The sequence below is a fragment of the Geobacter sp. genome (assembly GCA_009684525.1).
GTDB lineage: Bacteria > Desulfobacterota > Desulfuromonadia > Geobacterales > DSM-12255 > Geoanaerobacter.
On the sequence record WKKR01000003.1, the window covers coordinates 288,219 to 344,490 of the forward strand.

Genomic DNA, 56,272 nt, shown 5'->3' on the forward strand with positions numbered 1-56,272 from the left:
GGCGCCCCCTTGGCGACGTCGGAGAGTGCATCCAGATGCTTGGAAGTTATGATTCTCATGTGTGAGTCCTGTCCGGGTGATATTTCGTCACGCTCAAAAATACCCAGATGCACGGCGGCGAGGAAGAGGCGACGGAGGCGTACATGGAATGTACGTTGACGAGCCGATGACGAGCCAACACAGCAGATGGGTGTTTTTCAGCGTGACCTAACGGTCGACGAGGGCTATCTGGTTGCCTTCCGGATCCTTCACCACCGCCATCTTCCCCCAGGGGGTCTGCATCAGCGGTTCGGCAAAGGCGACCCCTGCCTCCGTCAGCTTCCGGCAGAGCTCATCCAGCTCCTTGACGACAAGGGTAATGCCGGTGTGCCGCCCCACCAGGGGGTAGGCGTCCTCGTGCATGGCAGTGGCAACCCCCAGGTTCGTGGTGGAGCCGGGGAAGAACTCCATCATGAACTGGCCTTCGTTTGCCACCGGCAGACCGAGTTGCTCCTTGTAGAAGTGCTGGGCAGCGGCGAAATCCCGAACAAATACGACCACGTTTTTCATGCGCTCGACCACGGTAAGCTCCTTGTGTGAAATCTGCCACTTTTATTAGCAGAGGGGCGGGTCCATGACAAGAGAATTTGCGGGTCGACTTGTCAGTTGCCTAATATTTGTTACTATATAACCGCCAATGGGCAAGGGGAGGGTATGGAGCAACAGTTCAGGCCGCGAACCGTTTATGTGGCAGCTTCCAGCATGGCTCCGGTCGGCCGATATAACGGCAGGGAGCGCGAGCTGCTCAGCTTTCTCGGTCTGGCCGAGAAGGCGGGCGATGTCTTTGCCGCCGGCACGGTCCGACGCAGGGAGATCGACGCGGTGGTGGTCGGCTGCCAGAGCCCGGTCGCCTTTTCCGGCGTGGACAATACCGCTTCCAAGGTGGCCGGCGTGCTCGGCGTGTCCGGGAGCAAGTCGCTGCTCATCGACACGGCCTCCTCTTCCGGGGCCTCGGCACTGGAGGCCGCCTACCTGATGGTCGCCTCAGGCAGCTGCGACCATGTCCTGGCCCTGGGCATCCAGAAGATGAGCGATGTCAGCACTCCGGAGGCAACCCGGATCGTAGCCGGGGTCATTGACCGGGATGAAGCGGAGTTCGGCCTGACCATGCCCGCCTGCGGAGCCCTGGTGGCGCGTGCCCTGATGGAGCGGCTCGGGCTCTCCTTCTCCGAGTGGAGCGCCTTCTCGGCCCTGCTCACCGAGCGGGCCCACCGCTATGCCGCCCGCAATCCCGATGCCCATCTCCAGTTCCCCCTGCCGGTGGCCGACTATTTCAAACAGGTCGTGACCGGCAAGAACTACCTCTACTGGTGGCCCCTGCGCTACCACGACTTCTGCCCCATGTCCGACGGCGTGGCTGCCGTGATCCTCACGGCCCGCCCCCACGATGTGGTAGTCGCGGGGGTCGGCAGCGCCACCGATATCCCCACCATTGCCGATCGCAACTACTTCCATTCCTTCCCGGCCACGGTGCGCGCCGCCGCAGAGGCCTACGGCATGGCGGGGATCAAGGATATCAGGGCGTTTGCCGGCACACTGCACGTCAACATGCACGACCCCTTCAACGGTTTCGGGCCGATCAACATGGCCGACCTGGGGATCGTGCCGCGTCGCAGGATCCTGGAGGCGCTCCTGGACGACAGCCTGACCGGCGACCGGGGGATGTTCCCCACCAACCTGACTGGCGGACTCAAGGGGCGGGGTCACCCGCTCGGCGCCACCGGGATGATCCAGGTCGTGGAGAATCACCGCCTGATCCGGGAGAGAGGCTTCAAGGCAGGGCTCTCTCATTCCATCGGCGGGCCGATCAACAATAACGTGGTCATCCTGCTGGAGCGGGCCGACCATTACCGCCAGCGGGCGCCCGAGCCCTACCGCCCCTGGGGGTTGCCGTCGCTGGGGCGTCTCAAGCCGAAGGCGGTCACGGTAGAGAACCTGCTGGCCGGGGATGGGGTGGTGGAAGGGGCCTTTGTGACGGCCACGGTCCGTTACGACCACCAGAGCGGCGCACCGGCCGCGATCGTCATGATCGTCTCCTGCCGCTACCAGGGGGGGCGTTACAGCTTCCTCTTCGGCATCGGCGGGGAAAACCATACCGAGATCAGCCGGTTGACTCCCGGCGACCGGGTCAGTCTGGAGCTGGCGAATGGCCAGATCCTGGTCAACCGGATGCCGGTGAAGCGGTTCTATCAACGGACCATCGACGGGGTAACCGAAATGGCGGAAACTGGCTGGAAACGGATTACGGGCAGGGGATAACGGAACGGGAGGCATTCACCGGGCAGTCTAAATCTCACTCAATAAAGGAGAAAAGAGATGAAGATCGATGAGGTCAAGGCGTTGGCGAAGCAGAAAGGGGTCAAGGCGGGAAAGATGAAGAAGGCAGAGCTGATCCAGGCGATCCAGCGTGCAGAGGGGAACGAGGAGTGCTACAACAGCGGCAATGCCCCGACCTGCGGGCAGGAGCAGTGCCTCTGGCGCGAAGACTGCTGATAGCGTAGCGACAGGAATAGTAGCAGTGATTTCGAGCCCTTCCGTGAAATGCGGGAGGGCTTTTCTTTCGATTTACAAACCTTGTCAAATCGGCTAAAGTTGTTGGCCGCATGCGTCACGAAGAGGGGGAAACGCCATGGAACAGCTCAGGGACACACCGCTTATCGACCGACACCAGGGGCTTCATGCGCTGATTGCCCCCTTTGGCGGCTGGAACATGCCGATCCAGTACGAAGGGATCATCGCCGAACACCGTTGGTGCCGGGAACAGGCTGCCCTGTTCGACATCTGCCACATGGGGGAGTTCCTCTACCGGGGCGACCTGGTTGCCGGCGGTCTGGAAGGGGTCTTCACCTTTTCCGTGGCCTCCATCCCGGTGGGTCGTTCCCGCTATGGCTTTCTCCTCAACGAATCCGGCGGCATCATCGACGACCTGATCGTCTTCCGCATTGCCGAGAACGAGGCGATGATCGTGGTCAATGCCGCCACGGCCGACAACGACTTTGCCGTGATCGGCTCACGCCTGCAGCCGGGTGCGGACTTTACCAATATCTCCGCCGCAACCGGCAAGCTCGACCTGCAGGGGCCGCTCGCCCGCGAGGTCATGCTCCGGTTTTTCCCCGCCGAGGTCGGCGCCCTTCCCTATTTCAAGTTCATGAAGACCACCATCCTCGGCTGCGAGGCGATCGTCAGCCGGACCGGCTACACCGGCGAGCTGGGGTACGAGGTCTTCCTGCCTGCGACCAAGGTTGTGGAGCTGTGGGACCTCTTCTGCACTGACCCGCGGGTCAAGGCCGCAGGCCTGGGGGCACGTGACCTGCTCCGCCTGGAGGTCGGCTACAGCCTCTACGGCAACGACCTGGACGAGACCATCACTCCCCTTGAGGCGGGGCTGGAGGCCTTTGTCAACTTCGACAAGGAGTTCGTCGGCAAGGATGCCCTGCTCAAGCAGCGGGCCGCCGGCCTCAACCGGGTGAAGATCGCGTTCAAGGTCGGTTCGCGCCGTTCCCCCCGCCACCATTACTCCGTCTGCGCCGGCGACGAGGCCGTGGGCACCGTCACCAGCGGTGCCTTTTCCCCCATGCTCGGCTGCGGCATCGGCCTGGCGCTGGTCGATCCGAAGGGCGCGGCCATCGGCAGCGAGCTGACCGTCCGCCACGAAAACGTGACCATGTCGGCATCGGTCTGCGAACTTCCCTTCTACAGCGGGGGCTCGCTCAGGGCCTGACAGCTTTGTCCTGCGCGGCCGCGATTCCGAGAGACAGCCGACGCTTTCCGCCCGCCCGGGTCACTGTTTCATGAGAATATCCATCCCATTTTTCAAGGAGATACGGCATGGCGATCTATTACACGAAAGAGCATGAGTGGGTAAAGGTTGAAGGGAACGTAGCCACGGTCGGGATCACCGACTTCGCCGCCCACCAACTGGGAGATATCACCTTTGTGGAGCTGCCCAAGACGGGGAAGAGCGTCAAGCAGTTCGAGGTCCTCTGTGCCATCGAGTCGGTCAAGGCTGCCAGTGACATCTATGCCCCGCTGTCGGGCAAGGTAATGTCGGTCAACGAGGCCCTGGAAAACACCCCGGAGATCGTCAATGAGTCGGCCGAAGAGGCCGCCTGGATGGCCTGCCTGGAGATGGCCGATCCCGTCGAAGTGGGTAAGCTGATGACCCGCGACCAGTACGACGAATATCTGAAGGGGCTGTAGGGGCCAAAGAATCATGAAATGTGAAAAGGGAGGGCTCCCATGAGCTTTACGCCGCATACGCCTGGTGAAATACGGGAGATGCTGGACGCTATCGGCGTCGGCAGCATCCGGGAGCTGTTCGGGCCGATTACGCAGGAACTCCGGGCGAAATCGTTCGATCTTCCCGCCGGCATGTCCGAATTCGAGATGCTCGACCGGATAAAGGGGCTGGCCGCTGACAATGGCTGCGAGCTGCTGACGTTCATCGGCGGCGGTTTCTACGACCACCTGATTCCGGCGGTGGTGGATCACCTGGCCGGCAGGTCCGAGTTCTATACCGCCTACACGCCCTACCAGCCCGAATGCTCCCAGGGGAGCCTGCAGGCCCTGTTCGAATACCAGACCGCCATCTGCCGGCTGACCGGCATGGATGTCTCCAATGCCTCCCTTTACGACGGCGGCACCGCCCTGGCCGAGGCGGCCATGATGGCGCTGCGGGTCACCGGCCGCTCGCGGATCGTCGTGGACGGGGCAATGAACCCGTTCCACCGGTCGGTGGTAAAGACCTACCTGGCCAACCTGTCGGTGGATATCGTCGAACTCCCGCCGGTGGACGGGCTGCTCGACCGGACGGCCCTGAAGGCCGAGCTCGACGACCGCTGCGCCGCGGTGCTGGTGCAGAATCCGACGGCCTTTGGCTGCGTCGCCGATTACGGCGATGTCGCCGACGCGGTGCATGCCTGCGGCGCGCTGCTGGTCGCCAGCGTCTACCCCATCGCCCTGGGGATGCTGAAGAGCCCTGCCGAGATGGGGGTCGACATCGCAGTGGGTGACGGGCAGAGCCTGGGGAACCATCTCTCCTTCGGCGGACCGGCCTTCGGCTTCATCGCCGCGAAGAAGCAGTACATCAGGAACCTGCCGGGCAGGATCGTGGGGGAGACCGTCGACAAGGAAGGCAGGCGTGGATTCGTCCTGACGCTGCAGGCCCGCGAACAGCACATCAAGCGCCACAAGGCCACCTCCAACATCTGCAGCAACCAGAGCCTCTGCGCCCTGCGCGGGCTGATCTTCCTGGCCGGCATCGGCCGGGAGGGGCTGCAGGAGCTTGCCCGCCTCAACCGGGACAAGGCCGAGTATGCCAAGGGGCTCCTCGCCGGGGTCAAGGGGGTAGCGGTCCTTTCCAGTGCTCCGACCTTCAATGAATTCACCATCGCGCTCCCCAAGCCTGCCGACGAGGTGGTTGCAGCGCTTCTGGAGCGTGGCATCGCCGCGGGCATCCCGCTGGGGCAGTACTACCAGGGGGCGGAAAACTGCCTGGTGGTGACGGTGACTGAAAAACGGACCAGGGCCGAGATCGAGCGCCTGGTCGCGGAGCTGGAGGGGGTACTATGGAACTGATCTACGAAAAATCGGTTGCAGGGCGGCGCGGGGTGCGCCTGCCGGCCAGCGACGTCCCCCGGGCTGCGGAGCTGCTGCCGCAGTACCTGCGCAGTGCCGATACCACCCTTCCCGAGCTCTCCGAGCTGGACGTGGTGCGCCACTTCACCCAGCTGTCGCGACGCAACATCGGGGTGGACTCGACTTTCTACCCGCTCGGCTCCTGCACCATGAAATACAACGCCAAGGCCCTGGAAGAGGCGGCCCGGCTCTTTGCCCCGTTCCATCCGGTCACGCCCCTGCTTCCCGGCGGCGAACTGCATGCCCAGGGGGGGCTGGCCATGCTCCACCAGATGGGCGGGTTTCTGGCCGAGATCACCGGCATGGACGAGGTCACCTGCCAGCCGCTGGCCGGTGCCCATGGCGAGATGACCGGCATCATGCTGATCGCCGCCTATCACAAGGCCAAGGGGAACCGGAAGAAATACGTCATCGTCCCCGACTCCTCCCACGGCACCAACCCGGCATCGGCAGCCATGGTCGGTTACGAGATCATCACCATCCCCACGGCCCCCTACGGCGACATGGACCTTGATGCCTTCAGGGCCGCCCTCACCGACGAGGTGGCAGCGGTGATGATGACCTGCCCCAACACCCTGGGACTGTTCAACCCCCATATCAAGGAGATCTGCGACCTGGCCCATGCCAAAGGCGCGCTGGTCTACTACGACGGCGCCAACCTGAACGCCATCCTCGGGCAGGTCCGTCCCGGCGACGTCGGCTTCGACGTGGTCCATGTCAACCTGCACAAGACCTTCGGCACCCCCCATGGCAGTGGCGGGCCGGGGAGCGGGCCGGTAGGGGTGAAGAAGGAGCTGATCCCCTTCCTGCCGGTGCCGCGCGTGGTGAAAGGGGCCGACAACCGCTTCACGCTCATGACCGACGCACCGCAGAGCATCGGCCGGACCGCCAACTATTTCGGCAACTTTGGCGTCATGGCCAAGGCCTACGCCTATATCCTGATGCTGGGCCGGGAAGGGCTGATCGAGGTGAGTGAACTGGCGGTCCTGAACGCCAACTACGTCATGAGCCAGCTGAAAGACCTCTATGAACTCCCCTACGACCAGACCTGCATGCACGAATGCGTCTTCTCGGCCAGCCGCCAGCTGGAGCACGACGTCCACGCCATCGACATCGCCAAGTTCCTCATCGACAAGGGGTACCATCCCCCCACGGTCTACTTCCCGCTCATCGTCAAAGAGGCGATCATGATCGAGCCGACCGAGACCGAGTCGAAGGAGACCCTCGACACCTTCATCGCGGTGATGCGCGAGGCCGCTCTGCTGGCGGAAACCGATCCCGAAGCGCTGAAAAAGGCCCCGATCACCACGCCGGTCGGCCGTCTGGACGAAACCAAGGCTGCCCGCGAGCAGAACGTCTGCTATTTTGGATGTTAGCAACACCCTGGCGCCTCATCCGGAGCGGCCGCCTGCCCGGGCCGCGCAACATGGCCATCGACGAGGCGCTCCTCACCTGCTTTGACCCGCATTGCTCGACGCCGGTGCTCCGCCTCTACGGATGGAGTCCACCGGCGTTGTCCGTGGGGCGCTTCCAGGATGCCGCCACCATCGACCTGGGCCGCTGTCGGGAGCTGGGGGTGCCGGTGGTCAGGCGGGTCACCGGCGGCGGCGCCATCTATCACGCCGAAGAGCTCACCTACGGCATCGTCTGCGCCCCGCACCATCTCCCCCCTGCCGCCACCATCAAGGAAACGTTCCGGGTGCTGACCGGCTTCCTGCTCGGCTTCTATCGCGGGCTCGGTCTGTCGGCCCGCTATGCCGTGGAGAGCGCCCCGCCAGGGGCGAGGCTGGGGGAGCGGACCCCGTTCTGTTTTGCCGGGCAAGAGAGCTACGATATCCTGGTTCAGGGGAAAAAGATCGGCGGCAATGCCCAGCGTCGGCGGAAGGAGGTCATCTTTCAGCATGGCTCCATCCCGCTCGCCGACTCCCTTGCCACGGCGATGCAGCTGGTGCGGGAGCATCCCGCCGGGCTTGCCGCAATGGTGACCGACCTCGGCCGCCTGGGGGTGACCGCTGCGCCGGAAGAGCTGGAAGCGCGGCTTGCAGAGGCATTCGCCGTAAACCTCGGCGTGGAGCTGGTAAGCGACGCCCTGACCGCGGAGGAGGCGGCCCGTGCCGAGGCGCTGGCTGGGGGAAAATACGGCAGCGACGACTGGAACCTGCGGGGGGAAGAGCCATGAAGATTGTCAGGAAGCCGGAGTGGCTGCAGAAGCGGGTGAGCCCCTCGGCACATGCCGAGATGGAGCGGCTGCTGGGGGATTTCCGCCTCCATACCGTCTGCCAGGAGGCGCTCTGCCCCAATATCTCCGAGTGCTTCCGCCAGCAACAGGCGACCTTTCTCATCATGGGGAAGGCCTGCACCCGGCACTGCAGCTTCTGCAACGTCACCAAGGAGCTGCCGCTGCCGCTCGACCCCGGCGAGCCGGAGCGGGTGGCAGCCGCCATCGTCCGGCTGGGGCTGCGCCACGTGGTGATCACCAGCCCGACCCGCGACGATCTGGCCGATGGCGGCGCCGCCGCCTTTGCCTCCACCGTGGCGGCGATCCGCCGGGCAGCGCCAGAGGTGCGGATCGAGCTCTTAGTCCCCGATTTCCGGGGGCTTCGGGAGTCGATAGCCCTGGTTATGGCTGTTGGTCCCGACATCTTCGGCCACAACCTGGAGACCGTGCCGCGTCTCTATGCCATCCGCGAAGGGGCCGACTATTGCCGCTCCCTGGCGGTGCTGGCAGCGGCGCACGAGCTCGCGCCGGCCATCCCGACCAAGTCGGGGATCATGCTCGGCCTGGGGGAGACCCTGGACGAGGTGCGGCAGGTCCTTGCCGACCTGCGCGCAGCCGGCTGTTCCTATCTCAGTCTCGGCCAGTACCTGGCGCCGAGCCGCAGCCACCACCCGGTGGCCGAATTCATTCCCCCCGAGACCTTCGACGCCCTCAAGGCAGAAGCGCTCCGACTCGGCTTCGCCCACGTGGAAAGCGGCCCGTACGTCAGAAGCTCCTACCATGCGGAGCAGTATCTGCCGGAATAACGGCGGCATGGCCCGGCTTCCCGAGGAATCTGACTTTTTCCGGGCAACGGTTTGAGAAAACACCAAACAGATCTGGCCTCCTCCCGGCATTCCCTTTGAATTGGCCAGCGCGTTGTCCCTTCGCGCCTGACTTGGGTTTTGGGTGATAAGGCTCATGCTTGTTGAGACTATCGGGCAGTCACGAATAAGACTAAAAACGTACTACTAATCATCAGTGAGGGGTGTAAAAAAGATTTACATGTAAAGATATTTTACAGTGTAAAATTATTTAACACGCTGAATTAATTGGATAAATTGACTTGTATTTTGCTGGCGGATGCATATAGTTGAGAGCGTGCAGATTGTTTTCACATTGTTATTGCCATTATCACCGACCCGGCTGGCAAGGACTACACCTTCAGTTACAGTGGCAACTATCTCGTTGCCGTCACCTGGCCCGATAACAGCAGTTGGCAGTATACCATCACCTACCAGTATGACACCCTTGGCAACCGCACGAAAATGACCCTCCAGCCCGGCACCGCCGACGAGCGGGTCTTCACCTACGCCTACGACAGCGCTGGCCGCCCCACCGCCATCGGCTCCATCTCCGGCATCTTCACCTACGGCTACGACACGAACGGCCGACGGACCAGCCTCGCCTATCCCAGCGGCATCACCACTGCCTATGTTTACGACGATGCCGGCCGGCTCACCAGCCTGAGCCATCGCACAGCGGGCACGACCATCGCCAGTTTCACCTACAGCCACGACAACGTTGGCAACCGGACCGGCAAGACCTTCACCGAGGCCGAGCAGTACCTCTACGACAGCATCTACCGCCTGCTTACCGTCACCGCGGCCAGGCCCGAGACCTTCAGCTACGACGCCGTTGGCAACCGCCAGGCCGGCCCCGGCGCCAAGGATACCGGCTACCTGCACGATGCGGCCAACCGGATGACCAAAGGACGCAAGCTCACCTATGGCTACGACAACAACGGCAACCAGACCGAGAAAATTGTCCCCAGTGCCGCCACCGGCTGGAGCCAGAGCTGGGACTTTGAGAATCGATTGATCAAGGTCGAGAAAGGGACCGCCACCGACAAGCGGACCGTCACCTTCGCGTACGACCCGCAGGGGAGAAGGATCGAGAAGAAGGTAGAGACCCTGGCAAACGGGTCAACCAGCACCGAAACCTACGCCTACGTCTACGACGGCGACAACATCCTCCTGGAGATCCAGACCAGCCCCGGCGGCGCAACGGAAAAGACCGTCTACACCCATGGCGCGGGCGTAGATGAGCACCTGGCCCTGGAGCGAAACGGCAGCAGCTACTTCTACCACGCCGACGGCCTGGGAAGCATCGTCAGCATCACCGACCGGAACAAGGCAGTCGTGCAGAGCTACGAGTACGACAGCTACGGGATGGTGAAGCCGAGCACCAGCTTCCGCAATAGCTACACCTACACGGGAAGAGAGTGGGATAAGGAGACGGGGCTGTATTACTACCGGGCGAGGTACTATGACCCGATGGAAGGGAGGTTTGTTAGCCGCGATCCGATAGGCTTCGCCGGTGGTATAAACTTATATTCTTACGTTGATAGTGTCGGAAAACCTCCTGTCCCTCAAACAAACTTGTATCAATACACGGAAAACAACCCCGTAAATGGAACCGACCCGTTGGGCTTGTTTACAGTTTCAGAAGTGCCATCTTTGATAAAAGCAGGAACCGATAAATTATTTCAGAAATTGCCACAAATGGCTTTTAGAAGCGCATTAGGTAGACTTTTGCATGGCCCAGCTTCCGTTTTTAGTTTTTTTGCTTTTCCAGACACTTTTGCAAGTCCTTTACAAGAAGACCCCAGATACAGAGACTTATTCCCGAACGTTTATGGGGAGCCTGGCAATTCTCCTGATAGATTTGGATTGCAATACGACCCAAAATCCGGACTATACCTGAATAAACCGGTTACTGAATTGCGAAATTGTAGGGGGAATTAGTTATGTTTTTCGGTATCGTTGACAGAATTTGTGCCTGGCTTATTTATGTAGAGTCCTTTGCCTTGCCGATAATGTTGATGTATTACATATCATCATTCCAAACTGCAAATTGGATAATTGGATTTATTGTTGGCGCTATTTTCGCGTGGTGGTTTCAAGGTAAGTTATTACAACAATCCAGAATTTGGATATACAGTACGACAATTGCATTATCAATAATGACAGTAACAATAATATTTATGCTATCACACAACTTATAATGTGTTTATGTTGCAATATATATTTATGGTATAATTAGCATATCTTATCGGTTATTTGTATGTGACGATATGCTAATAAATAATAGTTGTCAAAAAAGCTTCTTTGATGCGAACTATGTCTGTGAACGACTAATTCCAAAAGACAGTTTTTATCGTAAGTTCAAAGAAATTGTCTGGCCGCTCATAGAAGACGAGCAGTTTGAGAGCATGTATTGCAAGAACAATGGCCGACCGCCCATCTCACCGGCCCTTATTGCAATGGCAACCATCCTCCAGCATTACCGTGATCTGTCGGACCGGGAGATGGAGAGAGCGTGCATGTTCGACATTGAAATCAAGTATGCCCTTGGTTTGCAGCTTGATGAACGCCCGTTCGACCATTCGTCGTTGGGCGATTTCAGAAAACGGCTCCTTGAAAACGGTAAAGAGAAAGAAACCTTCGACCGAATACTGGCCCACCTCGTCAACTCCGGTTTGATACGGAAGGACGAATTTCAGCGTATCGATGCCACCCATGTTCTTGCCGATGTGGCAATCCCGACCATGGTAACACTGGTTAAGAAAGGCATTTACGAAATACTGAAGCCGCTTGCAAAGCGCCATAAGGCAATAAATACCAAGTTGGCAGCGACTATCAACCTGGATGAGTACGGCAAGAAGAACGTCAACCATGATGCTCCTGGCCGGTTGGACATTGACAACCGCAAGCAAAAGCTCGTCGAAGTCGTTACCGATGCTCGCACTCTGCTTGGCGAAGTCAGAAAAATCAAAGGCGATGAAATCCTTTCCCGCCGGGTCGACATGCTGAAGCGTATCCTCCAGGAAAATATCACCGAGGATGAATCCGGCGCACCGAAGGAGCGGGACTATAAAGATAAGCCGCAGGACATCATAGTATCGCCGGTTGACCCGGATGCCCGCTACGGTGCCAAGTCGAACACCAAGCGTTTCACCGGTTACAAGGCGAACATCACCGAAACGGTAGAAAGCCGCTTTATCACCAACATCAAGCCCATGCGTGGTAATCGTCATGATGGCAGCAACATGGTCGAGGCGGTAGTCGAACAAAAGCAGCATGGGTTGCAGCCAGCTAAGCTGATCGGTGACACGGCCTACGGCGATGGCATAGTTAGGCAGGATTTGCAGAAAGAGGGAATAATCGTCGTTGCCCCGATGAAAGAGAAGAACGGCAGAAGCAAGGCTGTCTACCCCAAGAGCATGTTTAATTATGACGAAGCGAACATGCTTTTGACCTGCCCCGCTGGAGTTACTACCAAACAAAGTTCATGGGATCGGCAAAAAGAAATCAGGATGTTCCACTTCCCCATGACCGAATGTGGCAAGTGCCCACGCAAGGCCGAATGTACCAACTCCAGGGACGGTAGGCGAACAGTTGGCATCAGCAAGGTCAACAAGGAGTTGCGGGAAGCGGAAATCTACAACCGAACTGACCAGTTCAAAGAAGACATGAAACTCAGGCAGGCTGTCGAGGGCAAGCTGTCAGAGTTGGTCAGATACCATGGTATGCGAAGGGCGAAATATCGGGGACTCAAGAAGGTTGGTCTGCAATGCTACTTCGCAGCCCTTGCCGTGAATATTAAGCGATGGATCAAGTTGGAACTGGAAAAGTTGAAACCCAAAATACCGGAATCGGCAATGGTTGCCGCATAAAGTCAAAAAACTGAGGGAAGCATCATCTTTGGATTGGTAATTTTGCCAGTTTTGTCGGCAACAAAATAGTTCTTTGAAAGATCGAAGCAGGTTTTTGCAAGGTACGCTGGGCGGGTAACTGAGTCTGATTGCTGTCGGACGAGTATCACTGACTCCGAAGAGGGGTTTTCAGACGGTCTCACGTTAAACAAAATCCCATGAATTATGTTGATCCAGATGGGTTGAAATGGGGGTTTGTTGGTTGGCGAATAGAAAAAGGCCGAAAGTGGTGGGCAAAATATCGTATTTTAATAGCGAAGTGCACTGACCCATGTAGTGGCAAAACCAAAGAAATTACGGTCTACTATCAACAATGGTCTCTCATTAATGTTAATGTCCCACAGCTGAGTGCTCCTGATTATACTGCTTCAAATGAACTCCCAGGAGGTGCTAAGGATATTGCCGATTCAGCATTTGATTTGATTGAAGCTATAAAAGAAGCAAAAGAAGGAACAGAAGAAGATAAATGGAAAGCTCAAATGTTAAATAGAAAAGGATCAGAAGCTTGCGACCGCTTAAATCTTTATTGGAGGAAACCATGAGGTTGATTAAATCTAGTTTAATTGGACTTGTTGGCGGATTAATGTATGGTTTTATTTCTTTTTATCTCTTGTCACCTTATTTAAGAGATAATATTGTAGGATTGATTGGGTGGGCTGTCCAAGGATTATTGCTAGGATTGATATTTTCAATAATTGATTTATTGGTCCAACGAAAAAATATCATGTTAATTGGTTTATGCAAAATAAATATATTAATTGGAGTTATAAGCGGAGCTATATCATCATGCCTTGAAATAGCGCTCACATTATACAATTTATATGGAAATAAAAATTCAATTGTCAATGATAAAGTGTTCAAAGACGTATTTTTTGCTTCATTATACTATTTTATTGGTAGTGCATTGATAGGTCTTACCGTGGGATGTTTTATTTTTATTGGAAGGAAAAGGGGACAGGCTACTTTTTGAAGGATAGGTAAATGCCGAGAATAGCCAGAGGCCTCGCAGACGGCCATTTCTACCATATTATCAACCGTGGCAATGGCCGGCAAGAGGTCTTTCACAAACCTGAAGACTATGCGGCCTTTGTTGGGCTGCTGCACGAGTCTGCTGACAGATTCACGGTGGGGGTCTATGCCTGGTGTCTGATGCCGAATCATTTTCACCTGCTGGTGCAACCGGAACAAGCGGAGTGCCTGAGCGCCTGGATGCAATGGCTCATGACGAGTCATGTGCGGCGCTACCATCGGCATTATCGGACGAGCGGTCATGTCTGGCAGGGAAGGTACAAGAGTTTCATCATTCAGGACGATACCCATCTGATAACAGTTGCCCGCTACATTGAGGGCAATCCGGTAAGGTCAGGGTTGGTGAACCGCGCCGCAGAGTGGCCGTGGAGTTCTCATGCCTACCACAGAAGCAACGACACAGGGTCTGTCAGAAACCTTCCGGTAATGTTGCCACAGGACTGGCCAGAGTACGTTGATAAGCCGATAACGGAGAACGAATTGGAACGATTGCGTAGGAGTGTCAACCGGCAAACCCCTTTTGGGTCGCCTGGCTGGCAAGGCACGATAATAGAGGCGCTTGGCCTTTCGGCAACGATCAATCCGAGAGGCAGGCCGAGAAAGTGGGGACAGGAAAAGTAGCCTGTCCCCTTTTTTACGCCTGTCCCCTTTTTTACGCCGAGTGCTTCCGTCAGCGCCAGGCGACCTTTCTCATCATGGGGAAGGCCTGCACCCGGCACTGCAGCTTCTGCAACGTCACCAAGGAGCTGCCGTTGCCGCTGGATCCCGGTGAGCCGGAGCGGGTTGCAGCCGCCATCGTCCGGCTCGGGCTGCGTCACGTAGTGATCACCAGCCCGACCCGCGACGATCTTGCCGATGGCGGCGCCGCCGCCTTTGCCGCCACCGTGGCGGCGATCCGCCGGGCAGCCCCGGAGGTGCGGATCGAGCTGCTCGTCCCGGACTTCCGCGGCCAGCGGGAGCCGATCGCGCAGGTTATGGCTGCCGGGCCGGACATTTTCGGCCACAACCTGGAGACTGTGCCGCGTCTCTACGCCATCCGCGAAGGGGCCAACTATTGCCGCTCCCTGGCAGTGCTGGCAGTAGCGCACGAGCTGGCGCCGGCCATCCCGACCAAGTCGGGTATCATGCTCGGCCTGGGTGAGACCCTGGACGAGGTGCGGCAGGTCCTTGCCGACCTGCGCACAGCCGGCTGTTCCTACCTCAGTCTCGGCCAGTACCTGGCGCCGAGCCGCAGCCACCACCCGGTGGCAGAATTCATCCCCCCCGAGACCTTCGACACCCTCAAGGAAGAAGCGCTCCAACTCGGCTTCGCCCACGTGGAAAGCGGCCCGTACGTCAGAAGCTCCTACCATGCGGAGCAGTATCTGCCGTGAAGAACGGTGGTATGGCCCGGCTTCCCGAGGAATCTGACTTTTTCCGGGCAACGTCTTAGAGGGTGTGCGGCTCGACCGCACTGCACTCTGGTTGGCCTGTGTCAGTTACTGTTTTTGCAGCTAATGATGGTCTGTCGGGGTACTCGATAGGCAAGTTTTTGCAGAATTGCAGCGTCAAGGATGCTGATTTTCATTTCAGCGTCTCACGGATCTTGTCCCTTGCGGTTTCCCAATCGTCAAACCGGGCGGTTCCGTCCGCCAGGTCCGCTTCCCGTGCGGCAAGTACTTCATGATGCCATTCAGGAACAGCGACATTCTGAACATGGTGGCACAGGTCATCCCAGAGTGTTTCCATGGCATCCAGCTTTTCGGTAAGGGTCATTGTGTCGATTTTGAGTGGACTTCCCATAAGGTACTCCTTTTCATTCAAGGGCATACTGTTGCCACTATAGTGTCCAGTCATCGTTAGCTTTAGCAGTATTTATTCTCCTCATTAGTCCAGTCCTTTAATTTTTAAAACGGTTTCTCCGGAGATTGGTCGGAATGTTGCCGAAGGAATCATGAAATGTTAGTAACTCGCTGCGGTAGTGCTGTCAAGCGTTAGTAACGAACTCAGGCAGCCGGACAGCGCTCTGGCCAATACAAACGGCCCGGCCGACGTAGTGTCGACCGGGCCGTTTGCCGTTACGTGCCGGGTGGGGCTGGTCAGAGCGTTAGTGCTGCCGGACCGTGGAGAACCTTTTCAGCACCAGCCCGATGATACCTGCCAGCCCCAGGGTGAGCAGGCCGCCGATGAGACCGGAGACCGATGTTCCCAGCCTGCCGTCCTGCGCGCCTGCGAGCGCTTCCGGGCCTGCAGTGACTCCTGCTGCGCCGGCTTCGGATCTTTTGAACGCGTAGTCGGGGAGGAACGCCAGTTTCTCCTGAAACGTTGCCAGGGCCTGATGTATCCGGTCCGTCGTTGCTTCCACCTCTTCCTTGCCGGTCACCTTCTGGATCGCCCATTCCAGCCCGTCGGGATTCTCCGACGCGAACCACGAGACAACCCCACCGGTCACCACGGCCAGCGTCATGAAGGCGATCAGCACGGTGCGGACCGGGGTTGCGCCGATCCCGCGCGATTCCAGGGCGCTGGCGAGGATCTCGGGCCGGGCCTTGAAGACGAAGGAGACCACCGAGGCCGTGACCAGCCCCTCGACGATGCCGATAGCCAGGTGAATCGGCTGCATCAGCATGACGAAGGTGGAGAAGGGGAGCGCCGAGATGCCGGAAACGACCGTTTCCAGGACCACGCCGAAGGCACCCAGTTGCAGGCCGATGACGGCGGCTGCCAGCGCCCCTACAGTGATGCGCCCTTGGCTGGGGGAGGTGCCGACGATCGGCTTGTAGATGAGCGGATAGGCGATGAAGGCCGGAAAGACCCCCAGGTTGAAGATGTTGCACCCGAGGGCGAGCAGGCCGCCGTCGGCAAAGAAGAGCGCCTGGACCACCAGCACCGAGGCGATAGTGAGGAAGGCGGCATGGGGCCCTAACAGGACCGCCAGCAGCAGACCTCCCCCGAGGTGGCCGCTGGAACCGGTGCCGGGGATGGTGAAGTTGATCATCTGCGCGGCAAAGAGGAATGCGCCGAGTACCCCCATGAGCGGCACCTTCTTGTCGTCAAGCTCGGTGCGGACCTTGTTCGAGCAGTACGCGATGGTGCCGGCGGTTGCTGCCCACATGACGCCGCCGACGGCGGGGGAGATGAGTGCGTCTGCCATGTGCATCTGGGGCCTCCTGGGATCTGCGCTGCCGCGGTTTTGGAGAGATAGCGTATACGAAATAATTATTCGTGCCACGCATTGGAATTCTTATACCATACCTTTCCCGGTGATACAATTCCAATATTCGTGCCACCGCACAGCCGCCAATGGTTGCAGTGAGTTACGTCTGATGGGCTCCTGACCGACCCGGTCATTTGACAAGATCGTTACGCTGGTGTACAAGGTGTGCTACGCATTTGTTATTGGTGTTACTTCTGCGTGGTCTGTTGCCGAACGCCGACAATAGGGGCTTAGGGGCTGTAACCATCCACGAAAGGCCGCAGGATAAGGAATCGCGATGATCATTGTGACGGGAGGGGCGGGTTTCATCGGCAGCGCGCTGGTCTGGGAGCTGAACCGGCGCGGCAGGGAGGATATCGTCGTCGTGGACCACCTGGTGTGCAGTGACAAGTGGAAGAACCTGGTTCCGCTCCGTTTCCTGGATTACCTGGAGAAGGACGACTTCCTGGCCCTGGTTCGAGCCGGGCGAACGCCGGCAGGAGGGGGCGGTGTCGAGGCCATACTCCACATGGGCGCCTGCTCTGCCACCACGGAGCTGGATGCAACCTACCTGGTCCGCAACAACTACGAATATACCAAGGAGCTTGCCCTCTATGCGCTGCAGCAGGGGGCCCGGTTCATCTACGCTTCGAGCGCAGCCACGTATGGCGACGGTGCCGGCGGGTTCGGGGACGACGAAACAGCCCTGGCAACGCTGCGCCCGCTCAACATCTATGGCTATTCCAAGCAGCTTTTCGACCTCTGGGCACGGCAGAATGGCTTGCTCGACCGGGTGGCCGGCCTGAAATTCTTCAACGTGTTCGGCCCGAACGAGCAGCACAAGGGGGAGATGCGTTCGCTGGTGGCCAAGGCGTATGAGCAGATCGTCGCCACCGGGAGACTGGGGCTTTTCAAGTCCCATCGCGACGGCTATGCCGACGGCGAACAGCAGCGGGATTTCGTCTACGTCAAGGATGCGGTCGCCATGGCGCTCCATTTCCTGCAGCACCCCGGGTGCAACGGGCTCTTCAACATCGGCTCCGGCCGGGCCCAGACCTGGAACAGCCTTGCCAGGGCAATATTCATGGCGCTCGACCGGCCTCTGCAGATCGACTACCTGGAGATGCCCGCAGCGGTCCGGGACAAATACCAGTACTACACCTGCGCCGATACGGCGAAGCTCCGGGCGGCCGGGTATGCCGGCGAGGCAACCCCTTTGACCGATTCGGTGCGGGATTACGTGGTCAACTACCTGGTCCCCGGCAAGCAGCTGGGAGCGTGACCAAGGGTGGCGTAAGGTGCCAACTTTCCGTAATTATTGCAGGTTGAACAAGAATCTGCTTGATTACGGGATTGGATGCTGTTAATATCCGTCCCCGGTTCGGACGCGTAGCTCAGTTGGTAGAGCAGGCGACTCTTAATCGTCAGGTCGTAGGTTCGAAGCCTACCGCGTCCACCAATTTCTTCTTGTCGTACATCGGATGGTTTGAGGAAGAGGGGTGAAAATCCCCCGCTGCCCCGCAGCCGTAATGGGAACGAAAGCCCGTCGCGCTAAGCGCGAAACAGCCACTGGGAGAGATCCTGGGAAGGCGGGCGAGTAGGTGGCCCTAAGCCGGAATACCGCCATCCGCAATCTCGCGGGAGGTGCTTCCATGCATCGTTGTCATTCCTTGTTGTCCAGTCGTCTCCGCTGTTGCACGACCAACCTGCGGCAATCCCAGCAACCAACAGATCCAAACGCGCACTGACGCCGGCCAGGCGGGTTTTTCGCCGGCGCGTTGCAGCAAACGCCTGCCGTTCCGTTCGGTGATGATCTCGTGTCATCTACCCCGGCACCGGCAGGGTGTGGTCTGGTCCGTCTCCGGCCGGTATCGGCGCATGCCCCGGCCGTGACGGCACAGGCTGCACGCTGGCAGAGATCCCCCTTTGGTGCGGCAAGAAGGGAGAACTGTTGCCATGAAACCATCCGTTGTCTTGTTCGTCCTGGCCCTGGCCGCACCTGTGGCCGCCGGGGAGCAGGTTGCGGTCCTGCCGGAAATTGTCGCTTCGGCGTCCCGCTGGGAAGAGCCACTGGAGCGCGTCCCGCAGGGCATGACGGTGATCTCGCGGGAGGAAATCGAGAGGAAGGGGGTGCCGTTCGTGATCGACCTGCTCCGGCTGCAGCCCGACCTGCAGGTGGTGCAGAACGGCGGGGCAGGGACCCTGGCGTCGGTGCTGATGCGGGGGGGAGGGAGTAGCCAGGTGCTGGTGATGATCGACGGCATCAAACTGAACAGCCCCTCCACGGGGTCTGCCGACCTTTCCGGGTTGCCGAGTGCCGATGTCGAGCGGATCGAGATCATCAAGGGGCCGCAGAGCACGCTGTATGGCTCTGAGGCGATGGCCGGGGTGGTGAACATCGTGACCAGGAAGGGTGGGGAGAAGCTACGGGCGGACCTGAGCGCTGAAGGAGGGTCGTACCATACGGTGAAAACGGCCGGGACCATCTCCGGCGGCGGCGAGCGCGCCGACTACCGGCTGTCGGCCACCTACCTCGATACGGAGGGCTTTCCGATCGCGCGGGGCGGGTCGATGCCCAACGGCGCCACTGCCTCGTCGCTGTCGGCGCGCCTTGGCGCAACGCCGTCCGGGGACTCGTCCCTGGAGCTGAACCTCCGCTACGGCAGAGAGCGGACCCATCTCGACGATTTCGCCTACGGGGTTGGGCCGGTGGATACCGCCAACTACCTGCAGACCCGTGACAGCGCGCTGGTTGCCGTTTCCGGGAGTCTTTCTCCGGTGGAGCGCTACGAGCAGCGCCTGACCCTGTCGTTTCTGCGCGATGACCTGGAGGCAACCGACCCGGTCACCGCCTACAACAACTACCGGATCGTCAATACCACCGAGAGTCTCGACTGGCAGCATACCCTGGAGCTGGAGCCGTTGACGCTGGCCGGAGGGTTTGCCTACCGCTACGAAGGGGGGGACAACAAGGGGAGCTATGCCCGCTCCAGCGACACCCGCGCCGGGTATCTGGATGCCAAGCTGGCGCTGCCGGGGGATGTGGCGATCCTTTCTACCGGGCTTCGCGGTGACGACCACAGCGCCTTCGGCACCGCTGTTACCTGGCGGGTTGGCCTGCTCGCGCGGATCGAGCGGCTGGCAACACGGCTGAAGGCCAATGCCGGCACCGGGTTTCGCGCCCCGTCGCTCAACGAGCTCTACTACCCGAACTACGGCAACCCGGCCCTGGAGCCGGAAGAGAGCTTCGGCTACGATGTCGGTCTGGAGAGCGATCTGGCCGGCGGCCTGCTCACGGCCGGGGCCACCTGGTTCCGCCAGGAGTACCGCAATCTGATCCAGACCAATTTCAGCAGCTACCGGGCCGACAACATCGGCAGGGCCAGGAGCCAGGGCCTGGAGATGCGGCTGATGCTCCGGCCGATGGACGCGCTCAAGCTGCAGGCTGCCTATACCTGGCTGGATGCGGTGAACGAGAAGACCGGCGCACGGCTCCCCTCCCGGCCGCGCAGCAGGTTTGTCGCATCGCTGGACTACCGGATTGGCGACTTCTCTGCCCTGGCGGAGTACCTGTATGTCTCGCAGCGCTACGATGCCGGGCTGAACCGCTTCATGGCCTCCTACGGGCTGGTCAACCTGAAGGGGGAGTACCGGCTTTCGCCGCAGGTTGCGCTCTTCACCCGGATGGAGAACCTCGGCGACGAGTCGTACGAGGAGGCTGCCGGCTACGGGACCGCCGGGTTCTCCGTGTACGGCGGCGTCGCGTTGAGGTACTGAATGCGGCCCCTGCTGGTACTGGTGCTGGTGGCGCTTTTCGGGACTCCTGTGCCCTGCGGCGCGGCAGAAGTGCGCCCCCTCTATCCGCGCCGGATCGTGTCGCTCGCCCCGGCAGTGACGGAGATCCTCTTCGAGCTCGGCCTGGGGGGGCGGGTGGTGGGGGTGACCAGCCTCTGCGACCGGCCGGCGGAGGCGCGCAGGAGGCCGACGGTGGGGGGGATGGCGAATCCCTCCATGGAGGCGATCGTTGCCCTCCGACCGGACCTGGTGGTCATGACCAGGGACGGCAACCCGAAGGAGATCGCTCAGCGGCTGACGGCGCTCGGGATCGCCACCCATGTCTTTACGGCGGCCCGGCTGGCGGATCTTCCGGCCGGCATAAGGAGGATGGGGCGCGCACTCGGCGCCGAAAGGGCTGCCGGGCGGCTGGCTGCCAATCTGCAGGCAGCTGCGGCAGCCGCTGTTCCCCCTGCAGGCAGGAGGAGGCGGGCGCTGTTCGTGGTCTGGCCCGATCCGCTTTTGGCCGCCGGGTCGGGCACCATCATCGACGACGCCATGCAGTTGAGCGGGTTCTCCAACATTGCCGCCGACGCCAGAGGCACCTATCCCCGACTCTCCCTGGAGACGGTCCTGGAGCGGCAGCCGGAGGTGATCATCGTCGGCGCTGCTGGTGGCATGCAGGTGCCGCTCAAGGAGATGCTCCACCGGTTACGGATGCTCGATGCAGTGCAACGGGGGCGGGTCTGCACGGTTGGCGATGCCCTCTACCGACCCGGACCGCGGGTTGTCGAGGGGATTGCGGAGCTGCGCCGCTGCGGGGCACTGCCGTGACGCCGGGAGGGGGAAGAAAGCGGCTGGCGCTGCCGGTGCTGGTCGCCGTGTCGTTGCTGGTGGTGGCGGTGGCGGTTGTCAGCGGCCCCAGGCTGCTCAACCCCTTTGTCATGGATGGGGAGACCTGCCGGATGCTCCTGGCGATACGCCTCCCCCGGATCGCCGTGGCGCTGCTGATGGGAGGGGCGCTTGGGGCGTCGGGTGTTGTCCTGCAGGGGGTCATCCGGAATCCGCTTGCAGACCCCTATGTGCTGGGGATCTCCAGCGGTGCGTCCCTGAGCGCCGCTCTCGGCATGCTCCTGCCGTTCGATGCCCTGCCGCTGCAGGTCCCGGCCCTGGCATTCGCCGGCGCCCTTGCTACCGGGGCCATGGTCGGAATGCTCGGCTCCGGCCGGGGTGGAGTGCTGCAGGAACGGCTGCTGCTGGCCGGGGTAGGGGTCGGCTTCTTTCTCTCGGCCGTGCTGATGCTGGTACTGGCGCTCTGCCGGGACGACGGACTCAGGCGGGCCTTTCTCTGGATGTCGGGAGACCTGGCCGCTGCCGACTGGGGACGGATCCCCGCCGGAGCAGCCATTGTCCTTGCCGGGCTGGTGCTGGCCCTGGCACGGGGGGAGGCGCTGAATGCCCTGGCGCTCGGGGACGACATCGCCCACGGACTCGGCTTCGATCCGGGGCGGGAACGCAGGTGGCTCTTTGCCGCTGCCGCGCTGATGACGGCCGCCTCGGTCTCCCTGGGGGGGCCGGTCGGCTTCATCGGGCTGGTGGTGCCCCATCTGGTCCGGCGCTCCGTCGGATCTGTCGCGTCGCTCCTGCTCCCGCTCTCGGCGCTGGTCGGAGGGGCGCTGCTCTGCTCTGCCGACACGGTGGGCAGATGTGCGGCAGCCCCGGAAGAAGTGCCGGCCGGGGTGGTTGCCGCCCTCATCGGCTCCCCGTATTTTCTCTATCGCCTGTTCCGGGAACGGGGGCGTTGAATGGGACATGAGAACGAAAGCCCGCTGCTGCTCGATCTTTCGGGGGTCTCCTTTTCCTACGGCCGCACCTCATGCATCAGGGACTGTTCCCTGGAGATCCGTGCCGAGGAGCTGGTCGGGCTGATCGGGCCGAACGGCTCGGGCAAATCGACGCTGCTCAGGCTTGCCGCCGGAATACTCCGACCCGCTGCCGGCAGGGTGCTGGTCGCCGGCGAGGCGATCGTCACCTGCCCCGGCTGGAAACGTGCGGGGCTGGTGGCCTTCCTGCCGCAGCTGCTCGATATGGATGCCCCGTTCCGAGTGGGTGAGCTGGTGGGGATGGGGAGGGCTGTCAGACGGGGTGGGCCGGGAAGCGGCCTCGATGAGGCGCTGGCGATCACCGGCCTTGCGGATCGCCGCGATGCCTTCCTCTGCGAGCTGAGTGGCGGGGAGCGGCGGCGGGCGTACATTGCCATGACCCTGGTCCAGGGATCGCGGCTGCTCCTGCTGGACGAGCCGCTAGCCAATCTCGACCTCAGGTATCAGCTGGAATGCCTCCGGCTGCTTCGGGAGATCAGCCGGGAGCGCGGGGTTTCCCTGTTCGTCTCGTTGCACGATCTCTGGATCGCGACGCTCATGGACCGACTGGTGATGCTGTCGGATGGGGAGCTGCTCGCGGCGGGGAGGCCGGCAGAGGTGCTGGCCCTGCCGGCGGTCCGGCAGGCCTTTGACCCGGATGACGCCATCGACTGGGATGCGAGCGTCGGCAGCGGTTTCCGGCCGCAGGGGGAAAAGGGAGCGTGAGCAGATAACGCTAACGCCCGTCAGAACCGGGTCCGGACGGGCGTTAGCGTTGCAGGGGTGGGGGCCGGGCGTCAGTTGACCGGCAGTTCCTTGATCTGTGTCGGCGGCGCAATGTTCAGCGGCTGCTCCTGGGTCACGTCCGGGATGGTGGTTTGGGGGGCTGCCTTAGGCTGGACCGGCGCCACGGGCTGGGACTGGGCGGGCGTGGGCTGCGTTGCCACCGGCTTGAACTCCATGGTCTCCAATGTCGGGGCGGCCTTCTCCCTCTCCTTCAGGCCGAACCAGTTGAATTCGGGGCGCTGCAGCGACACCATGTCGTCAAAGGCGGCATTGTACAGCTCAGATACCTTGACGTTGTCCCGGACACTGGATTTTTCGCTCTTGTCGAATGAGCGACCGATCCCCGGAATGGTCTTGAATTTAACCTCCACCTTGTCCGTGGCATTGGCACGGGCCTCGTCGAAATCCGGGTACTGCAGCGCGAAGAAGGAGGGGGGTGAGATCCGCCGCTGCTTGAAGTTGGGATATTCCCAGAGGATGTTCCCCTCGGCATCCAGGACCTGTCCGGTCATGATCAGGGAGTTGTAGTCGCCTTCCAGGTATTCCATCAGGTTGCAGGAGCGGACGGTATCCTTGGCGGTAAGGCCGCTCACCACCACCAGCAGCAGGGCATCGATCCGGTTTTTGGCAAACAGCTCCTTGAGCGCGGGACCCTTGTAGAAATACTTGTTGTAGGCGGTGCCGGCATCTTCCCGCCGTTCGCGACGGTAAAAGAGGGAGGAGAAGAGCTGGTCGGGATCGTCATCCAGGGGGAGCACGGTGTAGTAGGTTCCCGTGTCCCTGAGCTGGGCAACCAGTTCTTGCTGGTTCCTGCGGTTGTAGTCCTTGATCATGTTGACCAGAACCGCTTTTTCGGGATGGCGGATGTCGGAGTCGGCATCGGTCATAATCGGGGCGACACCCAGGATGCGGACCTGCTTCTCATAGGTGTCGCGCGGGACGTTGTAAAAGTTCTGGGAGCAGCCGAGACAGAAGAGCATGACTGCGGCAAGGGCGACGCGGGCGATGGTGACGGGTTTCATTCCTGACCTCCTGGCACAAAGGTGCGGGCACTATGCATGAACGGCCGGGCAGGTGCCGGGCGAAGACTGGCTGGACATCGGCATGCGTCGTCGGTTCCGTGCCGTTGCCTGCCACGGCTCTCTGCAACTTTGCTGGGGTGGGTATCACGGTGAGATCGGGTCGTTGGTAGCCTCTATATAGCAGAGAGTCTGCTCAAAGACCAGCGGAATTCGCTTTCGCGGCGGGGTGCGGGTCGCGAACCCGGAGAAAGAGCAGGATTGACAGGGCCAGCAGGGAGACGGGGAGCAGGAAAGCGGCATGGTATGCCGCGCCGGGGTAGCCGGCGGCTGTTTTCCCGTAGCGGCCGATTACCCCCCCCATGAGCTGTTGCATGGTGGCGGCCCCCATGAGGATGAAAAAGTTCACGGCGGTGAGGGCCGAGCCGATGATGGCGGGGGGAAAGCTTTCGCGGATCATGGCATAGATGGAGACGCCGCTGGAGACGGCAATCCCCATCAGGAAGAAGAGCGGTGCCAGGAGCTGGATCGGGAGCCGTTCGGCCGGGCCGAGGAAGAGCGACATGCAGGCAAGGAGGAGCAGTTGGCCGCAGAGCAGGGTGCGGCGGGGGGAGCGGAACAGCCGCTCTGTGACGGTTCCCACGCAGAGGCAGCCGACCAGGAAGCCGAGCGAGGTGGCCAGGAGCATCCGGCCCGCACCTTCTGTGGAGAGCCCGACGGCGTCCACCAGGTAAGGGCCTCCCCAGAGCCCCTGGACCGCCATGTAGTTGGCATACCAGGAAAAGGCAAGAAACGACAGGAGCCAGTAGGAGGGGGTGGCAAGGACCTGGCGCAGGCCGCTCAACAGGCGCACCGGAGGAGCGGTCTGCAGATCGCCGTCTTGCGCGGTGCTGCAGGGGCGTTCCCTGACCATTACCCGGGCGAGCAGCAGGGCCGCGGCCTGGATGCCTGCCACGACCAGGAAGGTGGTGCGCCAGCCGGCGGTTGCCGCTGCAAGGGCCAGGGGTGCGGTCCCGGCCAGATTGCCGATGTTCCCCACGGCGATGATGAATCCGGAGACCTGGCCGAATTCCCGGCGATCGAACCAGTTGGTGAAGACCCTGAGAGAGCCCATCAGGACGCTGGCAGAGCCGGTGCCGAGCAGGATGCGGCCGAGGAGCGCCTGGGGATAGTCCGTGGCGCGCGCAAAGAGGATGCAGCCGCAGATCGTTGTCAGACCGGTCAGAAGGACGATCTTTTTCCCGCCGTAACGGTCGAGCAGGGGGCCGAGCGGCAGCTGGGTGATGGCAAAGGCATAGAAGAACGCCCCGGAAAGGGTGCCGAGCTGAACGGCGTCCAGGGCGAGGTCGCGGCTTAAATCGCCTGCCAGGACCGCCATGGAAACCCGGTAGAAATAGGCCAGGAGATAGAGGAACGACAGAACGCTGAAGAGGCGCCAGCGATGGCTCATGAAAGCATGATGAAGCCCATCTGGCGCCCCGTATCGCCGCCGTCGCGCCGGTAGGAGAAGAAGAGCTCGGGTGTGCAGGAGACGCAGTGCTGGGTCGTCTCGACCCGTGCGGGTGCGATGCCGCAGGCAGCCATCTGCTGCTGGTTGGCAAGGGCAAGGTCGAGCCGCCACTTTCCCTTGCCGGTTTCGCGGGCAGCTTCTGCCCAGACCCCCGGTTCCTGGGCAAAGGCCGCCCGGACCGGTTCGTCCACTTCGTAGCAGCACGGCCCGATGCCGGGGCCGATGGCGGCGATCAGGTCAGCGGGGTTCGTGCCGAACTGGTTCGCCATTGCCTCTACCCCCTTGGGGACGATCCGGTTCGCCGTCCCCTTCCACCCGGCATGCAGGGCTGCAGCCACCCGCTGTACAGGGTCGAAGAGCAGGATGGGGATGCAGTCGGCCACGCCGATGCCGATCATGATGCCGGCCTGGTTGGTGATGATGCCGTCGCACTCCAGTTTGAGAAAATGGGTGACATCCTCGTTCGGGCTGTCCACCACCAGGATGTCGGTGCCGTGGACCTGTGCTACGGTCAAAAGCCGTTCGGTGCGCGCCCCGAAGGCGCGCGCCAGCAGGCTGCGGTTCCCCTGCACACTGTGGGAGGAGTCGAGGGTGTTCAGCCCCAGGTTGAGTGAGTTGTAGGGGGGGCGGGAAACCCCTTCGTGGCGCGTCGTGAAGCCTGCAGCAGCCATGCCGGCAGAGGTCATGAGCTGTGGTTCCAGGTAGTGGATCTTGCCGGCCTTTTTCTGTTCCATTGTCTGCTCCTTGTTATGGTCCTTCAAGCCCTTCGAGTTCGCTTACGATCAGGGCCATGTCTTCGGGAAGGTCGGTGTCGAATTTCAGGTATTCTCCACTGGTCGGGTGGATGAAGCCGAGGGTCTTGGCGTGCAGGGCCTGACGGTGCATCCCCTTGAGCACTGCCCGGACCCGAGTGTTCGCAACGCCGGCCAGGCGGCCGCTGCTGCCGTAGAGCTGGTCTCCCACCAGGGGGTAGCCTGCCTCGGAGAGGTGGACCCTGATCTGGTGGGTCCTGCCGGTCTGCAGGCGGAGCTTAAGCAGCGTAACGCCGGGGTAGCGCGCCAGCACCTTCCAGTGGGTGACGGCGTGCTTGCCGTGGCGGGCCTTGCTGGACATCCGCTGGCGATCCACCGGATGGCGGCCGATGGCCGATTCGATCTTGCCCGAATCCGTCTTGGGCGAACCGAAGACCAGGGCGCAATAGATCCGGGTGATGGTGTGCTCCTTGAACTGGTGGGCGAGATGCTGATGGGCGCGGTCGTTTTTGGCAGCCAGGAGGACTCCCGACGTATCCTTGTCGATCCGGTGGACGATGCCGGGGCGGAGCTCACCGCCGATGCCCGACAGGTCGGTGCAGTGGGCGAGCAGCGCGTTTACCAGGGTTCCCGACGGATTGCCCGCCCCGGGATGGACCACCATGCCGGCGGGCTTGTTGACGACGATGAGGTCGCCGTCTTCGTACAGGACTTCCAGCGGTATCGCTTCCGGGGCGGCCTCGGCGCTGACCGGCGGCGGCTGTGTCACGACGATCCGATCTCCCCCCTTCAGCTTGACCGAGGGCCTGGCCGTTGCACCGTTGACGGTGATCATCCCCGACTCGATCAGACGGTGTACCGCCGATCGGGACAGTTCTGCCAGGGACGTGGCAACGAACAGGTCCAGCCGTTCCGTGCCGTGATCTAGGGGGAATTCCAGCTCTATGGTCGTCACGAGGGGGTCCGGAAAACGGCAAAGGCGCGATGGATGACCGCGCCTTTGCCAGGGTATGCTGCGGTGTCGGTTACCAGATGGTCGATTCGATTTTGCCGGCCCGTTTGATCAGGACATCGACCACAGCTATGTCGTAAATATTGGAGGCCGCCAGATGCGGGGCAACGCGGGAGACGAAGTGCTGCCGCCCCTCTTCGAGCTCGTCGGCAAGCAGGGTGAAGATGGAATCGTGCTTGATCCCTTCCTGAACCTTTTCCGGGTTATACAGTGCTATGTCCGAAAGGATGGCACGGGCCAGGCGCCGGGCCTGGTCTTGGTTGTCGATCAGCGTCATGGTCACCTCTGGCTGGTAAGACTGATGCTATGGAACAACGATCCCATTATACAGTAATTCGACCTTACCGCAATTTCAGGACAAAGTATATGCTGGCGTCGCCCCGCTTGACCAGAAGCGCCACAGAACCCCGCTGCTCGGCATTGCGGATCGCCTTGCCGTACTCGGCAACGTTAGCGATCCGCTGCTGGTTGACGGAGATGATCACGTCGCCCCGCTGGATGCCGGAACTGGCGGCCGTCCCCTCCGGATCGACCTCGGTGACCACCACCCCCGTGAGTCCGGCCGAGCGCATGGAGCGGGGAAGCTCTTCCACGGTCAGGCCGAACCAGCCCGACTGCGGTTCGGTTGAGCGGGGATTTTGTGCTGATGCGCTGTCGGTGCTGGCGGTGGTGATCGAGAGGGTCAGCGGTTTCCCGTCGCGGATGATCCCGATCGGCACCTGCTGTCCCGTGGGGGTGTCGGCTACCGTCATCTGCAGTTGGCGGGCGTCCTTGATCTCCTTGCCGGCAAAGGAGGTGATGATGTCTCCCTGCTTGAGCCCGGCTTTTGCTGCGGGACTGCCGGCCATGACGTCGGCGATGAGCGCTCCCTTTGCCTTTTTCAGGCCGAACGACTGGGCGATCTCGTCGGTGACCGGCTGGATGGAGACGCCGAGCCAGCCGCGCGAGACGCTTCCCTTTTTGATCAGCTGGGTTACGACGCTTTTAGCCATATTGATGGGGATGGCAAAGCCGATCCCCTGCCCGGCCGCCACGATGGCGGTGTTGATGCCGATCACTTCACCATAAACGTTGAGGAGCGGGCCTCCGGAGTTGCCGGGATTGATGGAGGCATCGGTCTGGATGAAATCCTCGTAGGTTTCTATCCCCATGTTGGAGCGGCCGGTGGCGGAGATGACCCCCACGGTGAGGGTCCGGTCGAGGCCGAAGGGGTTGCCGATGGCAATGGCCCACTGGCCGACCTGGAGTTTGTCCGAGTCTCCCAGGACGGCCACGGGGAGATCGCTGGCGCCGACAACCTTGATGACGGCGATATCGGTCTTCGGGTCTTGCCCGACTACCTTGGCATTGTAGACCTTCTCGTTGGAGAGTTTGATCTGGATGCTTTCTGCATCCTTCACGACATGGCTGTTGGTGACGATGTACCCCTCGCGGTTGATGATGAACCCTGAGCCGAGGCTGCTTTGGCGTTGGTAGCGCGGACGGGGCTGGCCTCCGCCGAAGAAATCGTCAAAGAACGGGGAGAATTCGAATTGCGGCTGGATCACGCGCTTCCGGGTGACGGCTGAGATATTGACAACGGCCGGGGTCACTGCCTTTGCCACATTCATGAATGCCTGCTGGGAGGTGAGGAGATCCTTGGGGACATCCTTTACCGGGGCGTCGGTGCTGCCGCGGGACGATTCGGTGAACGGTGTGGGGGATTCCTTTTTCTGGCAGGCGGCACAGAGGGTGGCGAGCAGCAGTATGCCGAGCAGAAGACGGCTTCGTTTCATGGTCTGGTCCTCTTTGTATGTGCTAACAGGCTGAAACCGTTGTAATGGTAGCGAAAACCGAGAGGGATGTCAATTGCGACGGGCAGGGCCGCCAGTCTGGGGGATGCGGCGTTTTACCTCTGGTGGTGATTGTTGCGGAATTCACGTTGTTGCAGCTGGCGGGCGAGTTCCCGCAGGGTTTCCATCTGCTCCCCGGAGATATCGACGAACCTGAGCCCCATGGCGCCATCGGGTTCGGTCCGGCTCCAGATTACCTCGGCAGGGATGGAAAGGGCTGCGGCAGAAGCGGGGGTATAAAACTGGAGGGTTACGTTCTTGCCGGTGGGGAGCGGGTCTTCGACGCAGATGGAGATGCCGCTGTCCGAGATATCGAAGGAGGAACAGCAGAAACCGATATTGTCTTCCCCGACTATCCAGCACCCGACCTGGACATGCAGCCGCTTGTGCCTGCGTCCTTCCATGAATCCTCAATCCGTGCGTAGTAGTTTTGCGTACACAAGCCTACCACGCCTGCGAAGGAATGCAAGCCAACGCATCGCGCGGGAAAGGGGCGCATCGGACAATTGTGCTGCACCGGGCCGATTTTCTCCGGCGCCGTTCAAATATCTTCCCCTTCCGGGACCCTGCCCCTGATGACCCTGACCGTTGCATCACTCCCGGTCAGTTCCTTGTACAGCCGCGCCAGGAAACGTATTGTGACGACCCTGTGGATATAGGCCTGGGTCAGGCGGTACAGGTGTTTTCGTAGTCCCGACGGCTGTTCGCTGCCCAGGAGCAGGGGGCAGTAATCGGACAGCTGCACGATTACCCGTACCCCGCGGCCGGTTGCTTTGGCAATGATGGCGAATTCGCCGCGATGGCAGTTGGCGCGCTGGACGAGAACCCCGCCGCAGATGGAGAGCCGGATGCCTGACGACTGTTCTGCAGCGACCTGTTGCGGTGCGGAAAAGCTGATGAGGCTTACGCGGGTGTCGAGCAGGCGGAACTGCAGCTCGCCGTCGGGTGCCCGATGGGGGCGGATCAGGGAGAGGGTGAAGCGTCTGATGTGGTGCAGGTAATGCCCCAGAAGGGCGGTCGGTGAGAGCTCTTCGCCGAGACCGGTGGGAAAGCGCATCCACTGGATCGAGTAGACAGAGGCGTCCCGAAGCAGGACCTGCCGGTAACCGATCTTCGTCTGCGGGCGGCTGTTGCGGCTCATCGGCATCTCCCTGACAAAAACCTTATCATATCCTGCACCGCTTGTCTTGCTTCTACGACCTGCGGCTTGCCACAGCGGGTATTCGTGTCAGAATGTGAAGAAACATTGCGTGCGCATGGTGCGACAAGGAGTGGGGATGCATACTGGCGACGATATTGTTCTGGTTACCGGGGCAACGGGTTTCATCGGTCAAAGGCTGGTGAAGGCGCTTTTGGATGAGGGGCGGCGCGTGCGTTGCCTGGTTCGCCGGGAGGATGCCAGGCTCCCGACCGGAGCTGAGGTGGTCACGGGGGATCTCCTGATGCCGGTCGGGCTGGCTGCCGCCTTTGCCGGGGTCTCTGTTGCCTACTACCTGGTGCATGCCATGGCCGGTGGGCGGGCAGGTTTCGAACGGCGCGACCGGCAGGCAGCGGCGAATTTCGTCACTGCCGCCAACAAGGCCGGCCTGCAGCGGACGATCTACCTGGGCGGGCTCGGTGAGACCGGTGGCGAGCTTTCCGAGCACCTTGCCAGCCGGCTCGAAGTTGCTGCCATCCTCAAGGGGGGGAAGTTCAGCACCACCTTCCTCCGTGCGGCGGTCATCATAGGCGCAGGGGGAGCCTCTTTCGAGATGATCCGCGCCCTGGTGGAGCGGTTGCCGCTCATGATAACACCGCGCTGGGTTTCGACCCGCTGCCAGCCCATTGCCGTCGGCGATGTGATCGGCTACCTCACCGGCTGCCTGCGGGAAGAAAAGACAGCCGGCGAGACATTCGATATCGGCGGTCCCGAAGTTCTGACCTACCGGGAGATGATGGAGCGGTTCGCACACTTGACCGGCAGGACCTGCATGATACTGACCGTCCCTTTCCTGACGCCGAAGCTGTCATCCTATTGGGTGGGTTTTATCACGCCGGTAAAGCCCTCCATCTCCATGCCGTTGATCGAAGGCCTGGCCAACGAGGTGGTCTGCCGCGACCACCGGATCAGGGAACTCCTGCCGTTACCGCTCACATCGTATGACGAGGCAGTCAGGATAGCCCTTGCCGAAGAGCAAAAATCAGGTTAACACCCCTGTCGAGTTGTGCTATAGTCTCACCGGCCCGCGTAGGGATGGTGGTGTAAAAGCCCGACAGATGAGGGGCAGATCATTCCGCGCGAATCACGTCCGTCAAGGAGGTGCAGAGGATGAAGAAAAAGATCGGCGTTGTCCTTTCGGGTTGCGGTGTGTTTGACGGGAGCGAAATCCACGAAGCTGTCGTCACGCTTCTGGCCATTGACCGCAACGGATGCGAGGCGATCTGCATGGCTCCGGATATGGAGCTGGCAGAGATCAACCATCTGAGCGGCCAGGAGACGGGGGCCAAACGGAATGTCCTGGTGGAGTCGGCCAGGATTGCCCGGGGCAAGATCAAAGACATCAAGGAGGTCAGAGGAGGCGACCTTGATGCGGTGATCTTCCCCGGCGGTTTTGGTGCTGCCAAGAATCTGTGCAATTTTGCGGTCAAGGGGGCTGATGCATCCATTCATCCCGAAGTGTCCCGTCTTCTGAAGGAGATGGTCGGGGCAGGGAAGCCCATCGGCGCCATCTGTATCGCCCCGGCCCTGGTAGCGGCGGTTCTGGGCAGGGAGTATGCGCCGCAGGTGACTATCGGTACCGATGCAGGGACGTCCGCTGCCATACGGCAGACCGGCAGCTCCCATGTGGACTGCCCGGTGACCGAGTTCGTGGTGGACAAGCAGCACAAGATCGTCTCCACGCCGGCATACATGCTGGCAAACAACATCTCGGAGGCCGCAGAAGGGATCGAGAAAGCGGTCAAGGCAGTCATTGGATTGATGTAACTACAACAAGGAGGCAGAAAATCATGCGTAAATTCCTAACCGTTTCGTGTCTGTGTGTCCTGGTGGCCCTTGCTGCCAGCCAGGCGCAGGCGCAGAGCATCAAGGGCAAGCTGGGAGTCACTGGTCGGATCGGCTTCACTATCCCTGCTGACAGCGACTTTGGGCCGTACAAGATCGAGACCGATGCCGGTTTTATTGGCGGTGGCGGCTTCATCTATGGTATTGACAACAACTTTGCCGCAGAGATCGATATTACCAATACGAGTTTCGGTTCTGAAGACCCTACTGGCGGGAACAAAGGCGATTTCGATGTGACCAATGTCGCACTTGGCGGTCAGTATCGCTTTGAGAGTAGCCAGGCCAACCTGACCCCTTACGTCGGTGCCGGTCTCGATATTCTGCTGAGCGATTACGACCGGGTGGGGTACTCGGTTGATACCACCGTTGGCGCCCATGCCACGGGAGGGGTCGACTATTTCATCAATCGTCAGGTTGCCCTGAATGCCGAAGCGAAGATCCTCGTCGCTCCTGAGACCGATATCAACGGACCCGGAGGCAAGGCCGGGAATTTCGATCCCTCCAGTTTCACCGGGACGTTTGGGGTTCGGTTCTTTTTCAACTAGATCGAAACCTGCATTTCGTAGGAAAGGGCGGCCGCCAGGTCGCCCTTTTTGTTTGGTGCGTGGGGGAGGGTGCATATTTTTTGTGCAGATGCCCCTTTACATCTGCTGCTTCATCATATTTGCGTGATTGCAAACGGTTGGTTGAAAAATTTGCATTCGTGCAGAATCCTGCCCGTTCTGTATCGCTTCCCATGAAGAAAAATTGTCTTCAATATCTGCGCGAACTGCCGATATTAGTTGTATAATTCTAGTATCCAGAGGCGTGGGGTTTGTCCCTGAAATCCGGCACGGTTCATGTATCAAAAACAGCACGGCTTGCTTCAATTGATACGGCAGGCTGGAATCGTCCGACAGGAAAAGCGGGGTGAGTCATGAATACTGATATTATCGATGAAGCGATTGACAAGTATGTTCATGAACGGTTGGAAAAAGGGAAACTTCCGGCTCGTGAGCGGTTTCTCGCCTATGCTTACCTGAAGCATGGGGGGGATGAGCTGGCGGAATTCATGAAGAAAGTAAAGGGGCTCTCCCGTTACTATATCGATTTCCTGAGGGTCATGGAAAACCCGTTCAAGGGGCCTGAATTCGCTTGGCTCGCTTCCATGCTGACCATGGGGATCTTCAGCTGTTACCTCATGAGCGTCAGCGATTTCCGCTTGCTGGGGATCATGATCTTTGCCGGAACCCTGGTTCATGCCTGCGCATTGATAAGCAACGTGGCAAAGAAGTGGCTGGATATCGGCGTAATGATTGCGATCTACCGCGAGATCGTCGAACTGGTGGAAAACGAATTCGAGGTAACTGCGTAACGCGTTCCGGTCGTAACGAAGGTTGAAGGAGAGGCTGCAGTCTGCAGCCTCTTTTTTCGTGAATTTAGAGTTGACAAGATAATTAGATAGTGCTTAAATTGGCCTACCCTTCGAAAAACCTTTAGTGCGCATGGTGTTGCGCTTACCCCTGGCAATTCTACACTTCAAGCAAACTTCTTTGACACAACGGAATAGTATCCCTTAAATCGGCTTCCCTCGACATATCACGTCACTCCATACCAGCCATTCAATGGGCGGGCTGGTGCCTCAGGGGTGTCCCCCAACTAATCCGGCGTACTCTCGCCATTCAGGAGAACAGATGAACCTTCAGGAACTTAAGGGTAAAAAGATCAACGAACTTACCACGATTGCCAAGAACCTCAATATAGAGGGGGCATCAAGCCTGCGCAAGCAGGACCTGATCTTTGCCATTCTCAACGCCCAGACCGAGAAAAACGGCATGATCTTCGGAGAAGGGGTGCTGGAGACCCTTCCCGATGGATTCGGTTTTCTCCGTTCCCCTGATTACAATTATCTTCCCGGCCCCGACGATATCTATGTCAGCCCGAGCCAGATCCGCCGCTTCAACCTGCAGACCGGCGATACAGTTTCCGGCCAGATCCGCCCTCCCAAGGAAGGGGAGCGTTACTTTGCCCTTCTCAAGGTGGAGACCGTCAACTTCGAGTCGCCCGACGTGGCCCGCGACAAGATCCTCTTCGACAACCTGACCCCCCTCTATCCCAACGAGAAGTTGAAGCTGGAGACCCAGCCGGATAACATGTCCATGCGGGTCATGGAGCTGGTGGCCCCCATCGGCAAGGGGCAACGCGGGCTCATCGTTGCTCCTCCCCGTACTGGCAAGACCATGCTGATCCAGAACATCGCCAATTCCATCGCCGAGAATCATCCCGAAGTTTACCTGATCGTCCTGCTCATCGACGAGCGGCCGGAAGAGGTTACCGACATGCAGCGTTCGGTTCGCGGTGAAGTGGTTTCATCCACCTTTGACGAGCCGGCATCGCGTCACATCCAGGTTGCCGAGATGGTCATCGAAAAGGCCAAGCGCCTGGTGGAGCACAAGCGGGACGTGGTCATCCTCCTCGACTCTATCACCCGCCTGGCGCGTGCCTACAACACCGTGCTGCCGCCATCCGGCAAGATCCTGACCGGCGGTGTCGATTCCAATGCCTTGCATAAGCCGAAGCGCTTCTTCGGCGCTGCGCGCAATATCGAGGAGGGGGGCTCCCTCACCATCATCGCCTCGGCCCTGATCGACACCGGGAGCAAGATGGACGAGGTTATCTTCGAGGAATTCAAGGGAACCGGCAACATGGAGGTCCATCTGGACCGCAAGCTGGTGGAAAAGCGGGTCTTTCCTGCAATCGATATCAACAAGTCGGGGACGCGCAAGGAAGAGCTTCTCATCGAGCGGGCATCGCTCAACCGGATCTGGATTCTGCGTAAGGTTCTGCACCCGATGAATGTGGTGGACAGCATGGAATTCCTCAGTGAAAAACTCTCCGAAACCAAGTCAAACCAGGCATTTCTGGACGCCATGAGCAGGTGAGAGGGTGTTCGGCCCGTTCTCGATAACGGGAAAAAAGTCTTGCAATAAAAAATTCGAAATGCTAACTTTTTATTTTCGGATTTGCCTAACTATCTGACTGGAAATCACTTTGCCCTTTTAAGGAGGCTCGACATGAAAGAAGGAATCCATCCCAAGTACGCGGAAGTCACGGTGAAGTGTCTGTGCGGCAACAGCTTCCAGACCCGCTCGACCAGGAGCGAAATATCGACTGAAATCTGTTCTGCCTGCCACCCGTTTTTTACCGGCAAGCAGAAGCTGGTCGACACTGCAGGCCGCGTGGAGCGTTTCAAAAAGCGTTACGGAATGTAACAAGATTTCCTGGCTTATGGTGGGAGGGGATTTTGTCTCGTGGCGAAATCCCCTTCTTGCGTTTATTGGTACCTGATCTGTCGTGGTTTTCGCGAGGAGCGAGATGCAGGTTACGCTGTTGCAGCATACCCCCGATCCCGAGTTGACCGTTGCCCTGGCGGCGCGGCTGTGCTATTCACCTGTGGGCATTGCCGAGTTGCGGGAACGCCTGTCCAGCGACGATATCGGCACCTTCCTGGACAAGATCATGTCGCTCGGGCACCAGTCGGTGCTTGAGCATGTCTCCTTTACCTTCGGCATCGAGGGGATCTCCCGCACCACCAGCCATCAGCTGGTCCGGCATCGCCTGGCATCCTACTCCCAGCAGTCCCAGCGGTATGTGAGCCACACGAAGCGTTTTGCCGCTGTCATTCCGCCGACCGTTGCCGAGCGGCCGGAGTTGCGGGAACTGTTCGAGCTTCAGCTCAGCAAGCTGCATGAAGCGTATGCCGCCATGGTGGAGGCCGGCATCCCTGCCGAGGATGCACGCTACATCCTGCCCAATGCCACGGAAACCAAGATCATGATGACCATGAATGCCAGGGAACTCCTGCATTTCTTTGCCTTGCGTTGCTGCGAGCGGGCCCAGTGGGAGATCCGCGCCATGGCCGTGGAGATGCTCAAGCTGGTGAAACAGATTGCCCCGACGATTTTCAGGGATGCCGGCCCCGGTTGCCTGGCAGGCCCCTGTCCCGAGGGGAGCATGACCTGCGGCCGGCTGGTCGAGATGAGGGAGCGTTTCAAGGGCCTGTAGAGGCAATTCGCGAATTGTCACTACGCTACATGCAGGACTGAGGTACAAATGGAAAAGATCAATATCGGCGGCCAGGCAGTGATTGAGGGTGTCATGATGCGTGCACCCCGTGCACTCGCCATTGCCGTTCGCCGCCCGAATGGGGAGATTGCCGTCAGGAAGGAAGAGGTTGTCCCCCTTTCCGAGCGCTTTCCGGTGGTCAAGCTTCCCATCGTTCGCGGTGCCGTGGCACTGTTCCAGTCGCTCATCGTCGGCGTCAAGGCGCTCAATTTCTCCGCCAACGAGGCGATTGCCGAGGAGGATGAGGAGGGTGGGGAAAAGAAGGAGCTCTCTTCCTGGGCCATGGCAGGGACCATGGCCATTGCGTTCGGCTTCGGGATTCTCCTCTTTTTCATCATGCCGCTCTATCTGACCAAACTCATGACCCCTCTGATCGGCGACTCCAATATCGTCTTCAACCTGGTGGATGGCGTCATCAGGGTGCTCGTGTTCCTCATCTACATCTGGTCCATCTCCCGCATGCAGGACATCCAGAGGGTTTTCCAGTACCACGGCGCCGAACACAAATCGATCTTCGCCTTCGAGGCGGGCGACGAGCTGACCGTCGAAAATGTACGCAAATACAGCCGGCTCCACCCCCGCTGCGGCACCAGTTTCCTGTTGATCGTCATGGTGGTGAGCATCGTCATCTTTTCCATGATTCCGAAACTCTGGCCATTCTACCTCAAGGCCGGGTCGCGCGTGGTGCTGCTCCCCTTGATTGCCGGGGTGTCATATGAATTCCTCAAATGGAGTGCCAAAAACGACAGTTCCTCACTGGTCAGGATGATCATTGCCCCCGGTCTCGGACTGCAGCGACTCACTACCCGCGAGCCGGACGACAGTCAACTCGAAGTGGCCATCCGTTCCATGGAAGAGGCATTGGCGGTTAATGCCGGCTACAAGGACGACCGGCTGGTAATATAGGATTTCGCTTTTCCGCAATCTCTGCGTTGGCGTTCGGAATCTCCTTGTGCGATGTAGCGCTGCTACGTCTCCGCGGGATTCCTCCGCCGCCTTGACCTTGCGAAAAATCGACATCCCTTGAGTTAAACGAGGGCTATACATGCTTGAGAAAATAGAAGAAATCGAACGCCGCTTCCAGGAACTAGAGGCGCTCCTCTCCGATCCGGCCGTAATTGCCAACCAGGCCGAGTTCCGCAAGTTTTCCCGCGAGCACGCCGATATAGCCCCCTTGGTGGAGGCCTATCGGCAGCACCGGAGGGTGCTTGCTGAGATCGAAGGGAACCGGGAACTCCTGGCCGATCCCGACATGCGGGAGATGGCCGAAGAGGAACTCGCAGGGCTGGAACAGCGCCGCGAGCAGTTGGAAGGGGAGATAAAACTGCTCCTTCTGCCCAAGGATCCCAACGACAGCAGGAACGTCATCCTGGAGATCCGTGCCGGTACCGGCGGCGACGAATCGGCCCTCTTTGCCGGCGACCTGTTCCGGATGTACAGTCGCTTTGCCGAGAAGAACCGTTGGAAGGTGGAGTTGCTCTCCTGCTCGGAATCGGAGCGGGGGGGCTACAAAGAGGTCATTGCCTCCATCGAGGGGCAAGATGTCTATGCCAAGCTGAAATATGAATCGGGTACCCACCGGGTGCAACGGGTTCCCGAGACCGAGGCTCAGGGACGGATTCACACCAGTGCCTGTACCGTTGCGATCATGGCTGAGGCCGAGGATGTGGACATCGAGATCAATCCGACCGACTTGAAGATCGACGTCTACCGATCGTCGGGTGCTGGCGGGCAGCACGTCAACACCACCGACTCGGCGGTCAGGATAACCCATATCCCCACCGGCACCATAGTTGCCTGCCAGGAGGAGCGAAGTCAGATAAAGAACCGCGCCAAGGCAATGAAGGTGCTGAAGACACGGATCCTCGACAACATCATACAGGAGCAGAACGCGAAACTGGCCGCTGACCGGAAACAACAGGTCGGGAGCGGCGACCGGAGCGAGCGAATCCGCACCTACAATTTCCCCCAGGGACGGATGACCGATCACCGGATCGGCCTGACCCTCTACAAGCTCGACGCGATCATGCAGGGGGATATCTCTGAGATTGTCGATGCTCTGCGGACCTATTACCAGATGGAGGCCTTGCAGCAGCAAAGTGAAGCCGCATGAGCGAAGTCTGGACTGTCCTGAAGGTGCTTGCCTGGACCAAGGAGTATCTGGCGGAAAAGGGTGTGGAGAACGCCCGCCTGGAGGCGGAGTGGCTCCTTTGTGCCGCCACCGGCCTGGACCGGGTCGGGTTGTACGTCAATTACGAAAAGCCGCTTACCGATGCTGAACTGGCCGGCTACCGGGAGATGGTTTCCCGCCGGGCCAGGAGCGAACCGCTGCAATATATTCTCGGCAGCCAGGATTTCTGCGGGCTCGACTTCGAGGTGGCGCCCGGGGTGCTGATTCCCCGGCATGACACGGAAGTGCTGGTCGAAGAGGCGATTCACCGGGTGCCAGCAGCGAAAGCAGTGCTGGACATCGGTGTAGGAAGCGGTTGTATCGCCATTGCGCTTGCCCGGAGCCTGCCAACTGCAGCTGTCTGGGGTGTTGACCGTTCGCCGGACGCACTGGCACTTGCCCGGCGCAATGCCCAGCGACACGACGTGTCGGTGACCCTGGTGGAAGGGTCGCTCTTTGACCCCTGTTCCGACCGGCGGTTCGATCTGATCGTCAGCAATCCGCCCTATATCCCCACGGCCGATCTGACCGGGCTTCAGCCAGAGGTCCGCGACTACGAGCCGGTTGCGGCTCTGGATGGTGGGCGGGACGGACTCGATTTCTACCGGCTCATCGTCTCTGCGGCGCCGGAGTACCTGCACCCCGGCGGATGGCTGATGGTGGAGGTGGGGATCGATCAGGCTCCGGCAGTCAGAGCGCTGTTTCAGGCAGCAGGTTTCACGGATATCTTCACGGCCAGGGATTCGCAGCAGATCGAGCGGGTTGTTGGCGGTAAAATCGTTTAAAGGGAAATCACCTTGGATAAACTGGTCATTCATGGCGGGAAAAAGCTTTCCGGCGAAGTCACGGTAAGTGGTTCCAAAAACGCTTCGCTTCCCATCTTCTGTGCCACCATTCTTGCCTCCGGTGTGCACGAGATCAGCAATGTGCCGTTTCTGCGCGACATCAACACTACCATCAAGGTCCTGGAGTCGCTCGGAGCCCGGGTCGAAGGGAACGGTAATGTCGTCAGAATCGATGCCACCGATGTCAACAACGTCGAGGCAACCTACGATCTGGTCAAGACCATGCGCGCCTCAGTGCTGGTGCTCGGTCCGCTTCTTGCCCGCCATGGCCGGGCTCGGGTCTCGCTTCCCGGCGGTTGTGCCATTGGCGCCAGGCCGATCGATCAGCACCTCAAAGGGTTGAAAGCCCTGGGGGCCGATATCCACCTGGCCCACGGTTATGTGGAGGCCAAGGCCAAACGGCTCAAGGGGGCGCGGGTCAACTTCGATATGCCGACGGTCGGCGGCACCGAGCACCTGATGATGGCGGCTGCGCTGGCCAAGGGGGAAACCGTTCTGGAGAATGCGGCCCGCGAACCGGAGATCCTTGACCTGGCCACCATGCTCAACCAGATGGGGGCGAAAATCGATGGGGCCGGGACCGACACCATCAGGATCACCGGTGTCAAGGAGCTGTCGCCGGCCACCTACCGGGTCATGCCCGACCGGATCGAGGCCGGCACCTTCATGTGTGCGGCAGCCATCACCGGCGGCGACATCAAAATCAGGAACATGCAGCTGGAACACCTCGATGCCCTGGTTTTCAAGCTCCAGGATGCCGGGGTGGAGATCACCAATAAGGATGGCATTGTCCGGGTGAAAGGGCCGAAGCGGCCGAAGGCAATGAACATCAAAACGCGGCCGTATCCCGGTTTCCCGACGGACATGCAGGCCCAGTTCATGGCGCTCATGTGCGTGGCCGACGGTGCGAGTGTCATCTCCGAGAACATCTTCGAGAACCGTTTCATGCACGTCTCCGAACTGCTTCGGTTCGGCGCCGACATCACCATCGAGGGGAACACCGCCACGGTGAAGGGGGTGAAAAAGCTCTCCGGTGCGCCGGTCATGGCCACCGACCTCCGGGCGTCCGCTTCCCTTATTCTGGCCGGTCTGGCAGCGGACAACACCACCGAGGTGTCCCGTATCTACCATCTGGATCGTGGCTATGAATCGATCGAGAAGAAGCTGGCGGCGCTGGGGGCCGATATCCAACGAGTGAAAGAATAAATCATGTAGGGGCGGCCCTGTGTGGCCGCCCGAAGCAGGGCAACCACACAGGGTTGCCCCTACGGGAAAACCAACCACATGTCTGATTTCATTACCATTGCCATTCCCAAGGGGAGGATTCTGGAAGAGTCCGTTGCCCTCTTTCAGAAGATCGGCATCGACTGCGCGGAGCTCCTTTCCAGCTCCCGCAAGCTGATCTTCGAGAACCAGGCGCAGAGGATGCGCTACATGATCGTCCGGGCCACCGATGTGCCGACCTACGTGGAGTACGGTGCGGCAGACCTGGGAATTGTCGGCAAAGATACCCTGCTGGAGCAGGAAAAGGATGTGTATGAGCCCCTGGACCTCAAGTTCGGCTACTGCCGGATGATGGTGGCCGAGCCGGCCGGGCTTGCCCGCGACGACGACCCTTCCCGCTGGAGCAATATCCGCATTGCCACCAAGTACCCTCACATGACCGAGAAATACTTCGGCGCCAAGGGTGTTCAGGTGGAGATCATCAAGCTCTACGGTTCCATCGAGCTGGCGCCGCTGGTGGGTCTTTCCGAGCGGATCGTCGACCTGGTCTCCACGGGCGAGACCCTGAAGCAGAACGGACTGGTCGAGGTGGAGACCATTGCCGAGATCACCACCCGCCTGATCGTCAACCGGGCGAGCCTGAAAACCAAGCACCAGCGCATCACCGGGATTATAGAAGGTCTGGAGCGCCACGTATGAAATTCCTCGATATTCGCGATACCGATTTCGATCGGCAGTTTGCCGCCATCCTCGCCCGTGGCGAGGAGTCCGGCCGCGAGGTGGAGCAGGTCGTCACCGGGATCATCGCTGCGGTCAGGCAGCAGGGCGATGCCGCGGTGTTGGAATACACCAACCGCTTCGACCGGCTGACGGCCGCTACCGTTGCAGAGCTGCAGGTGACGGACGACGAGATCGATTATGCCTTTGCCAGGGTGAGCAGCGAAGAGATCGAATCCCTGAAGCTCGCCGTGGAGCGGGTTGCCCGTTTCCACGAGAAACAGAAACAGCAGACCTGGCTTTCCACCGAAGAGCCGGATATCATGCTCGGCCAGATGGTGACACCGCTTTCGCGGGTTGGGATCTACGTCCCCGGCGGCAAGGCGAGCTACCCCTCCAGCGTCATCATGAATGCCGTGCCGGCTAAGGTAGCCGGGGTGCCCGAGGTGATCATGGTCGCCCCCACCCCCGGCGGGGAGATCAACCCCCATGTGCTGGTGGCAGCCAGGCTTTCCGGCGTCGACCGGATATTCCGCATCGGCGGCGCCCAGGCCGTGGCGGCACTCGCCTACGGCACGGCGACCATCCCGAGGGTGGACAAGGTCACCGGTCCGGGCAACATCTACGTGGCCACCGCCAAGAAGCTGGTCTTCGGCCAGGTGGGGATCGACATGATCGCCGGTCCCAGCGAGATCCTGATCATCAACGACGGCAGCGGCACACCGGCCCATCTTGCCGCCGATCTGCTCTCCCAGGCCGAGCACGACGAACTGGCCTCATCCATCCTGATCACCACCGACCGCGCCTTTGGCGAGCGGGTCGCAACAGAGGTGGAGCGGCAACTGGCGGAACTCAAGCGGGAGAGTATCGCCCGGAAGTCCTGGGAAACCTATGGCGCAGTGATTGTTGCCGGGAGTCTTGACGAGGCGATCCGCTTTTCCAACCGGATCGCCCCCGAGCACCTGGAACTGGCAGTGGCGGACCCGTTTGCCATCCTGCCGCTCATCAGGAACGCCGGCGCCATCTTCCTCGGGCACTTTACCCCGGAGGCTGCCGGCGACTACCTTGCCGGGCCGAATCACACCCTCCCCACCGGCGGGACCGCACGGTTCTTCTCCCCCCTGTCCGTGGACGATTTCATCAAGAAATCCTCCATCGTCTACTTCAGCAGCGGTGGCCTCAACCGGCTGGGAAGGGAGATTGTCAGGATTGCGGAACTGGAGGGGCTGGAGGCTCACGGCAGATCGGTGAGCATCAGGCTGGACAGCAGCGAAGGACAGTGAAAGGTTTTTGCGCATGATCCCACTCAGACCGAATATCGCCGCCATGGCCGGCTATGTCCCCGGCTATCAGCCCCCGGACATTTCTTCCTGGATCAAGATCAACACCAACGAGAACCCCTATCCGCCGTCACCGGAGGTGGTGAAGGCCATTCTGGCGGAGCTGGGGCCGGACGGCGCCAACCTTCGCACCTACCCAAGCGCTTCCAGCCAGAGTCTGCGCGAGGCAGCCGGGCTGGTGTTCGGTTTCGACCCGTCGTGGATCATCATGGCAAACGGCTCGGACGAGGTGCTGAACAACCTGATCCGGGCATTCGCCTCCGAAGGGGAAGAGATCGGCTACGTTCATCCGTCCTACTCCTACTATGCGACGCTGGCGGAAGTCCAGGGCGCGCGGGTGCGGACCTTCGGCCTGACCGCTGATTTCCGCATTGCCGACTTCCCGGAGCGCTACGAAGGGAAGGTCTTCTTCCTCACCACTCCCAATGCCCCGCTCGGGCCGGCATTTCCGCTTGCATACATCGAAGAGCTGGCCAGGTGCTGTGCCGGCATGCTGGTGCTGGACGAGACCTATGCCGAATTTGCCGAGTCGAGCGCCCTGGAACTGGTGAAAAAATACGATAATGTCGTGGTGACCCGCACCCTCTCTAAGAGCTATTCCCTGGCAGGCATGCGGCTCGGCCTTGCCATTGCCCGACCCGAGGTGATCGCCGCCCTGGACAAGATCCGCGACCACTACAATCTGGACCGCCTGGCACAGGCGGCCTGTGTGGCAGCGCTGCGGGACCAGTCCTACCTGGCCGAGTGCTGCCGAAAGATTCGCGAGACGCGCGAATGGTTTTCTTCGGAACTGCGGGTCGTCGGCTACGATGTCATCCCCTCCCAGGGGAATTATGTCTTTGCCTCGCCTCCGGACAGAAACGGCAAGCGGGTCTATGACGGACTGTTTGAACGGAAGATCCTGGTGCGTCATTTCTCCGACCCCCTGCTGTCCCATGGGTTGCGGATCTCCATCGGCACCCGTGAGGATATGGAAAAGACGCTGGCTGCGATTAAAGAGATAGGCTGATTTTCAGGAGGCTAGAATGGCACGAACGGCTGCTATAGAAAGAGTGACAAAGGAAACCCGGATCAAGCTTTCCATCGATCTTGACGGCACCGGTGCAGCCAAGGTCTGTACCTCGGTTCCCTTCCTCGACCACATGCTCGACCTCTTTGCCCGGCACGGCCTGTTCGACCTGGAGGTGGAGGCGAGCGGTGATATCGACATCGATTTCCACCACACGGTGGAGGATATCGGCATCGTGCTGGGGCAGGCCATCAGGCAGGCCCTGGGGGACAAGAAGGGGATCCGCCGCTACGGCCAGGCAACAGTCCCCATGGACGAGACCCTTGCCAGCGTGGCGACGGACCTGTCCGGGCGGCCCTATCTGGTCTACCACGTATCGCTCCCCAAGGTGAAGATCGGCGAGTTCGACGTGGAGCTGGCCCGCGAGTTTTTCCAGGCCCTGGTCAACAACCTGGGAGCCAACCTGCATGTCAACGTGATGTACGGCGACAATGTCCATCATATTCTGGAGGCCTGTTTCAAGGCCACAGCCAGGGCGCTGGACATGGCGACCCAGGTCGATCCCCGGATCGAAGGGGTGATGTCCACAAAGGGTAAACTATAAAACCCACCACGGAGCCACGGAGGAAACCTGATAGCGTGGGTGTTCTCCGTGATACTCCGTGTCTCCGTGGTGAAAGGTCCTTATCAATGATTGCGATTATCGACTACGGGATGGGGAACCTCCGTTCCGTGCAGAAGGGGTTCGAGAAGGTCGGGTTCGATGCCGTGGTGACCGCAGATCCGAAGGTGGTGCTGGAGGCCGGGAAGGTCGTCCTTCCAGGGGTCGGCGCCTTCCGCGACTGCATGCGCAACCTGGAGCAGGGGGGCTTTGTCGAGCCGATCCTCAAGGTGATCCGGGAGGGGCGCCCTTTTCTCGGGATCTGCGTCGGCATGCAGCTTTTGCTGACGGACAGCGTCGAGTTCGGCCTCTACCAGGGGCTGAACGTCATCCCCGGGCACGTGCTCCGTTTTCCGGACGGGATGGAGGAGAATGGCGAAAAGCTCAAGGTGCCGCACATGGGGTGGAACCAGCTTGCCATTCGGCGGCGAGCGCCGATCTTCAACGGGATCGAGGACGGCACCAACGTCTATTTCGTGCATTCCTACTATGAGATGCCGGACGACGAGACGGCAGTGGCGGCGACTGCAACCTATGGCGTAGAATTCTGCGCCGCAATCTGGAAAGACAATGTCATGGCGACGCAGTTCCATCCGGAGAAATCCCAGGAAGTCGGGCTGCGCATGCTGAAGAATTTCGGAGAGTTCACGTGATCGTTATACCGGCAATCGACCTGAAGGAAGGGAAGTGTGTCCGCCTGGAGCAGGGGCTTATGGAGCGTGACACGGTCTACAGCGACAACCCGGCGGCCCAGGCGCTCGCCTGGCAGACGCAGGGGGCGGAGCTGCTGCATATCGTCGATCTGGACGGGGCGTTTGCCGGAGAGCCGAAGAACCGGGCGGCCATCGAGTCCATTGTCAGCGTGCTGCAGATACCGACGCAGCTCGGCGGCGGCATCCGCGATCTCGCCACCATCGAGGCCTATCTGGGGATGGGGGTCGGGCGGGTGATCATCGGCACCGCGGCCCAGCGCAATCCGGAACTGGTCAAGGAGGCATGCGCACGGTTTCCGGGGCGCATCGTTGTCGGCATCGACGCCAAGAACGGCATGGTTGCGGTCCAGGGATGGGCCGAGGTTACCGATGTGACGGCCGTGGATCTGGCCCGTAAATTCGAGGGGTTAGGTGTCTCGGCCATTGTCTATACCGACATCAGCCGGGACGGGATGATGCAGGGGCCGAACATCGAGGCGACCAGGGCGCTGGCCGAGGCGATCTCCATACCGGTCATCGCATCCGGAGGTGTTTCGACGCTCAAGGACATAGAAAATCTCATGGCGGTTGAGAGCGCGGGGATCAGCGGCGCCATCACCGGCAAGGCGATCTACAGCGGGGCGATCAATCTGGCGGAAGCCATCACACTGACTAAAAAGGCAAGTCAAGGCTAAGTTTTAGGTTCAGCCCAACCTCAACTTCAACCTTAACCCGAGGTTATCAATGCTTACACGACGCATTATTCCCTGCTTGGACGTGACTGGCGGCCGGGTGGTAAAGGGGGTGCAGTTTCTCGAACTACGGGATGCCGGCGATCCGGTGGAGATCGCCGAACTCTACGACCAGCAAGGTGCTGACGAGCTGACCTTCCTCGATATCACCGCCTCCAGTGACGGCCGCGACACCATGGTCGATGTTGTCCGCAAGACTGCGGAGCGGGTCTTCATGCCGCTAACAGTCGGCGGCGGCATCCGGACCGTCGAGGATATCCGTAGGATGCTGAATGCCGGAGCCGACAAGGTTTCCATCAATACTGCTGCCGTGCACAATCCAGACTTTGTCCGTGAAGCTGCGGAGCGTTTCGGTTCCCAGTGCACGGTCGTGGCCATCGACGCCCGCCAGGTGCCGGGTGAACAGCGCTGGGAGGTCTATACCCACGGAGGACGCAAACCGACCGGCATCGATGCGGTGGAGTGGGCCCAGCGGATGGAGTCCTACGGTGCCGGTGAGATCCTCCTTACCAGCATGGACCGGGACGGCACCAAGGATGGCTACGACCTGCCGCTGACCAGGGCCATTGTCGATGCGGTCAGCGTGCCGGTCATCGCTTCGGGGGGCGTCGGCACGCTGGAACATCTCTATGACGGGTTTGCCGTGGCCGGGGCATCGGCCTGCCTTGCCGCTTCCATCTTTCACTTCCGGCAGCACACGGTGCATGAGGCCAAGGAGTATCTGCGCCAGAGAGGAGTAGCTGTCCGGCTATGAACGAACGAGACGACATCCTGCATGCGGTCTACCGGGTGATCCTGGAGCGCAAAGGCGCTTCGCCTGATAGCTCCTACACCGCCTCCCTGATGGCCAAGGGAACGGATAAGATCCTGAAGAAGCTGGGCGAGGAGGCCACCGAGCTGGTGATTGCCGGCAAGGGGGGCAACCGCGACGAGATCGTCTACGAGGCAGCGGACCTGTTCTTCCATGCGCTGGTTCTCCTGGGGCACAGCGACATCCCTCTCGATGCCGTTTATGACGAACTGCGACGCCGTTTCGGCACCTCGGGGATTGCGGAGAAGCAGTCCCGCCCTGTCGGTTAATTCTCCGGCGATCGAATATATTCTTGACATGGTTGAGGTGGGCGGATAATATACCATCTCTTGCAGACTACCGGCCTGCCCTTGCTAAGGCTTTAAATATGCAACAGGAGGGAGGGGTGTATGGATGCCGGGAATAAAGGTAAAGGAAAACGAACCGTTTGAGATCGTGCTGAAGAAGTTCAAGAAGCAGTGCGAAAAGGCGGGGATTTTGTCTGAAATCCGTAAGCGCGAGCACTTCGAGAAGCCGAGTATCAAGCGGAAGAAGAAGGCTATCGCTGCCCGTAAGCGCGCGCTCAAGAAGCAGCGCAAGATGATGGACTAAATCATGGGACTGCGGGAAACACTGACAGACGAGATGAAGGTGGCGATGAAGGCCCGTGACGAAGTGCGGCTTTCCTGCATTCGCCTTGTCCGCTCCGCGGTAAAGAACAGAGAGATAGACCAGAAGACGGTCCTTGACGACGCCGGTATCTGCGAGGTTGTTTCCTCGCTGGCCAAGCAGCGCAGGGAATCGATCCGGATGTTCGGTGAAGCCGGACGGCAGGATCTTGTCGAGAAAGAAGAGCGCGAGCTGGCGGTATTGCTCGAGTTCCTGCCCAGGCAGCTTTCCCGTGAAGAGATTGCCGAACTTGTTGCCGGGGTCATTGCCGAAACAGGGGCCCAGGGGAGCAAGGATATGGGGCGGGTCATGAAGTCCTTGATGCCCCACACTGCCGGACGAGCCGACGGAAAACTGGTCAGTGAGGTGGTCAAGGAGTTGCTCGGCTGATCACCCGACCCTTCCGGGGGGTGCCCGGTTCATAGTAATAATGCGAAAGAGACGAGGTGGGGGCATATCATCGGATTGCCCCTGCTTTTTCTTTTTGTGGATATGGCTGCATGCACGGACTGAATTTCCTCGATATCCTGCTCTGGATCATCCTTTTGGCCTGTGCCGTGAAGGGGTTCATGAAGGGGCTGGTCAGGGAGGTTTGTTCCCTGCTTGGCGTCATTGCCGGCGCTTGGGCGGCGTTCAGCTATTATGGCGCCCTCACCGCCACGATCAGATCGCTCATCAATCTGCCGCAGGCCGTAACTGCTGCCGTGGCGTTTCTGCTCATCTACCTTGTCCTGGGTCTTCTGTTTTTTTTCGTCGGTCATCTGCTCACCGTCATTTTCAAGATCATGCTGCTGGGGTGGCTCAACCGTTTTGGCGGGGTGGTATTTGGCTTCCTCCAGGGGGCGTTCATCCTCTGCATTCTCCTGGCTCTTGCCGTCAGCAAACCGGTACCGGCAAAGATCAAGGGGTATCTGCAGGGGTCATCCACTGCCCGTTCCCTGAGTGAAACCGGGCAAGACATGATAGCCGGATGGAAGAGCCAGGGCCGCGCAGCTGCTATCCGGACACAAAGCCGTTAAAGCGCAGCGGTTTCCCGGCACTGGCGATCTGAACACCCCTCTGCGGCGGGGAGAGCGGCACAGATGATACCCGAAGAGACAATTCGCGAGGTACGGGAACGGGTTACGATTCTCGAACTGATTTCCGACTATGTCAGCCTCAAGAAATCAGGGTCGAACTACCAGGGGCTCTGTCCGTTCCATGGCGAGAAGACCCCCTCGTTCAACGTCAATCCGGGGCGCGGCATCTTTCACTGTTTCGGTTGCGGCGTGGGTGGGAATGTCTTTTCGTTCATCATGCGCATGGAAGGGATCACCTTTCCCGAAGCTGTGAAGTTCCTGGCCCGCCGCGCCGGCATCGCCATCGAAGAACGACCGCTCACCCGCGGCGAGCAGCAACGCCAGGACGAACGGGAACAGTATTACCGGATAACGGAGCAGGCAGCCCAGTTTTATCGCGGCATTCTCCTCTCGGGTGAAGAGGGGGAGCCGGCCCGACAGTACCTGGGGCGTCGCGGCGTTGACCTGGCAACGGCCGAAGCGTACCGTCTCGGCTATGCCCCGGCGCGCTGGGATGGTCTCTGCCGCTACCTGGAACGGCGGGGCGCCGGCCTGGAACTGGTGGAAAAGCTCGGCCTGGTCCGGAAGCGCGAGGGAGGGGGATATTACGATCTCTTCCGCAGCCGCCTCCTCTTCACCATCGCCGACATCCACGGCAGGCCCATCGCCTTTGGCGGCAGGGTGCTCGACGATTCGCTGCCCAAGTACATCAACTCGCCGGAATCGCCCATTTATCGCAAGAGCGAGGTCCTCTTCGGCCTCGATCTGGGCAAGCAGACCATCAGGGAGAAGGGGAGCGTCATCGTTGTCGAGGGATATTTCGACCATCTCTCCCTCTACCAGGCAGGAATCCGGGAGGTGGTCGCCACCTGCGGCACGGCGCTCACTGCCGAGCACCTGAAACTCCTGCAGCGCTATGCCGGCCGGGTGCATACCCTGTTCGACTCCGACATCGCCGGCCAGAAGGCAACGGTTCGGGCCATGGACCTGGTCCTGCCCGAAGGTTTTCCGGCGGATGTGGTGGAGCTGCCCGAGGGTGACGATCCGGACAGTTTTGTCAAGCGGGAGGGGGACGAGGCCTTTCGCCGCCGCCTGGAATCGGCCCGGCCCATTTTCGAGTATTATTTCCGGCTCCTGCTCAAGACGCAGGACGCAGGAAGCGTGGAGGGGAAGCGCCGCATACTTGCGGAGTTGATCCCCCGGTTGCGCGTGATCCCCGACCGCATCCAGCGACGGTTATATGCCGCCGAGGTTGCGCGGATGCTGGGGGTGGACGAGACCGAGCTCCGTCTGGAAACAGGGCTCGCGGAACGGGACCAGCGCCCGGTTGCGCAACCGCAGAAGGGGCGTCCGACGGGGCCGGATACGGCGGAACTACTCCTGGCGCTGATTGGCAAATATCCGGAGCTTGCGGTACAGGCCCGGAAACAGGGTGTCACACGGCTCTTACCCCCGCATCTGGTGCCGCTTGCCGAATCACTCATCGAGGCAGGCAATGACCATGACCGGGTAGATTGGCCTTCCCTGCTGGAAGGCGTGGCTACTCCGGAAGAGCAGGGCCGACTCTCCGCCCTGTTCGTGCATGATGCGCATCTGGAGGGGATCGATCCGGCAAAGGCCTTTGATCAGTGCTGCGTCTCCCTGGCACGGGGAGAGATCAAGGATATCAAGCAGCTTGCCCGTGAGCTGGCGCGGACGGAACCCGACTCTCCCCGTTATCACGAGCTCCTGGCGCAGATTGAGACCTTGCGAAATAGAAAATCGCAATTACTATAAAAGTATAGATATATCTACGTACCGTTCGAGGTGTTGTGCATGGCGAAGAAGAGCATGGAAGAAGTGAAGCAGCTGATTGACCTGGGGAAAGAGAAGGGGTTCCTCACCTATGACGAGGTGAATGACCTGCTCCCCCCCGATATCGTCTCCTCCGAGCAGATTGACGACGTCATGAGCATGTTCGGCGAGATGGACATAGAGATTGTCGATTCCGTCCAGAAGGTCAAGATTCCCAAGGTCAAGATGGACCTTGAGGAAGAAGAGGAGATGGAGGGAGAGCAGGAAGAGCAGGAGTTCGAGCCGGGTGCTCTGGGGCGGACCAGCGATCCCGTGCGGATGTACCTGCGCGAGATGGGCTCTGTGTCGCTGCTCACCCGTGAAGGCGAAGTGGAGATCGCCAAGCGGATCGAGGATGGCGAACGGGACATGGCAAGTGTCATCCTGAACACCCCGATCACCGTCAAGGAGATCGTCTGTCTGGGGGACCGCCTCAGAAAAGGGCAGATCCTGCCGGCCGAGATCAGCAAGGAAGTTGAAGAGGAAGAGCTGGAAGAGGACGAAGAGGATGTCCACATGATTCGGCTTCTCTCCGTTATCGACGAGATCAGGGACCTGGATGTCAGGATGGAGGAGATCAATGGTCAGCTTGAAGGCGAACTGGCTGCAGCAGCCCGCTCCAAGGTGCAGGAGGAGCAGCGCGAGATCAAGCAGCAGTTGGCCGAGCTGGTTTCATCTCTTCGCCTGCGGGACCGCCACATCGAGAAGATCTCCCAACGACTCAAGGAGCTTTCCGTCAAGGTCGATACCATCATGCACGAGCTGTCCACAATCGAAGTCGAAGCCGGCAATACGACTGTGGAAGAGCTGTACAAGCTCTTTGAGCGGATGCATAAGAGTCCCGACGGGGAGAAAAAGGGGCTGAAGAAGCTGGGGATGACCCTGGAAGAGGCCCAGAAGCTGGAAAAACGCCTCCGCGGCGTCGACCGCAAGCTGCGCAAGGTCGAGCACGAGTCGGGCTTCCTTGCCTCGGAACTGGCCAGTGCCATCAGGGCCATCGAAGAGGGAGAGCACAAGGCCAAGCTGGCAAAATCAGAACTGGTGGAGGCCAACCTCCGCCTGGTGGTTTCCATCGCCAAGAAGTACACCAACCGGGGGCTCCAGTTCCTCGACCTGATCCAGGAAGGAAACATCGGCCTGATGAAGGCGGTGGACAAGTTCGAATACCAGCGGGGCTACAAGTTTTCCACTTATGCCACCTGGTGGATCAGGCAGGCGATCACCCGCGCCATCGCAGATCAGGCACGCACCATCCGCATCCCGGTGCACATGATCGAGACGATCAACAAGCTGATCCGCACCAGCAGGCAGCTGGTGCAGGAGATCGGCCGCGAGCCTTCGCCCGAGGAGATTGCCGAACGGATGAACCTCCCGTTGGACAAGGTGCGCAAGGTGCTGAAGATCGCCAAGGAACCGATATCCCTGGAGACGCCGATCGGCGAAGAGGAAGATTCCCATCTGGGTGATTTCATCGAGGACAAGGGGGTGGTATCCCCCCTGGAAGCGGTCATCAAGGCGAACCTGTCCGAACAGACCGCCCGCGTGCTCTCCACGTTGACGCCGCGCGAGGAAAAGGTCCTCAGGATGCGTTTCGGTATCGGCGAGAAGAGCGACCACACCCTGGAAGAGGTCGGGCAGGATTTCGAGGTCACCCGCGAACGTATCCGCCAGATCGAGGCCAAGGCGCTGAGAAAGCTCCGCCATCCCAGCCGGGCCAAGAAGCTGAAGAGCTTCGTGGAATAACTAACATGTCTGCTGCGAGAGCAGTGACGAGGCCGCATCGGGCAACCGGTGCGGCCTTTCCGTTTTCCGGGGGATCGAAGGGGTTTCCCGGCTCCCGATACTCTGGTATGATAACGGTGCGTGGGCTGCTCTCCACGTTCGTTGAGGATTATTTCCGTGTTTAGCGAAAAAGCCTCCTGTGTCGCCCGGGCTGTCTATGGATACTCTGCTGCGCTATTACGAAATTCTCGGCCTCAAGCCTGATGCCACGAGCCAGGAGGTCCGCCGTGCCTACCGGGAGCTGGTCCGGGTTTGGCACCCCGACCGCTTCGGCGATGATCTGCATCTGCAGCAGCTTGCCCAGGAGAAGCTGAAAGAGATCAACGAGGCCTATCGGGTAGTCAAGGTGGATCTGGCTGCTCATCCACGTTCCGAGACCCTGCAAGAAGCGACAGCTCGGCCTTCCGCCAAGCCTGCGCCAGCCCCTCCGGCAGAGGATGAAAAGGTTGCACCGCCGCATCGGCCTGCTCCTTCCTCCCGCCGACCGATTCAGTCACCATTTACCTTGGGCACACTGCTCCCCTTTTTCTCGTCCTGGCAGAACGCACTGTTTCTTGCTCTGGCGGTGGGTTGTGTCCGCTTTACCGTAATCCGCTACGGCACCTTTTTCAATGGTGCCGGGTATGCGCTCGAGATGCTGGCGCTGCCTCTGGTATTCGCCTTCCTGTGCAACTCGCGTGTCGGGGGGCGACGGTATCTCTGGGGCGTGTATGTCGCGGTGCTGCTGTTGTTCGGCGGTCTCGTGCTCTACGATGCCGTGACCTTCAAAAAGGAGTTGCAGGAGGCCGGCAGCTATCGTTATGCTGCTCCTGCGGATGGCGGTGGCTATACCGGGGGAGGCGGAGGGGGGTGGCCTTCGGGGACCGGGTCGGCGCCTTTCTCTGTCCCGGACCGGCGGGCACCCTCGGGACCTGTGGCGCCTGTTCCTCCTGCCGTGCCTGCACCGGAGGCCCCGTTGGCACCTGCTGCACCCATCATGCCGCCTGCGCCGCCGGCCCGCTGACAGACTACGCATTACACATCATAGAGGTTGTCATGGCAAAGGAAAAGACCCCTGTTACCGCTGCGGTTCGTCTGTTGCGCCAGTCGGGGCTCCCGTTCACCGATCATCTGTACGATTATGAGGAAAAAGGGGGCACTTCGGTCTCGTCCCGCGAGCTGGGGGTGGATGAGCACTGTGTGATCAAGACCCTGATCATGGAGGATGAACGGAAAAATCCGCTCATAGTCCTTATGCATGGTGATCGCCAGGTTTCCACCAGGGAACTGGCCCGAATCATGGGGGTCAAGGCCATAAGCGCCTGTTCACCCGAGACTGCAAACAGGCATTCCGGTTATCTGGTGGGGGGGACTTCTCCCTTCGGGACCAGGAAGCCGATGCCGGTCTTCATGGAGGAGACGATCCTGGCTCTCTCCAAGATATATCTCAACGGCGGCAAGCGAGGTTATCTGGTCGGGATGAATCCGCAGGATGTTGTGCAGCTGCTCAGGCCGGCACTGGTCCGCGTGGCCGTGTAGATCCGGTCAGTCTCTGGAGAGTCACTGTGGTGATGAAAGGAGAGGGTATGACGACACCAGAAACGTTACAGAAGGCCGCTGCCGCCATTCGGCATGCGCGGGTGCTGGTAGTTACCGCAGGCGCCGGAATGGGGGTCGACTCCGGGTTGCCCGACTTCCGCGGCGACCGGGGATTCTGGAACGCCTATCCCATGTATGAACGACTGGGGGTCGATTTCGTCGGTGCAGCCAACCCTGTCCATTTTTCCCGCGATCCCGCATTCGGATGGGGCTTTTATGGCCATCGCACCAATCTCTACCGGGAAACCGTTCCCCATGCGGGATTTGCCATTCTATTGGAGTGGATACAACGTTTCGGGCTTGAACATTTTGTCGTGACCTCGAATGTGGATGGACAGTTTCAGAAGGCCGGGTTTGCCGGCGATGCCATCCTTGAGGTCCATGGCTCCATACACCACCTCCAGTGCCTGCAACCGTGCTCTCCGGCTATCTGGGACAATCAAGAAGAAGTCCCAGTTGACCTGGGGACGATGCGTGCCCGTCATATCCCCCACTGTATCCATTGTGGTGGTGTTGCCCGTCCCAATATCCTTATGTTCGGCGATTTTTCCTGGCTTTCCGATCGCACGCGGCGCCAGGAACGAAACTTTGACGAATTTCTGACCGATAACGGCGCTGAGCCCATGGTTGTGGTGGAGATGGGAGCCGGAACTGCGATCCCCACTATCCGCAGTCTGAGCGAGCAGCTGGGTCATCGGTACGGAGCAACGGTCATCCGTATCAATCCCAGAGAGGCCCAGATAGACGCTCCCCATCATTCCGTGTCAATGCAGGCCCTTGCCGGTTTGCAAGAGATCGACGCGTTCCTTGCGGGCGATTGATCAGAAGCGTATCGGCTTTTTCCCCCCTTTTTTCGCGCTGACACTAATCCGGAGCGGTTGTTTTTCGGTGTTTGCCCCGGCATTCTTCATCTTGACGAAGGTGGAGAGAATTTCGTCCAAACGCTCATGGACGAATGTCCGTGTCTCTTCGCTGCCGTCCAGCATGATCACCTGCGAATATGATTTCCCCTCTGCCGGGCCGACATTGATCACTTCTATGACCATCAGCTCGAACCCCTGTCTCTCTTTTCCTCGATGTCCCATGGTTCCCATCCTTTTAAAACAGGGCTTATGTCTGTCTGTACCTGCTGACAGCATACGCTCACGTTAGGAAAATGACAATCATTATCAAAATTACTCCCCTCTGTCTCTGCTCGGCGCTCTTTGTCTTGAAATGACAGCGCCAGTGCAGGTGCATCGAGACATCCCGGTTTGGCTGGAGAAAAAAACTTGACACCCTTGAGTGCATTTCATACTATGAACTTTCGCTTTGAGGGCCTATAGCTCAGTTGGCTAGAGCTACCGGCTCATAACCGGTCGGTCCCAGGTTCGAGTCCTGGTGGGCCCACCATCCAAAACTCCGGGTTGAGGGGATGCCCATAAAGCGCCAGCGTAACGAAAAAACCTCTTTGCCGAGGATGAAAAAGAGTGCACACCTTAAGGTTGCACTCTTTTTCTTTGGTCGACGATGAACGTGCCCATAGTCTCAGATCTGGTTGGTATTGTTAATAAAATTGCTCCGCCGCGCTTTGCGGAAGGTTGGGATAACCCCGGTTTGCAGGTGGGTGATCCCGGCGTTCAGGTAAAGAGAATCATGGTTGCTCTGGATGCCTCACCTGCCTCTGTCGATGCCGCCATCTCCCATCGCTGCAACCTTCTCTTCACGCACCATCCCCTCATTTTCAAACCCCTGAAGAAATTATCATCTGCCGATCCTGACGGTTCCCTGCTTTTTCGAGCAATCCGTAACGACCTGGCAATTGTGGCACTGCACACCAATTACGATATCGCCAGCGGCGGGGTGAATGACCTGCTTGCGGAACGGCTCGGACTGATCTCTGCCGAACCGCTGCAGATAACCGGTTCTGACGAGCTCGTGAAGCTGTGCGTCTTTGTGCCGCTTGGGCATGAGGTGCAGGTCATGGAGGCGCTCTTCCGTTTCAGCGGTTTCATCGGCAATTATTCGGAGTGCTCTTTCCGGGTGGCAGGCACCGGAACCTTCCGGCCTCTGGATGGTGCCACGCCATTTATCGGCGAGAAGGGGGAACGGGCTTCGGTTGGAGAGAGCCGGATCGAGGTCCTGCTGCGCAAGACAGACCTTGAGGCGGCTGTGGCGGCTCTGAAAAAGGTCCATCCCTACGAAGAGCCGGCCTTTGATCTCTATCCCCTCGTTAACCGGGGGGCTTCCCGTGGATTGGGACGGATTGGCGAGCTTGCGGCAGAGACGACCCTGCGCGAGTTTGCACAGGAGGCCAAACAACGCCTGGGGGCGGGCGGACTTCGCTTCGTGGGTGATCCGGCGCGGAAGGTCCGGCGAGTTGCTCTCTGTGGCGGAAGCGGGGCATCGCTCCTGCGGGATGCGTATTTCCGTGGTGCCGATGTCCTGGTGACTGGAGACATTAAGTATCATGAAGCTCGCGACGCTGAAGGGCTCGGAATGGCCCTGGTCGATGCGGGCCACTTTGCCACTGAACGGCTCATGGTGCAGGGCCTTGCCGACCGCATTATGCGGGAGATGGAGCGCCTTCGCTATGCGGTCGACACCATCCCATTTGCAGGGGAA

Annotated in this window: 59 protein-coding genes, 2 tRNA genes, 1 pseudogene and 1 riboswitch (2 of these 63 only partly in view); of the genes and pseudogenes, 49 read left to right on the forward strand and 13 right to left on the reverse strand. The window is 60.0% G+C overall.

Going from position 1 to position 56,272, the window contains the following annotated elements; translation table 11 throughout:
• Both GJT30_12290 and GJT30_12295 read right to left on the reverse strand, forming a co-directional pair.
• Positions 1-59 carry the start of a cupin fold metalloprotein, WbuC family gene (locus tag GJT30_12290; GenBank protein ID MSM40390.1) on the reverse strand. 412 nt of this gene lie to the left of the window's left edge, so 59 of the gene's 471 nt are visible here — the first part of the coding sequence; it begins with the start codon at positions 57-59; the stop codon falls past the left edge of the window.
• A gap of 148 nt (positions 60-207) precedes the next feature.
• Positions 208-561: a VOC family protein gene (locus GJT30_12295; GenBank protein ID MSM40391.1), complete on the reverse strand. Its 354-nt coding sequence runs from the start codon at positions 559-561 to the stop codon at positions 208-210.
• Positions 562-693: 132 nt separating this feature from the next.
• Here GJT30_12295 and GJT30_12300 point away from each other — a divergent pair, with 132 nt between their 5' ends.
• From GJT30_12300 to GJT30_12365, 14 genes are all read left to right on the forward strand, one after another.
• Positions 694-2,298, forward strand: a complete 1,605-nt coding sequence (locus GJT30_12300) for a thiolase family protein (protein MSM40392.1) — start codon at positions 694-696, stop codon at positions 2,296-2,298.
• Between the two features lie 57 nt (positions 2,299-2,355).
• Positions 2,356-2,532: an SAP domain-containing protein gene (locus GJT30_12305; protein MSM40393.1), complete on the forward strand. Its 177-nt coding sequence runs from the start codon at positions 2,356-2,358 to the stop codon at positions 2,530-2,532.
• Positions 2,533-2,668: 136 nt separating this feature from the next.
• A complete protein-coding gene (gene gcvT / locus GJT30_12310; GenBank protein ID MSM40394.1) occupies positions 2,669-3,760 on the forward strand; it encodes a glycine cleavage system aminomethyltransferase GcvT in 1,092 nt (363 codons plus the stop codon).
• 107 nt (positions 3,761-3,867) lie between these two features.
• Positions 3,868-4,239 (forward strand): glycine cleavage system protein GcvH, encoded by a 372-nt coding sequence (gene gcvH / locus GJT30_12315; protein ID MSM40395.1) that lies wholly within the window; start codon positions 3,868-3,870, stop codon positions 4,237-4,239.
• Between the two features lie 39 nt (positions 4,240-4,278).
• A complete protein-coding gene (locus GJT30_12320; protein ID MSM40396.1) occupies positions 4,279-5,616 on the forward strand; it encodes an aminomethyl-transferring glycine dehydrogenase subunit GcvPA in 1,338 nt (445 codons plus the stop codon).
• Positions 5,607-7,052: an aminotransferase class V-fold PLP-dependent enzyme gene (locus tag GJT30_12325; protein ID MSM40397.1), complete on the forward strand. Its 1,446-nt coding sequence runs from the start codon at positions 5,607-5,609 to the stop codon at positions 7,050-7,052. The genes GJT30_12320 and GJT30_12325 overlap by 10 nt, the downstream gene beginning before the upstream one ends.
• The gene (locus tag GJT30_12330) at positions 7,046-7,855 is read left to right on the forward strand and encodes a lipoate--protein ligase family protein (GenBank protein ID MSM40398.1); all 810 of its coding nucleotides are present in this window, start codon (positions 7,046-7,048) and stop codon (positions 7,853-7,855) included. The genes GJT30_12325 and GJT30_12330 overlap by 7 nt, the downstream gene beginning before the upstream one ends.
• Positions 7,852-8,700, forward strand: a complete 849-nt coding sequence (lipA, locus tag GJT30_12335; GenBank protein ID MSM40399.1) for a lipoyl synthase — start codon at positions 7,852-7,854, stop codon at positions 8,698-8,700. The genes GJT30_12330 and lipA overlap by 4 nt, the downstream gene beginning before the upstream one ends.
• A 501-nt stretch (positions 8,701-9,201) precedes the next feature.
• Positions 9,202-10,680, forward strand: a complete 1,479-nt coding sequence (locus tag GJT30_12340) for a hypothetical protein (GenBank protein ID MSM40400.1) — start codon at positions 9,202-9,204, stop codon at positions 10,678-10,680.
• Between the two features lie 329 nt (positions 10,681-11,009).
• Entirely contained in the window at positions 11,010-12,611 is a 1,602-nt protein-coding gene (locus GJT30_12345) for an IS1182 family transposase (GenBank protein ID MSM40401.1), read from the forward strand.
• Between the two features lie 197 nt (positions 12,612-12,808).
• The gene (locus GJT30_12350; GenBank protein MSM40402.1) at positions 12,809-13,192 is read left to right on the forward strand and encodes a hypothetical protein; all 384 of its coding nucleotides are present in this window, start codon (positions 12,809-12,811) and stop codon (positions 13,190-13,192) included.
• Complete coding sequence (locus GJT30_12355) at positions 13,189-13,620, forward strand: hypothetical protein (GenBank protein ID MSM40403.1); 432 nt, start codon at positions 13,189-13,191, stop codon at positions 13,618-13,620. The genes GJT30_12350 and GJT30_12355 overlap by 4 nt, the downstream gene beginning before the upstream one ends.
• Before the next feature lie 11 nt (positions 13,621-13,631).
• Positions 13,632-14,300: a transposase gene (locus GJT30_12360; GenBank protein MSM40404.1), complete on the forward strand. Its 669-nt coding sequence runs from the start codon at positions 13,632-13,634 to the stop codon at positions 14,298-14,300.
• A complete protein-coding gene (locus GJT30_12365; GenBank protein ID MSM40405.1) occupies positions 14,213-15,052 on the forward strand; it encodes a lipoyl synthase in 840 nt (279 codons plus the stop codon). The genes GJT30_12360 and GJT30_12365 overlap by 88 nt, the downstream gene beginning before the upstream one ends.
• Before the next feature lie 190 nt (positions 15,053-15,242).
• On the opposite strand, the gene GJT30_12370 is transcribed toward GJT30_12365, so the two are convergent.
• Positions 15,243-15,434, reverse strand: a complete 192-nt coding sequence (locus tag GJT30_12370; GenBank protein MSM40406.1) for an addiction module antitoxin RelB — start codon at positions 15,432-15,434, stop codon at positions 15,243-15,245.
• Positions 15,435-15,765: 331 nt separating this feature from the next.
• Positions 15,766-16,818 (reverse strand): cobalamin biosynthesis protein CbiM, encoded by a 1,053-nt coding sequence (locus tag GJT30_12375; protein ID MSM40407.1) that lies wholly within the window; start codon positions 16,816-16,818, stop codon positions 15,766-15,768.
• Positions 16,819-17,152: 334 nt separating this feature from the next.
• On the opposite strand from GJT30_12375, the gene rfaD reads away from it, so the two are divergent.
• From rfaD to GJT30_12405, 6 genes are all read left to right on the forward strand, one after another.
• On the forward strand, positions 17,153-18,136 hold the full coding sequence (gene rfaD, locus GJT30_12380; GenBank protein ID MSM40408.1) for an ADP-glyceromanno-heptose 6-epimerase: 984 nt from the start codon (positions 17,153-17,155) through the stop codon (positions 18,134-18,136).
• A 101-nt stretch (positions 18,137-18,237) separates the two neighbouring features.
• A tRNA-Lys gene (locus tag GJT30_12385) sits at positions 18,238-18,313 on the forward strand.
• A 6-nt stretch (positions 18,314-18,319) separates the two neighbouring features.
• A riboswitch (cobalamin riboswitch) is annotated at positions 18,320-18,497 on the forward strand.
• A gap of 313 nt (positions 18,498-18,810) precedes the next feature.
• Positions 18,811-20,631, forward strand: a complete 1,821-nt coding sequence (locus tag GJT30_12390) for a TonB-dependent receptor (protein ID MSM40409.1) — start codon at positions 18,811-18,813, stop codon at positions 20,629-20,631.
• Positions 20,632-21,462, forward strand: a complete 831-nt coding sequence (locus GJT30_12395; GenBank protein MSM40410.1) for an ABC transporter substrate-binding protein — start codon at positions 20,632-20,634, stop codon at positions 21,460-21,462.
• Positions 21,375-22,433 (forward strand): iron chelate uptake ABC transporter family permease subunit, encoded by a 1,059-nt coding sequence (locus GJT30_12400; protein ID MSM40411.1) that lies wholly within the window; start codon positions 21,375-21,377, stop codon positions 22,431-22,433. The genes GJT30_12395 and GJT30_12400 overlap by 88 nt, the downstream gene beginning before the upstream one ends.
• Complete coding sequence (locus GJT30_12405) at positions 22,434-23,216, forward strand: ATP-binding cassette domain-containing protein (protein MSM40412.1); 783 nt, start codon at positions 22,434-22,436, stop codon at positions 23,214-23,216.
• 257 nt (positions 23,217-23,473) lie between these two features.
• On the opposite strand, the pseudogene GJT30_12410 reads toward GJT30_12405, so the two are convergent.
• From GJT30_12410 to GJT30_12445, 8 genes and pseudogenes are all read right to left on the reverse strand, one after another.
• Positions 23,474-24,298, reverse strand: a pseudogene (locus tag GJT30_12410) (hypothetical protein).
• Between the two features lie 193 nt (positions 24,299-24,491).
• On the reverse strand, positions 24,492-25,745 hold the full coding sequence (locus GJT30_12415) for an MFS transporter (protein ID MSM40413.1): 1,254 nt from the start codon (positions 25,743-25,745) through the stop codon (positions 24,492-24,494).
• The gene (pgeF, locus tag GJT30_12420) at positions 25,742-26,539 is read right to left on the reverse strand and encodes a peptidoglycan editing factor PgeF (GenBank protein ID MSM40414.1); all 798 of its coding nucleotides are present in this window, start codon (positions 26,537-26,539) and stop codon (positions 25,742-25,744) included. Before pgeF ends, GJT30_12415 begins: the two co-directional genes overlap by 4 nt.
• Before the next feature lie 13 nt (positions 26,540-26,552).
• On the reverse strand, positions 26,553-27,512 hold the full coding sequence (locus GJT30_12425) for an RluA family pseudouridine synthase (protein ID MSM40415.1): 960 nt from the start codon (positions 27,510-27,512) through the stop codon (positions 26,553-26,555).
• A 70-nt stretch (positions 27,513-27,582) separates the two neighbouring features.
• Positions 27,583-27,846: a hypothetical protein gene (locus GJT30_12430; GenBank protein MSM40416.1), complete on the reverse strand. Its 264-nt coding sequence runs from the start codon at positions 27,844-27,846 to the stop codon at positions 27,583-27,585.
• Between the two features lie 64 nt (positions 27,847-27,910).
• A complete protein-coding gene (locus tag GJT30_12435) occupies positions 27,911-29,344 on the reverse strand; it encodes a Do family serine endopeptidase (protein MSM40417.1) in 1,434 nt (477 codons plus the stop codon).
• A 113-nt stretch (positions 29,345-29,457) separates the two neighbouring features.
• Complete coding sequence (locus GJT30_12440) at positions 29,458-29,805, reverse strand: PilZ domain-containing protein (protein ID MSM40418.1); 348 nt, start codon at positions 29,803-29,805, stop codon at positions 29,458-29,460.
• Between the two features lie 137 nt (positions 29,806-29,942).
• A complete protein-coding gene (locus tag GJT30_12445; GenBank protein ID MSM40419.1) occupies positions 29,943-30,542 on the reverse strand; it encodes a hypothetical protein in 600 nt (199 codons plus the stop codon).
• Positions 30,543-30,678: 136 nt separating this feature from the next.
• Between GJT30_12445 and GJT30_12450 the strand changes: the two genes are divergently transcribed.
• The 27 genes from GJT30_12450 to GJT30_12580 all read left to right on the forward strand — a co-directional run bounded on the left by GJT30_12450 (position 30,679) and on the right by GJT30_12580 (position 54,489).
• Positions 30,679-31,590 carry an NAD(P)H-binding protein gene (locus GJT30_12450; protein MSM40420.1) on the forward strand — a complete coding sequence of 304 codons (912 nt, stop codon included), beginning with the start codon at positions 30,679-30,681 and terminating at the stop codon, positions 31,588-31,590.
• A 119-nt stretch (positions 31,591-31,709) separates the two neighbouring features.
• Positions 31,710-32,366, forward strand: a complete 657-nt coding sequence (gene elbB / locus GJT30_12455) for an isoprenoid biosynthesis glyoxalase ElbB (GenBank protein MSM40421.1) — start codon at positions 31,710-31,712, stop codon at positions 32,364-32,366.
• Positions 32,367-32,389: 23 nt separating this feature from the next.
• Positions 32,390-32,989, forward strand: a complete 600-nt coding sequence (locus GJT30_12460) for an outer membrane beta-barrel protein (GenBank protein ID MSM40422.1) — start codon at positions 32,390-32,392, stop codon at positions 32,987-32,989.
• A 371-nt stretch (positions 32,990-33,360) separates the two neighbouring features.
• On the forward strand, positions 33,361-33,798 hold the full coding sequence (locus tag GJT30_12465; GenBank protein ID MSM40423.1) for a hypothetical protein: 438 nt from the start codon (positions 33,361-33,363) through the stop codon (positions 33,796-33,798).
• A gap of 319 nt (positions 33,799-34,117) precedes the next feature.
• Positions 34,118-35,365: a transcription termination factor Rho gene (locus tag GJT30_12470; GenBank protein MSM40424.1), complete on the forward strand. Its 1,248-nt coding sequence runs from the start codon at positions 34,118-34,120 to the stop codon at positions 35,363-35,365.
• A gap of 132 nt (positions 35,366-35,497) precedes the next feature.
• Complete coding sequence (gene rpmE / locus GJT30_12475) at positions 35,498-35,695, forward strand: 50S ribosomal protein L31 (protein MSM40425.1); 198 nt, start codon at positions 35,498-35,500, stop codon at positions 35,693-35,695.
• 103 nt (positions 35,696-35,798) lie between these two features.
• Positions 35,799-36,488, forward strand: a complete 690-nt coding sequence (locus tag GJT30_12480; GenBank protein MSM40426.1) for an FAD-dependent thymidylate synthase — start codon at positions 35,799-35,801, stop codon at positions 36,486-36,488.
• 48 nt (positions 36,489-36,536) lie between these two features.
• Positions 36,537-37,454, forward strand: a complete 918-nt coding sequence (locus GJT30_12485) for a DUF1385 domain-containing protein (GenBank protein ID MSM40427.1) — start codon at positions 36,537-36,539, stop codon at positions 37,452-37,454.
• A 139-nt stretch (positions 37,455-37,593) separates the two neighbouring features.
• Positions 37,594-38,661, forward strand: coding sequence for a peptide chain release factor 1 (gene prfA / locus GJT30_12490; protein MSM40428.1), 1,068 nt, complete (start codon positions 37,594-37,596; stop codon positions 38,659-38,661).
• Positions 38,658-39,503, forward strand: a complete 846-nt coding sequence (prmC, locus tag GJT30_12495; GenBank protein ID MSM40429.1) for a peptide chain release factor N(5)-glutamine methyltransferase — start codon at positions 38,658-38,660, stop codon at positions 39,501-39,503. The genes prfA and prmC overlap by 4 nt, the downstream gene beginning before the upstream one ends.
• Before the next feature lie 12 nt (positions 39,504-39,515).
• Positions 39,516-40,769, forward strand: a complete 1,254-nt coding sequence (murA, locus tag GJT30_12500; GenBank protein MSM40430.1) for a UDP-N-acetylglucosamine 1-carboxyvinyltransferase — start codon at positions 39,516-39,518, stop codon at positions 40,767-40,769.
• A 78-nt stretch (positions 40,770-40,847) separates the two neighbouring features.
• On the forward strand, positions 40,848-41,486 hold the full coding sequence (locus tag GJT30_12505; GenBank protein MSM40431.1) for an ATP phosphoribosyltransferase: 639 nt from the start codon (positions 40,848-40,850) through the stop codon (positions 41,484-41,486).
• Positions 41,483-42,787: a histidinol dehydrogenase gene (gene hisD / locus GJT30_12510; protein MSM40432.1), complete on the forward strand. Its 1,305-nt coding sequence runs from the start codon at positions 41,483-41,485 to the stop codon at positions 42,785-42,787. The genes GJT30_12505 and hisD overlap by 4 nt, the downstream gene beginning before the upstream one ends.
• Positions 42,788-42,800: 13 nt before the next feature.
• A complete protein-coding gene (gene hisC / locus GJT30_12515; protein MSM40433.1) occupies positions 42,801-43,853 on the forward strand; it encodes a histidinol-phosphate transaminase in 1,053 nt (350 codons plus the stop codon).
• Positions 43,854-43,869: 16 nt separating this feature from the next.
• On the forward strand, positions 43,870-44,457 hold the full coding sequence (gene hisB / locus GJT30_12520; protein ID MSM40434.1) for an imidazoleglycerol-phosphate dehydratase HisB: 588 nt from the start codon (positions 43,870-43,872) through the stop codon (positions 44,455-44,457).
• 86 nt (positions 44,458-44,543) lie between these two features.
• Positions 44,544-45,167 carry an imidazole glycerol phosphate synthase subunit HisH gene (gene hisH, locus GJT30_12525; protein MSM40435.1) on the forward strand — a complete coding sequence of 208 codons (624 nt, stop codon included), beginning with the start codon at positions 44,544-44,546 and terminating at the stop codon, positions 45,165-45,167.
• Positions 45,164-45,901, forward strand: a complete 738-nt coding sequence (gene hisA / locus GJT30_12530) for a 1-(5-phosphoribosyl)-5-[(5-phosphoribosylamino)methylideneamino]imidazole-4-carboxamide isomerase (GenBank protein ID MSM40436.1) — start codon at positions 45,164-45,166, stop codon at positions 45,899-45,901. Before hisH ends, hisA begins: the two co-directional genes overlap by 4 nt.
• A gap of 49 nt (positions 45,902-45,950) precedes the next feature.
• Positions 45,951-46,712 carry an imidazole glycerol phosphate synthase subunit HisF gene (hisF, locus tag GJT30_12535; GenBank protein MSM40437.1) on the forward strand — a complete coding sequence of 254 codons (762 nt, stop codon included), beginning with the start codon at positions 45,951-45,953 and terminating at the stop codon, positions 46,710-46,712.
• Positions 46,709-47,038 carry a phosphoribosyl-ATP diphosphatase gene (locus GJT30_12540; GenBank protein MSM40438.1) on the forward strand — a complete coding sequence of 110 codons (330 nt, stop codon included), beginning with the start codon at positions 46,709-46,711 and terminating at the stop codon, positions 47,036-47,038. The genes hisF and GJT30_12540 overlap by 4 nt, the downstream gene beginning before the upstream one ends.
• Before the next feature lie 124 nt (positions 47,039-47,162).
• Entirely contained in the window at positions 47,163-47,360 is a 198-nt protein-coding gene (locus tag GJT30_12545; protein ID MSM40439.1) for a 30S ribosomal protein S21, read from the forward strand.
• 3 nt (positions 47,361-47,363) lie between these two features.
• Positions 47,364-47,807: a GatB/YqeY domain-containing protein gene (locus GJT30_12550; GenBank protein ID MSM40440.1), complete on the forward strand. Its 444-nt coding sequence runs from the start codon at positions 47,364-47,366 to the stop codon at positions 47,805-47,807.
• A gap of 119 nt (positions 47,808-47,926) precedes the next feature.
• A complete protein-coding gene (locus GJT30_12555) occupies positions 47,927-48,436 on the forward strand; it encodes a CvpA family protein (protein MSM40441.1) in 510 nt (169 codons plus the stop codon).
• Between the two features lie 63 nt (positions 48,437-48,499).
• Positions 48,500-50,251: a DNA primase gene (locus GJT30_12560; GenBank protein MSM40442.1), complete on the forward strand. Its 1,752-nt coding sequence runs from the start codon at positions 48,500-48,502 to the stop codon at positions 50,249-50,251.
• A gap of 39 nt (positions 50,252-50,290) precedes the next feature.
• Complete coding sequence (gene rpoD / locus GJT30_12565) at positions 50,291-52,051, forward strand: RNA polymerase sigma factor RpoD (protein ID MSM40443.1); 1,761 nt, start codon at positions 50,291-50,293, stop codon at positions 52,049-52,051.
• Positions 52,052-52,247: 196 nt separating this feature from the next.
• A complete protein-coding gene (locus GJT30_12570; protein MSM40444.1) occupies positions 52,248-53,093 on the forward strand; it encodes a DnaJ domain-containing protein in 846 nt (281 codons plus the stop codon).
• Between the two features lie 32 nt (positions 53,094-53,125).
• The gene (locus GJT30_12575) at positions 53,126-53,608 is read left to right on the forward strand and encodes a Cys-tRNA(Pro) deacylase (GenBank protein ID MSM40445.1); all 483 of its coding nucleotides are present in this window, start codon (positions 53,126-53,128) and stop codon (positions 53,606-53,608) included.
• A gap of 47 nt (positions 53,609-53,655) precedes the next feature.
• Positions 53,656-54,489, forward strand: coding sequence for an NAD-dependent deacetylase (locus tag GJT30_12580; protein MSM40446.1), 834 nt, complete (start codon positions 53,656-53,658; stop codon positions 54,487-54,489).
• On the opposite strand, the gene GJT30_12585 is transcribed toward GJT30_12580, so the two are convergent.
• Positions 54,490-54,753, reverse strand: coding sequence for a hypothetical protein (locus tag GJT30_12585; GenBank protein ID MSM40447.1), 264 nt, complete (start codon positions 54,751-54,753; stop codon positions 54,490-54,492). It abuts the gene before it with no gap.
• Between the two features lie 230 nt (positions 54,754-54,983).
• Between GJT30_12585 and GJT30_12590 the strand changes: the two genes are divergently transcribed.
• A tRNA-Ile gene (locus GJT30_12590) sits at positions 54,984-55,060 on the forward strand.
• 117 nt (positions 55,061-55,177) lie between these two features.
• Positions 55,178-56,272, forward strand: partial view of a Nif3-like dinuclear metal center hexameric protein gene (locus GJT30_12595; protein MSM40448.1) — the 5' portion only. It continues 24 nt past the right edge of the window; 1,095 of the gene's 1,119 nt are visible here — the first part of the coding sequence; the start codon lies at positions 55,178-55,180; its stop codon lies off the right edge, out of view.

Bases quoted from the DNA above. Each gene is read 5' to 3' on its own strand.
- GJT30_12560 (MSM40442.1), top strand. From the start codon at position 48,500: ATGATACCCGAAGAGACAATTCGCGAGGTACGGGAACGGGTTACGATT.
- GJT30_12395 (MSM40410.1), top strand. From the start codon at position 20,632: ATGCGGCCCCTGCTGGTACTGGTGCTGGTGGCGCTTTTCGGGACTCCT.
- GJT30_12430 (MSM40416.1), bottom strand. From the start codon at position 27,846: ATGACGCTGATCGACAACCAAGACCAGGCCCGGCGCCTGGCCCGTGCC.
- lipA (MSM40399.1), top strand. From the start codon at position 7,852: ATGAAGATTGTCAGGAAGCCGGAGTGGCTGCAGAAGCGGGTGAGCCCC.
- GJT30_12300 (MSM40392.1), top strand. From the start codon at position 694: ATGGAGCAACAGTTCAGGCCGCGAACCGTTTATGTGGCAGCTTCCAGC.
- hisH (MSM40435.1), top strand. From the start codon at position 44,544: ATGATTGCGATTATCGACTACGGGATGGGGAACCTCCGTTCCGTGCAG.
- GJT30_12345 (MSM40401.1), top strand. From the start codon at position 11,010: ATGCTAATAAATAATAGTTGTCAAAAAAGCTTCTTTGATGCGAACTAT.
- GJT30_12305 (MSM40393.1), top strand. From the start codon at position 2,356: ATGAAGATCGATGAGGTCAAGGCGTTGGCGAAGCAGAAAGGGGTCAAG.
- prmC (MSM40429.1), top strand. From the start codon at position 38,658: ATGAGCGAAGTCTGGACTGTCCTGAAGGTGCTTGCCTGGACCAAGGAG.
- GJT30_12340 (MSM40400.1), top strand. From the start codon at position 9,202: ATGACCCTCCAGCCCGGCACCGCCGACGAGCGGGTCTTCACCTACGCC.
- GJT30_12585 (MSM40447.1), bottom strand. From the start codon at position 54,753: ATGGGACATCGAGGAAAAGAGAGACAGGGGTTCGAGCTGATGGTCATA.
- hisF (MSM40437.1), top strand. From the start codon at position 45,951: ATGCTTACACGACGCATTATTCCCTGCTTGGACGTGACTGGCGGCCGG.
- GJT30_12390 (MSM40409.1), top strand. From the start codon at position 18,811: ATGAAACCATCCGTTGTCTTGTTCGTCCTGGCCCTGGCCGCACCTGTG.
- GJT30_12575 (MSM40445.1), top strand. From the start codon at position 53,126: ATGGCAAAGGAAAAGACCCCTGTTACCGCTGCGGTTCGTCTGTTGCGC.
- GJT30_12570 (MSM40444.1), top strand. From the start codon at position 52,248: ATGGATACTCTGCTGCGCTATTACGAAATTCTCGGCCTCAAGCCTGAT.
- GJT30_12445 (MSM40419.1), bottom strand. From the start codon at position 30,542: ATGAGCCGCAACAGCCGCCCGCAGACGAAGATCGGTTACCGGCAGGTC.
- GJT30_12545 (MSM40439.1), top strand. From the start codon at position 47,163: ATGCCGGGAATAAAGGTAAAGGAAAACGAACCGTTTGAGATCGTGCTG.
- GJT30_12550 (MSM40440.1), top strand. From the start codon at position 47,364: ATGGGACTGCGGGAAACACTGACAGACGAGATGAAGGTGGCGATGAAG.
- GJT30_12350 (MSM40402.1), top strand. From the start codon at position 12,809: ATGAATTATGTTGATCCAGATGGGTTGAAATGGGGGTTTGTTGGTTGG.
- GJT30_12370 (MSM40406.1), bottom strand. From the start codon at position 15,434: ATGACCCTTACCGAAAAGCTGGATGCCATGGAAACACTCTGGGATGAC.
- GJT30_12405 (MSM40412.1), top strand. From the start codon at position 22,434: ATGGGACATGAGAACGAAAGCCCGCTGCTGCTCGATCTTTCGGGGGTC.
- gcvH (MSM40395.1), top strand. From the start codon at position 3,868: ATGGCGATCTATTACACGAAAGAGCATGAGTGGGTAAAGGTTGAAGGG.
- GJT30_12485 (MSM40427.1), top strand. From the start codon at position 36,537: ATGGAAAAGATCAATATCGGCGGCCAGGCAGTGATTGAGGGTGTCATG.
- GJT30_12505 (MSM40431.1), top strand. From the start codon at position 40,848: ATGTCTGATTTCATTACCATTGCCATTCCCAAGGGGAGGATTCTGGAA.
- GJT30_12375 (MSM40407.1), bottom strand. From the start codon at position 16,818: ATGCACATGGCAGACGCACTCATCTCCCCCGCCGTCGGCGGCGTCATG.
- GJT30_12415 (MSM40413.1), bottom strand. From the start codon at position 25,745: ATGAGCCATCGCTGGCGCCTCTTCAGCGTTCTGTCGTTCCTCTATCTC.
- GJT30_12580 (MSM40446.1), top strand. From the start codon at position 53,656: ATGACGACACCAGAAACGTTACAGAAGGCCGCTGCCGCCATTCGGCAT.
- gcvT (MSM40394.1), top strand. From the start codon at position 2,669: ATGGAACAGCTCAGGGACACACCGCTTATCGACCGACACCAGGGGCTT.
- GJT30_12465 (MSM40423.1), top strand. From the start codon at position 33,361: ATGAATACTGATATTATCGATGAAGCGATTGACAAGTATGTTCATGAA.
- prfA (MSM40428.1), top strand. From the start codon at position 37,594: ATGCTTGAGAAAATAGAAGAAATCGAACGCCGCTTCCAGGAACTAGAG.
- hisD (MSM40432.1), top strand. From the start codon at position 41,483: ATGAAATTCCTCGATATTCGCGATACCGATTTCGATCGGCAGTTTGCC.
- GJT30_12450 (MSM40420.1), top strand. From the start codon at position 30,679: ATGCATACTGGCGACGATATTGTTCTGGTTACCGGGGCAACGGGTTTC.
- rpmE (MSM40425.1), top strand. From the start codon at position 35,498: ATGAAAGAAGGAATCCATCCCAAGTACGCGGAAGTCACGGTGAAGTGT.
- GJT30_12320 (MSM40396.1), top strand. From the start codon at position 4,279: ATGAGCTTTACGCCGCATACGCCTGGTGAAATACGGGAGATGCTGGAC.
- GJT30_12470 (MSM40424.1), top strand. From the start codon at position 34,118: ATGAACCTTCAGGAACTTAAGGGTAAAAAGATCAACGAACTTACCACG.
- GJT30_12480 (MSM40426.1), top strand. From the start codon at position 35,799: ATGCAGGTTACGCTGTTGCAGCATACCCCCGATCCCGAGTTGACCGTT.
- GJT30_12330 (MSM40398.1), top strand. From the start codon at position 7,046: ATGTTAGCAACACCCTGGCGCCTCATCCGGAGCGGCCGCCTGCCCGGG.
- hisB (MSM40434.1), top strand. From the start codon at position 43,870: ATGGCACGAACGGCTGCTATAGAAAGAGTGACAAAGGAAACCCGGATC.
- hisC (MSM40433.1), top strand. From the start codon at position 42,801: ATGATCCCACTCAGACCGAATATCGCCGCCATGGCCGGCTATGTCCCC.
- GJT30_12355 (MSM40403.1), top strand. From the start codon at position 13,189: ATGAGGTTGATTAAATCTAGTTTAATTGGACTTGTTGGCGGATTAATG.
- elbB (MSM40421.1), top strand. From the start codon at position 31,710: ATGAAGAAAAAGATCGGCGTTGTCCTTTCGGGTTGCGGTGTGTTTGAC.
- GJT30_12540 (MSM40438.1), top strand. From the start codon at position 46,709: ATGAACGAACGAGACGACATCCTGCATGCGGTCTACCGGGTGATCCTG.
- GJT30_12435 (MSM40417.1), bottom strand. From the start codon at position 29,344: ATGAAACGAAGCCGTCTTCTGCTCGGCATACTGCTGCTCGCCACCCTC.
- GJT30_12460 (MSM40422.1), top strand. From the start codon at position 32,390: ATGCGTAAATTCCTAACCGTTTCGTGTCTGTGTGTCCTGGTGGCCCTT.
- rfaD (MSM40408.1), top strand. From the start codon at position 17,153: ATGATCATTGTGACGGGAGGGGCGGGTTTCATCGGCAGCGCGCTGGTC.
- rpoD (MSM40443.1), top strand. From the start codon at position 50,291: ATGGCGAAGAAGAGCATGGAAGAAGTGAAGCAGCTGATTGACCTGGGG.
- pgeF (MSM40414.1), bottom strand. From the start codon at position 26,539: ATGGAACAGAAAAAGGCCGGCAAGATCCACTACCTGGAACCACAGCTC.
- GJT30_12360 (MSM40404.1), top strand. From the start codon at position 13,632: ATGCCGAGAATAGCCAGAGGCCTCGCAGACGGCCATTTCTACCATATT.
- GJT30_12325 (MSM40397.1), top strand. From the start codon at position 5,607: ATGGAACTGATCTACGAAAAATCGGTTGCAGGGCGGCGCGGGGTGCGC.
- GJT30_12440 (MSM40418.1), bottom strand. From the start codon at position 29,805: ATGGAAGGACGCAGGCACAAGCGGCTGCATGTCCAGGTCGGGTGCTGG.